This window comes from Streptomyces spiramyceticus, assembly GCF_028807635.1.
In the GTDB taxonomy this organism is placed as follows: Bacteria; Actinomycetota; Actinomycetes; order Streptomycetales; family Streptomycetaceae; genus Streptomyces; species Streptomyces spiramyceticus.
On the sequence record NZ_JARBAX010000001.1, the window covers coordinates 1,803,497 to 1,861,167 of the forward strand.

General features: G+C 69.4%; 47 protein-coding genes, 4 tRNA genes and 2 pseudogenes (2 of these 53 running past the window's edge). 9 read left to right on the forward strand and 44 right to left on the reverse strand.

The window, feature by feature from the left end:
• Positions 1-1,248, forward strand: the 3' portion of a protein-coding gene (locus PXH83_RS08220; protein WP_274558329.1) for an NADH-quinone oxidoreductase subunit NuoF family protein. 330 nt of this gene lie to the left of the window's left edge; 1,248 of the gene's 1,578 nt are visible here — the last part of the coding sequence; the start codon falls outside the window, past its left edge; its stop codon occupies positions 1,246-1,248.
• A 99-nt stretch (positions 1,249-1,347) separates the two neighbouring features.
• Here PXH83_RS08220 and PXH83_RS08225 read toward each other — a convergent pair.
• Positions 1,348-1,420: transfer RNA gene (locus tag PXH83_RS08225), tRNA-Ala, on the reverse strand.
• A gap of 134 nt (positions 1,421-1,554) precedes the next feature.
• Here PXH83_RS08225 and PXH83_RS08230 point away from each other — a divergent pair.
• On the forward strand, positions 1,555-2,760 hold the full coding sequence (locus PXH83_RS08230; protein ID WP_274562720.1) for a glycosyltransferase 87 family protein: 1,206 nt from the start codon (positions 1,555-1,557) through the stop codon (positions 2,758-2,760).
• On the opposite strand, the gene PXH83_RS08235 is transcribed toward PXH83_RS08230, so the two are convergent.
• Together PXH83_RS08235 and PXH83_RS08240 are read right to left on the reverse strand one after the other, a co-directional pair.
• Positions 2,729-2,962: a hypothetical protein gene (locus PXH83_RS08235; protein ID WP_214918286.1), complete on the reverse strand. Its 234-nt coding sequence runs from the start codon at positions 2,960-2,962 to the stop codon at positions 2,729-2,731. The genes PXH83_RS08230 and PXH83_RS08235 overlap by 32 nt on opposite strands.
• A 123-nt stretch (positions 2,963-3,085) precedes the next feature.
• On the reverse strand, positions 3,086-4,546 hold the full coding sequence (locus PXH83_RS08240) for an MFS transporter (RefSeq protein WP_274558334.1): 1,461 nt from the start codon (positions 4,544-4,546) through the stop codon (positions 3,086-3,088).
• 111 nt (positions 4,547-4,657) lie between these two features.
• Here PXH83_RS08240 and PXH83_RS08245 point away from each other — a divergent pair, with 111 nt between their 5' ends.
• Positions 4,658-5,509 (forward strand): helix-turn-helix transcriptional regulator, encoded by an 852-nt coding sequence (locus PXH83_RS08245; RefSeq protein WP_274558336.1) that lies wholly within the window; start codon positions 4,658-4,660, stop codon positions 5,507-5,509.
• 62 nt (positions 5,510-5,571) lie between these two features.
• Here PXH83_RS08245 and PXH83_RS08250 read toward each other — a convergent pair.
• From PXH83_RS08250 to PXH83_RS08275, 6 genes are all read right to left on the reverse strand, one after another.
• Positions 5,572-5,644: transfer RNA gene (locus PXH83_RS08250), tRNA-Ala, on the reverse strand.
• 70 nt (positions 5,645-5,714) lie between these two features.
• On the reverse strand, positions 5,715-6,386 hold the full coding sequence (locus tag PXH83_RS08255; RefSeq protein ID WP_420803214.1) for a histidine phosphatase family protein: 672 nt from the start codon (positions 6,384-6,386) through the stop codon (positions 5,715-5,717).
• A complete protein-coding gene (rsfS, locus tag PXH83_RS08260; protein WP_274562723.1) occupies positions 6,383-6,820 on the reverse strand; it encodes a ribosome silencing factor in 438 nt (145 codons plus the stop codon). Before rsfS ends, PXH83_RS08255 begins: the two co-directional genes overlap by 4 nt.
• A 68-nt stretch (positions 6,821-6,888) precedes the next feature.
• Positions 6,889-8,529, reverse strand: a complete 1,641-nt coding sequence (locus PXH83_RS08265) for an LCP family protein (RefSeq protein ID WP_274558338.1) — start codon at positions 8,527-8,529, stop codon at positions 6,889-6,891.
• Positions 8,530-8,580: 51 nt separating this feature from the next.
• Positions 8,581-9,195: a nicotinate-nucleotide adenylyltransferase gene (nadD, locus tag PXH83_RS08270; RefSeq protein WP_274558340.1), complete on the reverse strand. Its 615-nt coding sequence runs from the start codon at positions 9,193-9,195 to the stop codon at positions 8,581-8,583.
• 38 nt (positions 9,196-9,233) lie between these two features.
• Positions 9,234-9,401, reverse strand: coding sequence for a hypothetical protein (locus PXH83_RS08275; protein ID WP_274558342.1), 168 nt, complete (start codon positions 9,399-9,401; stop codon positions 9,234-9,236).
• A 199-nt stretch (positions 9,402-9,600) separates the two neighbouring features.
• On the opposite strand from PXH83_RS08275, the gene PXH83_RS08280 reads away from it, so the two are divergent.
• Positions 9,601-10,716 (forward strand): M48 family metallopeptidase, encoded by a 1,116-nt coding sequence (locus PXH83_RS08280; RefSeq protein WP_274558344.1) that lies wholly within the window; start codon positions 9,601-9,603, stop codon positions 10,714-10,716.
• On the opposite strand, the gene PXH83_RS08285 is transcribed toward PXH83_RS08280, so the two are convergent.
• The 6 genes and pseudogenes from PXH83_RS08285 to PXH83_RS08310 all read right to left on the reverse strand — a co-directional run.
• Positions 10,691-11,821 carry an SCO2583 family membrane protein gene (locus PXH83_RS08285; RefSeq protein WP_274558346.1) on the reverse strand — a complete coding sequence of 377 codons (1,131 nt, stop codon included), beginning with the start codon at positions 11,819-11,821 and terminating at the stop codon, positions 10,691-10,693. The two genes, PXH83_RS08280 and PXH83_RS08285, sit on opposite strands and share 26 nt — an antisense overlap.
• Before the next feature lie 150 nt (positions 11,822-11,971).
• Positions 11,972-12,592, reverse strand: coding sequence for an SCO2584 family spore wall biosynthesis protein (locus tag PXH83_RS08290; protein ID WP_274558348.1), 621 nt, complete (start codon positions 12,590-12,592; stop codon positions 11,972-11,974).
• A 60-nt stretch (positions 12,593-12,652) separates the two neighbouring features.
• Positions 12,653-13,954, reverse strand: coding sequence for a glutamate-5-semialdehyde dehydrogenase (locus PXH83_RS08295; protein WP_274558351.1), 1,302 nt, complete (start codon positions 13,952-13,954; stop codon positions 12,653-12,655).
• Between the two features lie 119 nt (positions 13,955-14,073).
• Complete coding sequence (locus tag PXH83_RS08300) at positions 14,074-14,565, reverse strand: hypothetical protein (RefSeq protein WP_274558353.1); 492 nt, start codon at positions 14,563-14,565, stop codon at positions 14,074-14,076.
• 119 nt (positions 14,566-14,684) lie between these two features.
• The gene (gene proB, locus PXH83_RS08305; RefSeq protein ID WP_274558356.1) at positions 14,685-15,812 is read right to left on the reverse strand and encodes a glutamate 5-kinase; all 1,128 of its coding nucleotides are present in this window, start codon (positions 15,810-15,812) and stop codon (positions 14,685-14,687) included.
• A 152-nt stretch (positions 15,813-15,964) separates the two neighbouring features.
• A pseudogene (locus PXH83_RS08310) lies at positions 15,965-16,099 on the reverse strand (dTDP-glucose 4,6-dehydratase); the annotation flags it as partial.
• Here PXH83_RS08310 and PXH83_RS32435 point away from each other — a divergent pair.
• Positions 16,089-16,253 (forward strand): hypothetical protein, encoded by a 165-nt coding sequence (locus tag PXH83_RS32435; RefSeq protein WP_420803239.1) that lies wholly within the window; start codon positions 16,089-16,091, stop codon positions 16,251-16,253. The pseudogene PXH83_RS08310 and the gene PXH83_RS32435 overlap by 11 nt on opposite strands.
• A gap of 31 nt (positions 16,254-16,284) precedes the next feature.
• Here the strand turns inward: PXH83_RS32435 and PXH83_RS08320 are convergent, their stop codons facing one another.
• The 21 genes and pseudogenes from PXH83_RS08320 to PXH83_RS08420 form a co-directional block, all read right to left on the reverse strand.
• On the reverse strand, positions 16,285-17,541 hold the full coding sequence (locus PXH83_RS08320) for a glycosyltransferase family 2 protein (RefSeq protein ID WP_274558359.1): 1,257 nt from the start codon (positions 17,539-17,541) through the stop codon (positions 16,285-16,287).
• A 159-nt stretch (positions 17,542-17,700) separates the two neighbouring features.
• Complete coding sequence (locus PXH83_RS08325; RefSeq protein ID WP_274558361.1) at positions 17,701-19,884, reverse strand: hypothetical protein; 2,184 nt, start codon at positions 19,882-19,884, stop codon at positions 17,701-17,703.
• A 143-nt stretch (positions 19,885-20,027) separates the two neighbouring features.
• Positions 20,028-21,527 carry a bifunctional cytidylyltransferase/SDR family oxidoreductase gene (locus PXH83_RS08330; protein ID WP_274558364.1) on the reverse strand — a complete coding sequence of 500 codons (1,500 nt, stop codon included), beginning with the start codon at positions 21,525-21,527 and terminating at the stop codon, positions 20,028-20,030.
• Between the two features lie 385 nt (positions 21,528-21,912).
• Positions 21,913-23,346 (reverse strand): GTPase ObgE, encoded by a 1,434-nt coding sequence (gene obgE / locus PXH83_RS08335; RefSeq protein ID WP_214918392.1) that lies wholly within the window; start codon positions 23,344-23,346, stop codon positions 21,913-21,915.
• Positions 23,347-23,478: 132 nt separating this feature from the next.
• The gene (gene rpmA / locus PXH83_RS08340; RefSeq protein ID WP_028813462.1) at positions 23,479-23,736 is read right to left on the reverse strand and encodes a 50S ribosomal protein L27; all 258 of its coding nucleotides are present in this window, start codon (positions 23,734-23,736) and stop codon (positions 23,479-23,481) included.
• 12 nt (positions 23,737-23,748) lie between these two features.
• Positions 23,749-24,069, reverse strand: a complete 321-nt coding sequence (gene rplU / locus PXH83_RS08345) for a 50S ribosomal protein L21 (protein WP_214918395.1) — start codon at positions 24,067-24,069, stop codon at positions 23,749-23,751.
• 210 nt (positions 24,070-24,279) lie between these two features.
• Positions 24,280-24,471, reverse strand: a pseudogene (locus PXH83_RS08350) (CDP-glycerol glycerophosphotransferase family protein); the annotation flags it as partial.
• A gap of 133 nt (positions 24,472-24,604) precedes the next feature.
• Entirely contained in the window at positions 24,605-28,723 is a 4,119-nt protein-coding gene (locus PXH83_RS08355; RefSeq protein WP_274558378.1) for an Rne/Rng family ribonuclease, read from the reverse strand.
• Between the two features lie 231 nt (positions 28,724-28,954).
• The gene (locus tag PXH83_RS08360; protein ID WP_274558380.1) at positions 28,955-29,737 is read right to left on the reverse strand and encodes a TIGR03936 family radical SAM-associated protein; all 783 of its coding nucleotides are present in this window, start codon (positions 29,735-29,737) and stop codon (positions 28,955-28,957) included.
• A 456-nt stretch (positions 29,738-30,193) separates the two neighbouring features.
• The gene (locus PXH83_RS08365) at positions 30,194-31,351 is read right to left on the reverse strand and encodes a hypothetical protein (RefSeq protein ID WP_274558383.1); all 1,158 of its coding nucleotides are present in this window, start codon (positions 31,349-31,351) and stop codon (positions 30,194-30,196) included.
• A 170-nt stretch (positions 31,352-31,521) separates the two neighbouring features.
• Positions 31,522-33,447, reverse strand: a complete 1,926-nt coding sequence (locus PXH83_RS08370) for a TIGR03960 family B12-binding radical SAM protein (protein ID WP_274558385.1) — start codon at positions 33,445-33,447, stop codon at positions 31,522-31,524.
• A 133-nt stretch (positions 33,448-33,580) separates the two neighbouring features.
• Positions 33,581-35,152: a CYTH and CHAD domain-containing protein gene (locus PXH83_RS08375; protein WP_274558387.1), complete on the reverse strand. Its 1,572-nt coding sequence runs from the start codon at positions 35,150-35,152 to the stop codon at positions 33,581-33,583.
• 53 nt (positions 35,153-35,205) lie between these two features.
• Entirely contained in the window at positions 35,206-36,405 is a 1,200-nt protein-coding gene (gene rodA / locus PXH83_RS08380) for a rod shape-determining protein RodA (RefSeq protein ID WP_274558388.1), read from the reverse strand.
• On the reverse strand, positions 36,405-38,573 hold the full coding sequence (mrdA, locus tag PXH83_RS08385; protein WP_274558391.1) for a penicillin-binding protein 2: 2,169 nt from the start codon (positions 38,571-38,573) through the stop codon (positions 36,405-36,407). Before mrdA ends, rodA begins: the two co-directional genes overlap by 1 nt.
• Before the next feature lie 58 nt (positions 38,574-38,631).
• A complete protein-coding gene (gene mreD / locus PXH83_RS08390) occupies positions 38,632-39,300 on the reverse strand; it encodes a rod shape-determining protein MreD (RefSeq protein ID WP_274558393.1) in 669 nt (222 codons plus the stop codon).
• Positions 39,301-39,312: 12 nt separating this feature from the next.
• Positions 39,313-40,248: a rod shape-determining protein MreC gene (mreC, locus tag PXH83_RS08395; RefSeq protein ID WP_274558395.1), complete on the reverse strand. Its 936-nt coding sequence runs from the start codon at positions 40,246-40,248 to the stop codon at positions 39,313-39,315.
• Positions 40,249-40,348: 100 nt separating this feature from the next.
• Positions 40,349-41,368, reverse strand: coding sequence for a rod shape-determining protein (locus PXH83_RS08400; RefSeq protein ID WP_055599051.1), 1,020 nt, complete (start codon positions 41,366-41,368; stop codon positions 40,349-40,351).
• 287 nt (positions 41,369-41,655) lie between these two features.
• Entirely contained in the window at positions 41,656-42,069 is a 414-nt protein-coding gene (gene ndk, locus PXH83_RS08405; RefSeq protein ID WP_274558398.1) for a nucleoside-diphosphate kinase, read from the reverse strand.
• Positions 42,070-42,136: 67 nt separating this feature from the next.
• A complete protein-coding gene (locus PXH83_RS08410; protein WP_274558401.1) occupies positions 42,137-42,496 on the reverse strand; it encodes a DUF4233 domain-containing protein in 360 nt (119 codons plus the stop codon).
• A 6-nt stretch (positions 42,497-42,502) separates the two neighbouring features.
• Positions 42,503-44,026: a bifunctional tetrahydrofolate synthase/dihydrofolate synthase gene (folC, locus tag PXH83_RS08415; protein WP_274558403.1), complete on the reverse strand. Its 1,524-nt coding sequence runs from the start codon at positions 44,024-44,026 to the stop codon at positions 42,503-42,505.
• A gap of 247 nt (positions 44,027-44,273) precedes the next feature.
• Positions 44,274-46,895 (reverse strand): valine--tRNA ligase, encoded by a 2,622-nt coding sequence (locus PXH83_RS08420; protein WP_274558405.1) that lies wholly within the window; start codon positions 46,893-46,895, stop codon positions 44,274-44,276.
• A gap of 135 nt (positions 46,896-47,030) precedes the next feature.
• On the opposite strand from PXH83_RS08420, the gene PXH83_RS08425 reads away from it, so the two are divergent.
• Positions 47,031-48,002 (forward strand): hypothetical protein, encoded by a 972-nt coding sequence (locus tag PXH83_RS08425; RefSeq protein WP_274558407.1) that lies wholly within the window; start codon positions 47,031-47,033, stop codon positions 48,000-48,002.
• Positions 48,003-48,080: 78 nt separating this feature from the next.
• Here PXH83_RS08425 and clpX read toward each other — a convergent pair whose 3' ends face one another.
• The 5 genes from clpX to PXH83_RS08450 all read right to left on the reverse strand — a co-directional run bounded on the left by clpX (position 48,081) and on the right by PXH83_RS08450 (position 52,737).
• Complete coding sequence (clpX, locus tag PXH83_RS08430) at positions 48,081-49,373, reverse strand: ATP-dependent Clp protease ATP-binding subunit ClpX (protein ID WP_274558409.1); 1,293 nt, start codon at positions 49,371-49,373, stop codon at positions 48,081-48,083.
• Positions 49,374-49,521: 148 nt separating this feature from the next.
• On the reverse strand, positions 49,522-50,196 hold the full coding sequence (locus PXH83_RS08435) for an ATP-dependent Clp protease proteolytic subunit (RefSeq protein ID WP_274558411.1): 675 nt from the start codon (positions 50,194-50,196) through the stop codon (positions 49,522-49,524).
• Between the two features lie 43 nt (positions 50,197-50,239).
• Positions 50,240-50,857, reverse strand: a complete 618-nt coding sequence (locus PXH83_RS08440; protein WP_374225069.1) for an ATP-dependent Clp protease proteolytic subunit — start codon at positions 50,855-50,857, stop codon at positions 50,240-50,242.
• 228 nt (positions 50,858-51,085) lie between these two features.
• The gene (gene tig / locus PXH83_RS08445; RefSeq protein WP_274558414.1) at positions 51,086-52,474 is read right to left on the reverse strand and encodes a trigger factor; all 1,389 of its coding nucleotides are present in this window, start codon (positions 52,472-52,474) and stop codon (positions 51,086-51,088) included.
• Positions 52,475-52,660: 186 nt separating this feature from the next.
• Positions 52,661-52,737, reverse strand: a tRNA-Pro gene (locus tag PXH83_RS08450).
• Between the two features lie 139 nt (positions 52,738-52,876).
• On the opposite strand from PXH83_RS08450, the gene PXH83_RS08455 reads away from it, so the two are divergent.
• A tRNA-Gly gene (locus tag PXH83_RS08455) sits at positions 52,877-52,950 on the forward strand.
• A 95-nt stretch (positions 52,951-53,045) separates the two neighbouring features.
• Here the strand turns inward: PXH83_RS08455 and PXH83_RS08460 are convergent.
• On the reverse strand, positions 53,046-53,240 hold the full coding sequence (locus tag PXH83_RS08460) for a hypothetical protein (protein ID WP_274558416.1): 195 nt from the start codon (positions 53,238-53,240) through the stop codon (positions 53,046-53,048).
• A gap of 551 nt (positions 53,241-53,791) precedes the next feature.
• Between PXH83_RS08460 and PXH83_RS08465 the strand changes: the two genes are divergently transcribed.
• Positions 53,792-54,988: an acyltransferase family protein gene (locus tag PXH83_RS08465; RefSeq protein WP_274558419.1), complete on the forward strand. Its 1,197-nt coding sequence runs from the start codon at positions 53,792-53,794 to the stop codon at positions 54,986-54,988.
• On the opposite strand, the gene PXH83_RS08470 is transcribed toward PXH83_RS08465, so the two are convergent.
• The gene (locus tag PXH83_RS08470; protein ID WP_274558421.1) at positions 54,985-55,428 is read right to left on the reverse strand and encodes an HD domain-containing protein; all 444 of its coding nucleotides are present in this window, start codon (positions 55,426-55,428) and stop codon (positions 54,985-54,987) included. The two genes, PXH83_RS08465 and PXH83_RS08470, sit on opposite strands and share 4 nt — an antisense overlap.
• 83 nt (positions 55,429-55,511) lie before the next feature.
• Entirely contained in the window at positions 55,512-56,657 is a 1,146-nt protein-coding gene (locus PXH83_RS08475; protein WP_274558423.1) for a PP2C family protein-serine/threonine phosphatase, read from the reverse strand.
• A 106-nt stretch (positions 56,658-56,763) separates the two neighbouring features.
• Here PXH83_RS08475 and PXH83_RS08480 point away from each other — a divergent pair, with 106 nt between their 5' ends.
• A protein-coding gene (locus tag PXH83_RS08480; RefSeq protein ID WP_274558425.1) for a GNAT family N-acetyltransferase crosses the window boundary here: on the forward strand, positions 56,764-57,671 show its 5' portion. The gene runs 325 nt beyond the window's last position; the window shows 908 of its 1,233 coding nt (coding positions 1-908); the start codon lies at positions 56,764-56,766; the stop codon falls past the right edge of the window.

A 57,671-nucleotide genomic window follows, 5' to 3' on the forward strand; every position in this document is an offset into this window, starting at 1 on the left:
CACCTCGCCCTGGACGGCGCCCTGCTGGCCGCAGAGGCCCTCGGCGCCCGCACCCTGATCGTCGGCGTCACCCGGAACTCCACCGAGGCCTCCATCCGCGCCGCGTTCGCAGAGCGGGGCCTGTCCGACCGCCGCGGACAGCAACTGCGCGCACGGATCGTACGGACCCCCGAGCGCATGGTCTCCGGCGAGGCGTCCTCGCTGATCCGCGCTGCGAACGGCGGCCCCGCCCTGCCGCCGGGCCGCCGCGAGCGCGCCTCCGAGACAGGGGTCGGGGGCGCCCCGACGCTGCTGTCCAACACGGAGACGTTCGCGCAGCTGGCCGTGGCCGCCCGCATCGGCGCCCGCCGTTACTGCCACACCGGCCTGGAGAATGAGCCGGGCACCGTCATGCTCACCATCTCCGGCGCTGTGTCCCGCCCGATGGTCGTCGAGGTGCCGACGGGAGTGCCGCTGCGTTACGTCCTCCAGCTCGCCGGCGCCCCGCCCCTGCCGCAGGGCGTACTGACCGGCGGCTATCACGGCAACTGGATCGACGCGGTCGCCGCGCACGACGCCGTGATCTCCCGCGAGTCCCTCGCCTCGTTCGGCGGCGCCCTTGGCGCGGGCGCAATCCTCCCCATCGGCCCGGAGACCTGCCCGCTGGGTGAGTCGCTGCGCGTCGCGAACTGGCTGGCGGCCGAGACTGCGGGCCAGTGCGGCCCCTGCCGACTGGGCCTGCCCGCCGCCGCCGGGGGCCTGTCGGACGTACTGAACGGCGGCGGCCAGGCCGCGCTGGAGGCCCTGCGCGAGGTCACACAGGCCGTGAAGGGCCGCGGTGCGTGCAAGCACCCGGACGGCTCCGTGCGGTTCTTCGTCTCCACCCTCAACGCCTTCACGGACGATCTGGCGGCGCATGTCCTGGGCGGCGGCTGTGGCCGCGAGACGACCGGCGTACTGCCGCTCCCGGGACCGGGTTACGAAGAAGAGGGCATCCCGAGCGGCGAGAAGCTCGCCGTGGACTGGACGCTGTGCAAGGGCCACGGGCTCTGCGCGGACATCATCCCCGAGCTGATCCGGCTCGGCCCCGACGGCTATCCGGCGCTCGCGGACGCATCGGTCCCCGTGCATCTGCGGGGCCGCGCGCAGCGTGCCGTGCGCCGCTGCCCCGCACTCGCCCTCCGGATCGAACAGGAGGCTCCCGAGCGGCCGGTGCGGCCAGCTCTGCCGATGAGCAACAGAAGGGCTCTGGGCAGCGGCAGAGACTGACGGCTGACGTCGGCTGGCGGCCGACGGTCGCCAGCCGACGTCACCGGGAAACGAAAAGATCCCGTCCGATCGATTCGATCGGACGGGATCTTCTTTCTGTGGAGCTAAGGAGAATTGAACTCCTGACCTCCTGCATGCCATGCAGGCGCTCTACCAACTGAGCTATAGCCCCTTGCTTGCTGCCGTTTGCGGGCTTCCCCGCTGCGGCTTCGCCAACATTACACGGTCCCCCCTGCCCTTCACCAAATCGTTTGCCCGCACACGTGTTCCGTACGCACACGACCGGTACTGTCTGCCTGCGTGACCGTGCCTGTGACCGTGACCGCGCAGACCGCCGCCGCCCGCGACGCTCTCGCCCGGCGGCCCGTACTTGTCGCGGCCTCCGCCTGCCTGCTGTCCTTCCTGATCTTCTGGGCCGCCCAGCGCGCCGCCGGGGTCTCGATGATCGACCTCATGGTCTACCGGGCCGAGGGCGAGACCGTACGAGCAGGTCAGGACCTGTACGCAATGCGGGCCACAGAGGCGAACCTGCCGACCACCTACCCGCCGTTCGCCGCCCTGCTGTTCACCCCGCTGACGCTCATAGGCGTCCCGGAGATGCGCGCTCTGGCCACCCTCGGCAACCTCGCACTCCTCGTCGCACTGGTCCATCTCTCCATGCGCCTGGTGGGCCGCAAGGATCCGGCGACCGCCCTGTGGGCCGCCACGTTCGCCGTCTGGTGCGAGCCGGTATGGACGACCCTGCGGTACGGACAGATCAATCTCCTGCTCGCCGTAGCCGTCCTCTGGGACCTCACCCGCCGCCCTGACCACCGGTGGGCAGGGGCGGGCATCGGCCTCGCCGCTGCGGTGAAACTCACACCCGCGCTCTTCGCCGTCTTCCTTCTCATAGCCGGCCTTGTACGGGCAGGGGGCGCCGTCCGCCGAGCCTGGAACCCCTGGCTCCGGCAAGCAGCGACGGCCACCGCGGTCTTCCTCACCGCCACCCTGGCCACCGCAGCCGTCCTGCCGCACGACTCCCGCCGCTTCTGGACCGCCATGGTCTTCGAGGCGGGCCGTGTGGGTCATGCCGAGGACACCGCCAACCAGTCCCTGCGCGGAGTACTGGCCCGGCTCCTGCACACCGGCGATCCGGCACTGTGGTGGGCGGCCGCGGCCGCCCTGACCGCCGCGGCCGGGCTCACCGTCGCGGTGACATCGGAACTTCGCGGCGAGCGGGCCGGAGCGGTGGTCGCATGCGCGCTGACCGCGCTGGTGATCAGCCCCGTGTCCTGGTCGCACCACTGGGTGTGGTGCGTGCCCGTGGTGCTCTTCCTGGCGGCTCGGGGCAGGAAGCGGCTGGCGGCGGTGACAACCCTGGTCTTCTGTTCGTACGCGCTCTGGTGGGTGCCGCACGGCCCGGGACGGCTCGAACTTTCCCAGAGCGGCGGCCAGATGGCGCTCTCCGCGCTCTACACCCTCACGGCGGCCGCCGCGCTGCTCACGCTGTGGCGAAGGAATAGAAGCGCTTGAGCGTGCAGTGCTCGTCGAGCAGGCGGCCGTAGATCGGCTCTCCCTCGAGCTCGCGGTACGTCTCGATCGGGTCGCCCTTTATGATCAGCGCCCGCGCGCATTCCTCGCACCAGTACTGGTAGTCGGGGTTGATCGGTTCCATGTCCCTGACGATGGGCGTGCCACTGCCGCACCAGTCGCATTTACGCCTGTGTGCACCCATCACTCAGCTCCAGCTGTGGCCGCAGGCCGTGCACACGTACGAGATACCTCCGTTGTCGCCGAGCACCTGGGCGACCGTCGTCCCCCTCCGGCGGTCCGATTCTGCCATGGCTCCGCAAGGGGGTCAGTGACGTGAGCGCAGGAGGCCGGCCACAGAGCCGAAGAGCGACGCGGCAGCCAGCGCGAGGGCACATACCCACAGGGCCTCTCCATACGCGTGGGCACCCAGCGCATTCAGCCGGTTCAGGAAGAGAGTCCCGAATGTCGCGACGCCCAGCAACTGCCCGAGCTGTGTGACGGTTACGAGCAGTCCGCTGGCATCCGCCGCGTCCTCGGGGCGTACGCCCGCGAGCGCGCCCGTCAGCGTAGGGCTGAACCCCAGGGCCAGACCGGCCCCGACACCCGCGAAGGCGGCGTACATCGCGAAGCCTCCGTCGCCGCCGTCCCGCAGCACCAGGCCGACTGCCGCGGACGACATGGCGGTCAGCGCGAATCCGCCCGGGACCATCACCCGTTGCAGCCCCGCCGGCCAGCGCCGCCAGGTCAGCCCGACCACTCCGAAGACCACCGCTGTCGGCGCGAACGTGAGCCCCGCTCGGAGCGCCGAATAGCCGAGGCCGGCCTGGACGTGCAGGGTCAGGGTGAAGAGGAACCCCGCGTTGACCGCCATCACCACGGCGATCCGCAGGACAGCGAGCCCCATGCCCGGGATCCGCAGCACCCTGGGCGCGATCAGCGGCGCACCGCCGCGCGCGGCCAGCCGCGACTCGTACGCCAGGAGGCCCGCGAACAGCACGACAGCGGCCCCCAGAGACAGCCACGACCACAGCGGCCAGTCCTGCTCCTGCCCGAGCACCAGAGGCACCGTGAACAGCGACACGGCGGCGGCGAGCAGCACCAGGCCGGGCAGATCGAGGCCGCGTGTGCGCTCCGGTTCGCGCTCCGGTTCGCCGCGTCCGTCGCGCGGCAGCAGGCGCGTGCCGAGGACCAGCAGCGCGAGGCCGATCGGTATGTTCACCAGGAACACCGGGCGCCAGCTCGTGCCGAAGAGGTCGGCACTGACCAGCACACCGCCCGCCACCTGGCCGGCCGCGGCCCCGGTGGCCAGCACCGCCGAGTACGCGCCGAGCGCCCTGACCCGCGACTCGCCCTCGAAGTTGCGCTGGATCAGGCTGAGCACCTGGGGAATCATCAGCGCCGCACCCGCGCCCTGGACCAGCCGGAAGGCGATCAACTGACCAGTGTCCGCGGCCAGTCCGCAGGCCAGCGAGGCGACGGTGAAGACCGCGAGCCCGCCGAGGTAGGCGCGACGGTGGCCGAACAGGTCGCCCAGTCTCGCGCCGGTGATGAGCAGGACGGCGTACGCGACGGTGTATCCGGCGATGACCATCTGCAATCCGGCGCCCGACGCGTCCAGTTCGGTGCGGATCGTCGGGGCGGCGACGTTGACGATGAAGACGTCGAGAAGCGCCATGAACTGCGCGGCAAGCACGACGGCGAGCAGCAGGCCCGCCCGTTTGTCAGTGGCACCGGCTTTACTGGCTCCAGTGTTTCTACTGCCCTTGCCGAGTACGGAAGTTGTCATGGCACGGAGCCTGACGCCGATCGGATACGGGTAACGAGAGCCCGCTGATCCTGGTACTGACAGCACCTGGCAACGGCGGGGCGGACCATCGACCATGGGGGTGTGACAACGATGGCAGCACCGACGCAACGCCGCCGCTCCGAGCTGGCCACGTTCCTGCGCAGCCGACGGGCCAGGGTGACCCCCGCCGACGTGGGGATGCCCCCGGGACTGCGCCGCCGCACCCCCGGACTGCGCCGCGAGGAGGTCGCGCAGCTCTCCGGCGTGGGGGTCACCTGGTACACCTGGCTGGAGCAGGGCCGCCCGATCAACGCCTCCGCCCAGGTCCTGGACGCCGTGGCGCGTACGCTCCGGCTGGACCGGCCAGAGCGGGAGCATCTCTACCATCTGGCCGAGGTGCCGTACGCCCCGGACCGGGCGGACGACGTGGCGGCCGTCAGCCCGGAAGTGCAGGGCATCATCGACGCCCTGGACCCGCGTCCGGCCGTCGTCTACAACGCCCGGTACGACGTCCTCGCCACCAACGCCGCCTACCGCCACCTCTTCGACGTCGACGTGCACGAGGGGGGCGTACGCAATGTCCTGTGGGTGCTCTTCACCGTGCCCGAGCCTTCCTGCCCACTGGTGTTCCGGGAGGCGGAGCTGCCCCTGATGGTGGCGCAGTTGCGGGGTGCGTACGGACGCCATGTCGGCGAGCCCGACTGGGAATCGTTCGTCCGCCGACTCCGCGCGGCCAGCCCGTACTTCGCCGAGCTGTGGGAGAGCGGGGACGTGGTCCCGCCCGGCCCCCGTGTGAAGACCTTCCGGCACACGGCTGTTGGGGAGATACGGATGACCTCGGTGTCGCTGTCCATCAACGGGATGCCGGAGTGCCGGATCGTGGCGTACACCCCGAACGACGAGGAGAGCCGCCAGCGGACCGTTGCCCTGTGGGAGATCCGTCCTGAAACAGGCCGGTCCTGAAAACAGGCCGGTCCCGAAACAGCAAGAAATCCCGCCCCCCTGAGGGAACGGGATCTTGATTGTGGAGCTAAGGAGAATTGAACTCCTGACCTCCTGCATGCCATGCAGGCGCTCTACCAACTGAGCTATAGCCCCGCTGTTCTCTGCGCTGTGCGCCGCGAACAAGAAGAACTTTAGCCTGCGACCTGCCGGAAAGTGAAATCCGTCAGTCGTCGTCGCCGAGCACGGGCTCCGGGAGCGTCCCGGCGTTGTGCTCAAGCAGCCGCCAGCCGCGGGCGCCCTCGCCCAGGACCGACCAACAGCAGTTGGAGAGCCCGCCAAGGCCCTCCCAGTGGTGCGACTCCAGACCCAGGAGCCGGCCGATGGTGGTGCGGATCGTGCCGCCGTGGCTGACGACGACGAGCGTGCCGTTGTCGCCCAGCTTGTCGGCGTGCGCGAGCACGACCGGAGCCGCCCGGTCGGCAACCTCGGTCTCCAGCTCGCCGCCACCGCGCCGCACCGGCTCGCCGCGCTTCCACGCCGCGTACTGCTCGCCGAACTGCCCGATGATCTCGTCGTGCGTCAGGCCCTGCCAGGCGCCCGCGTACGTCTCGCGCAGCGCGACGTCGTGCGTGACCTCCAGGCCCGTCAGAGCCGCCAGCTCACCGGCCGTGGCGGCCGCCCGCTTGAGGTCGGACGCGATCATCATGTCCGGCTTCAGGGAGGCGAGCAGCCTTGCGGCCCGGCGTGCCTGGGCTACGCCGGTGTCGGTCAGCTCGATGTCGGTGGAGCCCTGGAAACGGCGCTCCAGGTTCCACGACGTCTGCCCGTGCCGCCACAGGACGATGCGGCGGCCCCGGCGGTTCAGGCTCTTGTTGCCGGTGTCGCTGCCGTTCAGCTCAGGTCTCCGTCCAGATCACCGGCCGCGCGCGACTTCGCGTGCTCTTCGGCCAGGCCGCGGGTCTTGACGGCGTCCTCGGGCAGAGCGATCTCGGGGCAGTCCTTCCAGAGGCGCTCCAGAGCGTAGAAGACACGCTCCTCGCTGTGCTGGACGTGGACGACGATGTCGACGTAGTCGAGGAGCACCCAGCGGGCTTCGCGGTCGCCCTCGCGGCGCACCGGCTTGGCGCCGAGCTCCTTGTTCAGCCGCTCCTCGATCTCGTCGACGATCGACTTGACCTGGCGGTCGCTGGGCGCCGAGGCGACCAGGAAGGCGTCAGTGATGGAGAGCACATCGCTGACGTCGTACGCGATGATGTCGTGCGCGAGCCGGTCGGCGGCCGCCTGGGCGGCGGCGTTGATGAGCTCGATGGAACGGTCCGTGGCGGTCACATGCAGGCTTTCGTCGGCGGTCAGGAGTACCACCAGGGTCTCACGGACCGCCGACAGCGCCGACGGGATTACTTGACCCTGAAATCCTGGCCCAGTACGACCGTCACGTCGGCGTTCGCCGCCGTCTTGCCCTTCTTCACCGAGCTCGCCGGCAGACCGAGGGTCTTCGCGGTCTCTTCGGCCGCCGCCTTCTGTGCCGCGTCGCCATAGCTGACCTGCGACGACACGATCGCGGCCGCCTTGCCCGCGTCCACAAAGGCATAGCCGCCGTTGACCAGCCGGATCCTGGCCGCCTCGCCCGCGTCCGGGTTCGCGGTCGCGTTCTTGACCCCGACCCGCACCGCGGCACCCTGCTCGGGGCTGCTCACCGAGCCGCCGAGGATGTCCTTCACCACACTGTCCGCCGCGGACTCGCTGAGCTTGCCGTCGGCCTCGACCGGCAGCTGCGCCGTCTTGTAGTCGCCGCCCTTGGCGTGCTCGGCGAGCTTGGCGAGCGAGGCGCCCAGGTCGTTCTCCGGCAGCGAAGGGTCGAGGATCTGCGCGAGCGTGCGGACGGTGGTGGTCGCGGCCTGCGGGTCGTCCGAGATCTTCCGCAGGATGCCCTGAATGACCTGGCCGAACCGCTGGAGCTGCTTGGCCTCCGCCTCGCCGGGCGCCCGGTAGGTGGCGTACGCGACGGCCATCCGACCGCTCAGCGTCTGCTCCTTGCCCTGCCTCACGACGGGAGACGCGCCCTTCTTGGTGTCGGGCACATCGGTGTCGGTGTCGATCTCGACGTTGCCGACCAGCTCGACGAGGTTCTCCAGGTACGGGGTGTCCAGCCGCCAGGTGCCGCCGATCTTGGTTCCGAGTACGGAACCGATCGCCTCGCGCGTGCCCGTTGAACCGTCGTCGTCCACCGACTTGCCGAGCGTCGTCGTGGTGCCGTCGTCGTTCGCGACGGACAGCGAGTTGGGGAGCAGGACGGTCGTGCCCTGCTTCGTGGTGACGTTGTCGACGAGCAGCGCCGTGGAGGTTCCGCCCTTCTTGGTGTTGTGCATGTGCACCACGATCACGTCGCGCTTCTCCGGGCCCGTGGCGGTGTTCTGCTTGTCGTCCTTGCCGGAAAGGCCGGGCAGCATCCCCGCGTACCAGAGGTACCCGACGCCGCCGGCGACCACCAGCGTCAGGGCGACGACCAGGGAGACGACCCGGTTGCGGCCGCGGCGGCGGGCTTCCTCACGGCGCTCGGTACGGCTCTCGGTGAACTTCAGCCAGTCGATGACGTCTTCGGAGTTCTCGTCCGGTTCCTCGACGAACGAGAACTGCTCCGTCGCGTACTCGGGAGAGGCGCGGCGCTGCTCGGGCACGGGCGGGGCGGCGGGAGCCGGCTCCGGCGCGGGCTCGGGGGCAGGGGCAGCGGCAGGCGCCGCCTGCTGCGGGATCCATTGCTGCTGCTGAAGCTGCTGTTGCTGCTGCTGCTGTCCGGCCTGCTGCTGCTCGGCATAGGGGTCGTACGGCGGCTGCTGGGCGTACGGGTCGTAGCCGTACCCCTGCTGTTGCGCATACGGGTCGTACTGCTGCTGCGTCTCGCCCTGCTGTGCCTGCTGCTGTGTCTGCTGCGCCTGCTGGTACACCGGCCTGCCGTACGCGTCGTAGCCGATGATCTCCGGCTGCTGGGCGTACGGGTCCTGGGCGTACGGGTCGTACGGGTACTGTCGGTCGTTCACCGGTGCCCCTTTCCTGCTTGTCTGTGCTCCCCGTACGGCCGCGCCCGCCGCTCAGTCGCGGTACAGCGCGCGCTTGTCGATGTAGCGGACCACACCGTCCGGAACGAGATACCAGACAGGTTCGCCCTGCGCGACTCTCGCGCGGCAGTCGGTGGACGAGATCGCCAGGGCCGGCACCTCCACCAGGGAGACGCCTCCCTCGGGCAGACCGTCGTCCGTCAGGTGGTGACCGGGCCTGGTCACACCGATGAAGTGGGCGAGCGAGAACAGCTCCTCCGCGTCCCGCCAGGTGAGGATCTGGGCGAGCGCGTCGGCGCCGGTGATGAAGAACAGGTCCGAGTCGCTGTTGAGCGCGTGCAGGTCCCGCAGCGTGTCGATGGTGTACGTCGGGCCGCCGCGGTCGATGTCGATGCGGGACACCGAGAACTGCGGGTTGGACGCCGTCGCGATGACCGTCATCAGATAGCGGTCCTCGGCCGGGGACACGTGCTTGTGGGTCTTCTGCCAGGGCTGCCCTGTCGGCACGAAAACCACCTCGTCGAGGTGGAACTGGGCGGCCACCTCACTGGCGGCCACCAGGTGTCCGTGATGGATCGGATCGAACGTACCGCCCATCACGCCGAGTCGGCGCTTGCCCGGACCGCGAGGCACTTCCTGCTCTCCCATGCGTGCAGAGCCTACTGGCCCCGTCTGGCGGCCCTGCCTCAGCGGTCGCGGTTGAAGCGGGTGGTGATCCACAGCAGGAGGAGGAGCGCGAAGAGCGCTCCGCCGCCGGTGACGTAGGCACTGAGGGATTCGTGGTTCCCGCCGTGCTCGCCGCCCTCACCGGAGGCAAGGGTCACGAGGGAGGCGGCAGTGTGGTGGAGGCTCATCTTCGGCAGGACCTATCGGGAGTCGGGAGTCGGAGCGGAGACTTCACGCAACATCGTATGCGGGCGGGCCGGGCACGCTCACGCCGACTCAGTCGTTCACCGATTGTCCTGCTTCAGGAACCGGCCGGGCGGGCCGGACATCAGCACATACGCTGGGGTCGTCCGGGGGACGGGAAGACTCGTAGACAGGGGGCCACCCATGACCGACGGCAATCACGAGAACGTGCCGAGCCGTAATCGCAAGCGCTTCCCGGGCATCTCGTCCCGGGCGTACGAACATCCCGCGGACCGCTCGGCCCTGGTTGCCCTGCGCAGGCTCACCGGATTCGACACGGTCTTCAAGGCGCTCAGCGGGCTGCTGCCCGAGCGCAGCCTGCGGCTGCTGTTCCTGTCCGACTCCGTGCGGGTGAGCGAAGCCCAGTTCGCGCACCTCAACACCATGCTGCTGGACGCCTGTTACATCCTGGACCTGGAGAAGGTCCCGCCGATGTACGTCACGCAGGACCCGAAGCCCAATGCCATGTGCATCGGTCTCGACGAGCCCATCATCGTGGTCACCACGGGCCTGGTGGAGCTGCTCGACGAGGAGGAGATGCGCGCGGTCGTCGGCCACGAGGTGGGCCACGCCCTGTCCGGGCACTCGGTCTACCGGACGATACTGCTGTTCCTCACCAACCTCGCTCTCAAGGTCGCCTGGATTCCCCTCGGCAACATCGCGATCATGGCGATCGTGACGGCGCTGCGCGAGTGGTTCCGCAAGTCGGAGCTCTCCGCCGACCGGGCCGGGCTGCTGGTCGGCCAGGACCTCAGGGCGTCGATGCGCGGCCTGATGAAGATCGCCGGCGGCAACCACCTGCACGAGATGAACGTGGACGCGTTCCTGGAGCAGGCCGAGGAGTACGAGGCCGGGGGCGACCTGCGTGATTCCGTGCTGAAGATCCTCAACGTCCTGCCCCGTACGCACCCCTTCACCACGGTGCGGGCCGCCGAGCTGAAGAAGTGGGCGGAGAGCCGCGACTACCAGCGGATCATGGACGGCCACTACCCGCGGCGCGACGAGGACAAGGACACCTCGGTCTCCGATTCCTTCCGGGACTCGGCCACCCACTATGCCGACACGGTGCGCACCAGCAAGGACCCGCTGATGAAGCTCGTGGGCGACATCGCGGGCGGCGCGGGCGACCTGGGCGGCAAGCTGCGCGGCGCGTTCGGCGGAGGCGGAGGCGGAAACGGCAGCAGCGGCGGCAGCGGCAGCTCCGGCGGGGGCAAGGACACCGGACCCAGCGGCTCTAAGGGGCCCGAGGGCTCGGCATAACGCTCGGGTCGAGCGCCCCGCACAGCGCCGCCCTGGCCGGGCCCCTCGCGTAGGGGTCGGTGCCGGCGGGACGTTCGCCGGTGGCGCGCTGCCCGGCCGTCACCGGCAGCAGGTGGCTCGCCGTCTCGGCCGAGCACGCCTGGGGCCCGGCCTGTGCGTACGAAACGAGCAGCTCCGCCCGGTGCATCCGCAGGTCCTCCCGGTCGAAGCGGAAGTGCAGCTCGCGGCGGACGGTGAAGAGCGAAGCGCCGTCCGCCTGCGGCCGTCCGGCAGCGGAGCCGGCCGGCCGCAGTGCGTACACAAAGGTGTGGTCGGAGGTCACTTCGAGGTGGTTGGACTCGGTCTCCTCGATGCGCAGGACACCGTGTACGCGCGCCTGCTCGCCGACGGCCAGTGCCACCTTCGCCGGGTCGAAGCGGACCAGCCATCCCGTCGCGGCGTGCCGCCCGTCGTCGGCGGGGCGGTCGAAGCTGCGGTCGAACTGATCCAGCTGGTCCGGGTCGAGCAGTGCCCTTACCGGGCGTACGGTGCGGCCGCTCAGTACAGCGGGGTCGAGGGAGGACGCGACGAGGTAGTCCTTCACGGTGCTCAGCGCGACGACGACCTGGCCCTCCGAGAAGTGCGTGGTGCGCCGGGCGGCCGGCAGGTTGATGCCCTCGGCGCCCGTCGCGAACTGCGCGGCCGGGCTGCGCCGGAAGAGCTCGTCCGGGTTCCCGCCCGGCACCTTGCCTTCGGGGGCCAGGGGTATGACCGTCATCCGCAGCAGCCCTGCGCGCGCGGTGGGCGGTGGCTGGTACGGATGGCGTACGCCCATGTAGAGCGCCGTACCGAAGGCCAGCGCGACCAGCAGGACGAGCAGCAGCGCCTGCTTCGAGCCGCCGCCTCCATGCCCGCCACCGCCGCCGCTGCCATGGCCGCGGGCCTTCCAGACGGGACGGTGGCGCACGGCCCGCTCGTGGTCGGCCATCCGCTCGGTCGCGGAGTATTCCTGGAGGCGGGCAGCCCGCACGAACGATTCGTCGAAGACGACGGACCGGAACTCGTCGTCGCTGCCGCCCGGGAGGCCCTCGGGCGCACCCTCAGGTGGCTCTCCGTGCCCTGCCATACCTTCAGGGTAGGTCGATGGAGGCGAAGGTAAACGCGCTGGTCGGTGACAAGTTCCGACTGGTTCGCACACGCACGGTGATCGGTGCTGCCCACCCGGTCGGAAGGCGCTGCCCACCCGGGCGGAAGGTCCTGCCACCCGCTCCGAAGGTCAGGGCGTGCGCGGCACCGCGGACGCGGCGGGCGCGGAGTACTCGGCGGAGGCCGAGGGCCCTCCGGGCATCACCGGAGCGCCGGGCCTGGGGGTCTCACTGGTCGCCGGCGGCACCTGGTCCTGCCGGTCGGAGGACGCCCCCCGGTAGACGGCGGTGAAGGCGAGCGCGACCATCCCGATGCCCATCAGCAGGGCGAGCAGCCAGGCCACGGGCCGGTGCCAGCGCGCATGCCCTCGGTAGGGGCGCAGGGCGCCGCCGTGCCGTCCGTACGGCCCCCTGCTGTCGTATGCGCCGTCGTCGTAGCCGTCGTCGTCCGAAGGGCCGTACGCGCCGTCGTGAAGGGGGTCGCGCCCGGAGCCGTACTCGGACCCGTACCCGTCGTCGTAGAGGTCGTCGTCCGACGGGCCCTTGCCTGCCCTGGCCCTGGCGGCCTCGGCGTCGGCGCGTGCCTGGGCGGCGGCCAGCAGCCGCTCCACAGCGGTCGGTTCATGAATCTCGGCGGCCCGTACAAAGTCCTCGTCGAACACCACGGAGGCGAAGTCCTCGTCCGCGCCTCCGCGGTCGTCGTCGGGCTCCCAGCCGTCCGGAAACGGCTTGCCCCCCACGTCGTCCGGCACCCGTTCAGCCTAGCCCTGACGGGTCGGTTTGGGCAGGGAAAAGTGCGAACCGGGAGTGGGTCAGCGTGTGTGGCCGTCGCCCGTCACGATGTACTTCGTCGAGGTCAGCTCGGGCAGCCCCATCGGGCCACGGGCGTGCAACTTCTGCGTGGAGATCCCAATTTCGGCGCCGAATCCGAACTGGCCGCCGTCCGTGAAACGCGTGGACGCGTTCACCGCGACCGTCGTCGAGTCCACCAGCTGCGTGAAGCTGCGGGCCGCGGCCTGCGACGTCGTGACGATCACCTCGGTGTGGCCGGAGGTCCACCGCCGGATGTGTTCGACGGCGCCGTCCAGCGAGTCGACGACGGCAGCCGCGATGTCGTACGACAGGTACTCGGTCTCCCAGTCCTCCGTCGTGGCCGGCACGACGGTGGCCTTGGACGCGCCGGCGTACGCCGCCACCCGCTCGTCCGCGTGCACCGTGACGCCCGCGTCGGCGAGCGCGTCCAGGGCGCGCGGCAGGAAGGCGTCGGCGATGTCCTGGTGGACGAGGAGGGTCTCGGCGGCGTTGCAGACGCTGGGCCGCTGGGCCTTGGAGTTGATCAGGATGTCGACGGCCATGTCGATGTCGGCGCGGGCGTCGACGTAGACGTGGCAGTTCCCGGTGCCGGTCTCGATGACGGGGACGGTGGATTCCTCGACGACCGTACGGATGAGCGAGGCGCCGCCGCGCGGGATCAGGACGTCGACCAGGCCACGGGCCCGCATGAGCTCCCGTACCGAATCGCGGGACTCCCCCGGCACGAGCTGTACGGCGTCGGCGGGCAGCCCGGCCGCGGCGACGGCGTCGCGCAGGACGGCGACGAGCGCGGTGTTGGAGGCGTACGCCGACGAGGAGCCGCGCAGCAGCACGGCGTTGCCGGACTTGAGGCAGAGGGCGGCGGCGTCCACGGTCACGTTGGGGCGGGCCTCGTAGATGATCCCGACGACGCCGAGCGGCACGCGGACCTGGCGGAGGTCGATGCCGTTGGGCAGGGTGGAGCCGCGTACAACCTCGCCGACCGGGTCGGGCAGCGCGGCCACGTCCCGTACGTCGGAGGCGATGGCGGCGACCCGCTCCGGGGTCAGGGTGAGCCGGTCGATCACCGTCTCGCTGGTGCCCGCGGCGCGGGCCTTGGCGATGTCCTGGGCGTTGGCCTCGACGATCTCGGCCGTCCTGGCGACCAGCGCTTCGGCGATCGCGAGCAGTGCGGAGTCCTTGGCGGAGCGCGGGAGTGGCGCGATCTCGGCAGCGGCGGTGCGGGCCCGCCGGGCGGTCCGGAGGACCGGGGACTCGGGTGACTGCGGGGCGGAATCGGCGAGGGGAGAGTGCGAGGTCATGCCCGCAGGGTAATGCGCCCGCTGCGGGCGTTCATGGTCTATCCCGCTCCGCGAGACGCCGCGCCCACGTCGCGATCACGGCCGGGCCCGCCTCACGATCGCAGCACCTGTGGCAGCGGTCAGTACGGATGAACGCCGACGGGGGCCGCGGGCGGCGGGCCGTACCCCTCCGCGATCCGCTGGTGGTACGTGTCCCTGTCGATGACCTCCAGGCCCACGATCTCCCACGGCGGCAGCTTCGCCGTCGACCGGTGCTCGCCCCACAGGCGCAGCGCGACCGCTGCCGCGTCGTGCAGGTCCCGGGCCTCTTCCCAGTACCGGATCTCCGCGTGATCATTGGCGTATCTGCTGGTCAGCAGGAAAGGATGGTCGTGGGCAAGCTGTTCGAGACCTCGCCTGACCTCCTTCAGCGGTGCCTCGGCGCCCGAGACGCTCAGGGTGATGTGCCAGAGCCTGGACACCTCACGGTTGCCGTGGATCTCCCGGCCGGGAGCCGGCCTCTGCTCCGACTCCGTCTTCGGGGCGTCGCCGAAGTCCGCCCCTGCCCCGACACTCGTCAGGGCTCGCTCGGCCGTCCCTCGGGGCAGCGCCCCCGGACGCGCTCGTCTCACCGGCGGCCTCCTGTAATGCGTTGTCGTGCTGTACTCCCCAGCAAAGTTGACCAGTCCTGAGCCGGGCGCGTGACGGTTTTCGGGAAGGTGTCTGCCGCGAGACCGGACTTTCAGCCGTTTCAGGGGGCGAGAAGAACCAGATCGTCCCTGTGTACGACCTCGCGCTCGTACGTCGGCCCGAGCTCTTTCGCCAGGTCACGGGTGGAGCGGCCGAGCAGCTGCGGGAGCTCCTTGGCGTCGTAGTTGACGAGCCCCCGGGCGACGGCCCGGCCCGCGGTGTCGCGCAGCTCCACCGGGTCGCCCGCGCTGAACTCCCCCTCGACCCCGGCGATCCCGGCGGGCAGCAGCGACGTACGCCGCTCGACCACGGCCCGTACGGCCCCGTCGTCGAGGATGAGCGCGCCCTGCGGGGTGGAGGCGTGGGCCAGCCACAGCAGGCGGTCGGCGCTGCGGCGGCCGGTGGGGTGGAAGTGGGTGCCCGTGTCGCGGCCGGCGAGGGCGTCGGCGGCGTGGCTGGCGGAGGTGAGGACGACGGGGATGCCGGCGGCTGCTGCGATACGCGCCGCCTCGACCTTGGTGACCATGCCGCCGGTACCGACGCCCGCCTTGCCGGCGCTGCCGATGGAGACGTGCGCGATGTCCTCGGGGCTGCGGACATCGTCGATGCGTGAGGTGCCGGGGGTGCTGGGGTCGCCGTCGTAGAGTCCGTCGACGTCCGAGAGCAGGACCAGCAGGTCGGCCCGTACGAGATGGGCTACGAGGGCGGCGAGCCTGTCGTTGTCGCCGAAGCGGATCTCGTCCGTGGCGACGGTGTCGTTCTCGTTGACGACCGGGACCGCGCCCATGGCGATCAGCTGGTCCAGGGTCCGGTATGCGTTGCGGTAGTGGGCACGGCGGCTGGTGTCGTCCGTGGTCAGCAGCACCTGGCCGACGCGTACGCCGTAGCGCGCGAAGGAGGCGGTGTAGCGGGCGACGAGCAGGCCCTGGCCGACGCTGGCGGCGGCCTGCTGCCTGGCGAGGTCCTTGGGGCGGCGGGCGAGCCCGAGCGGTGCGAGTCCGGCGGCGATGGCACCGCTCGACACCAGCACGATCTCCTTCTCGCCGCCGCTGCGCGTCTTGGCGAGGACGTCGACGAGGGCGTCGACGCGGTCGGCGTCGAGGCCGCCCGATGCGGTGGTGAGTGAGGAGGATCCGATCTTGACGACGATCCTGCGGGCTTCCGCTACGCCCTGCCTTGCCGCTGACACGTACAGACCCCACTTTTTGCTCGCCCGGTTCTCCCCGCAATGTACGTGAGCAGGTCCGGATGCCGCCTCCGCATTCCGCAGCATGGACGACCGACGGGCAGGACAGGACCGTCAGCGTGCGGGCCGGACCGTCCCGGGCAGCGTCGTCGAGCAGCCGGAAGGCGCGCGATGAGCTCCGGGTCGCAGATGCCGCCCTGCACGAAGGCGAATCCGCGATGTGCGCGCACCTCGTCGAGATTCGCCCGATTGCCCGCGTACGTGATCTTGTCGAGCACCGTGACCGACACCCTGGACGCCACGGTCGATGATCTCGTCGCTCTCATCGACCGTACCCTCCATAAGCGGTTCGGCGGTCTCCAGCACCGAACGGTTGACATCCGGCATGTCAGCGACATTGCCGGTGTCCTTCCAGCACCGTTCCTGAGGCTGTTGGCCGGGTGATGCGCGCGCACTCCCCCCACATGACGTCCCGTCAGGAACGGGCCGGCGTACCCCTTACCGCGCTCTTCGCCATTCGGCGCAACTTGCGGACCACTCGCCGGGCGAACGACAGCTTGGCTCTCGCGCCGTTGCGAGCTGCGATACGGACCCCGCCCACCAACTCCGACACCGTCACCGCGAACATCTCGTCGGGTACGCCCGCCGCCTTGTCGCCGAAGTGCGGATACGCGAGGTACGGCTTGCCCGCGGAACCCCTGCGGACGACCTCGGGCACCGTCTTGCTCCGCATGAACTCCAGGTGGTCGGCCAGCAGATCCGCCCGGCCCTCGGCGACGTAATGCATCCGCAGTCGCTCGGGGACCTTCAGCCGGCGCGCGACGCCGGGCGACCAGTACTTGTCCATGAGCGGCTTGGCCAGCTCCATCTTGTCCTGCCGTGCAGCGGTCTTCAGCTTCAGCCAGCGTGGGTCGAACTGCGGCAGCAGGGTGATCACGAAGGGCCGGATCATCAGCTCGTCGCGCTGCTCCCCCGGCGGGAACAACTTCGCGATCAGATCCATCAGGGCCGTCGCCGAGTCGAACCGCATCGCGTAACTGCCGCTCTGTGTGATGTGCTTGCCGTCGTCGCGGCGCACGATGTAGAGGCAGGTGTAGTCGGCGACGATCGAGACCCCGGCGCTGCGAACATACGCTTCGAGGGTGAAGCGCGCGTCCTCGCCGGTGTACAGCTGCTGGTCGAAGCGCATGTTGTGCCGCTCCAACAGCTCGCGCCGGAAGAGCTTCTCCGCACTGAGCGTGAATTTGATGTTGGACGAGAAGACGTCCGTACGCTCCAGAGTGCGGCCGAACATGGACTGGGGCGCACCCCGCCCAATGCCTTCGATTTTGCCCAGCACCACGTCTGTGCCATTGCGGTCGGCCATCGCGACCATCCGCTCCAGGGCCTCCTCACCGAGGTAGTCGTCGGCGTCGAGGAAGAAGACATAGCGACCGCGCGCCATGCTCAGCCCGACGTTGCGCGGCTTGCTGGGTCCCCCGGAATTCTCCTGGTGGACCACCCTCGTGGCGACCTTGGACTTGGCGGCGAATTCGTCGAGATAGTCTCCGGTCCCGTCGGTCGAGCCGTCGTTGACGGCCACGATCTCTATGCGGTCCGCGCCCAGCGTCTGGGCTTCGACCGACTCCAGGCAGGGGATCAGGTACGGCATTGCTTCGTATGCCCCGACCACCACGGTGACGTCGGGGATTTCACTGGCAGCCAGGCCTGTCACATTCTCGTTCATCGACATCCAAGACAGTCGGCACATGGGTGCGGGTTGTTCACCAACCGTACTTTTCCACGTGACGCTCGCCACAGCGCACCGCAGACCGGCCCGGCAAAACGTCTTAAATGACGTTCTACCGGGCCGGTTCTTTACGCTGTGTGGCTGTCAGTCAGTGCCGGAGGGTCAGCCCGCCACGGTGGAATCGACGTCGGCCGACTGGCTGCCCGTCAGGTCGCTGCCGTTCGGGTCGCTGCCGTTCGGGTCGCCGGTCACCTCCGGCGCCGAGTCGCTCGGCTCCGCCGCCGCGGCGGCCACCTCGACGCCCATGCGCTGCGCCACACCCTGGTTACGGGCCTCGGACTTGGCCGCCAGCGCCCGTACGGCGTCGTTGAACTGGACGATGGACGCGGGCTCGTCGGGACCGAGGAGGTACGCCTTCAGCTCACGCCGTGCGTCCGCCAGCGGGTCGGCGCTCTCGCCGCCCGTGATGGCGGCGAGCAGCTCGTCGAGCTGGGCCGCACTGTTCGAGAGGATCACGGCGGCCCGTACAGCGGTGTTCTGCTGCCTGAACTCCTCGACGCCCAGCTCCGCGGAGTCGGTGACCGCGTACGGCTTGCCGCTCGCGATGAAGTCCGACACGACGCTGGAGATGTCCGAAACCATGCCGTCCGACTCGTTGAAGCAGTCGTACAGACGCGGCTCGGCACCGGTGATGACCCGGTGCTCCCACCAGCCGAAGGAACGCCAGTACGCCGCGTTCCACTCGTCCTTGAGCTGTGCCAGCTCCGCCTCGCGGGCCGGGTCGGCCAGCGCGTCGCGGGAGGTCTCGGCCTCGTCCTTGCCGGTCGGCTTCGCCTTGCCCATGCCCTTGGCACCGAGCTCGCCCAGGCGTACCTCGATACGGGCCAGTTCGGCCTTCGCCGCGCTCTGCTCCGCCTGGAGCTCCGCCGCGTCCTTCGCCCAGCGGGCGTCGGTGGCGCGCTCGGCGGCCGCCGCCTCCACCATGGCGGTGATGCGGGCGTGTACGGCCTTGGCCTGGGGGCTGCGGGTGCCGGTGAAGGGGTGCGGCTTATACAGCACCCTGACGGGCTCCTGGGCCTCCAGGAGGCGCCTGACGATGTTCTCGCCGGCCAGCAGGATCGACGTGTTGCCCGGGTTGTCGTCCCAGCCCTCCCAAGTGGGGGCGTACAGGACGGTCGGGACCGGGTTCTTCGGCGTACCGCTCCAGGTCTGGATGGGGGCGAGCTGGGGGCGGCCCACCTCCACGATGTCCTCGTCGCGTACGCCGACGTCGGCGAGGGCGTAGCGGTCACGGCCTGCCCGGCCCGCGCTCCACACCTCGTCGTACACCTTGCTGAACGGGTTGATGCTCGCGACCTTGTCGCTGTCGCCGTGGCCGATGAAGACGTGCTTCATGGTGGGGACGCGCAGCAGGTGGATGTTCTTGCCGACGTTGGCGGCGTAGAGAGCGACGCGGACCGTGGAGAGGTCCATGTTCATCAGGTGCGTGGCGCTCGGGACGCAGAGCACCGGCACGGAGGTCGGGCCGAGCTGACCCACGATGTGGCGCTCGCGCAGGACGATCAGCGGCCTGCCCTCGACCTGCTTCATAGTGTCGAGCCACATGTTGACCTGGTACGCCGAGTCCCGGGAGCCGGAGAAGTACAGGACCGTGGTCGGCCGGTACTCCCGCAGCCACTCGTCGACGCACTGGAGGACGGTGTCCGTGGCCGGGACGCGGCGGTTGCGCCGCAGGTACGGCAGCAGCGCGGCGACGTAGGCGATCGCCAGGGCGACGGTGAGGCCGAGGCCGACGTAACCGAAGAGATCCTTGCCGCTCTGGACCGCGATCAGGACGCCCGCGAAGCCGAAGATGTCGAGGTGCAGCATCTTCTCGGCGGATCGGTTCAGCAGCCGCCGCGACGGGGCCGACGGGATGCGCAGCGTGCCGAGGTCGATGTTGCGGGTGACCACCGGCATCTTGCGGCGCAGCCGGACCAGGGTCACGAGCGCGCCGTGCGGGGCCTGGAGGCCGTAGAACAGCAGGAGGGAGGCGATCGTCACGTAGAAGATCGTCTGCTCGGCGAGCTGCATGCGGGCCAGCAACAGGATCAGCAGCAGCTGGCGCACCAGGAAGCGGATCGACAGACCCGCGCGCACCTTGCCGAGGCGATTGATCAGGTAGCTACCACGCTGGTGCAGATGCTGGTCCGCGACATACGTCGCGGCGACGGCGGCCGCGAAGATCCAGAGGTTCGGGATCAGGGCGGCAAGCATGATGCACGGATACCCGAGCCCGATCACTGCGGCGGCGGCCAGCTCGGATCCGCTGCCCACACGGGCCAGACGGATGGCGGTCGAAATCACGAAGAACCTGCTCCAGAGGGTGCCGGTTATTTACGGTGTTAATTACGGTGCAAATGTGAAGCCGAGCTCCACGAACTCGGGCCTCTGCAGGTCGCTGCTGGCGACTACAGAGGCCCGAATCAGTCAAGGATTGTCAAGGAGTATTACACATCTGCCTGACGGTCCAGGACGGCGGCCAGCGCCTGCTCGAAGCCGGAAGCCTCGGAGGCACCGCGGGTCGGGTCGACCTGCCGTACGTCGATGACGTGACCCGTCAACTCGGAGAGCAGTACGTCCAGCGACGTACGGGCCACGGCCTCGGAGGACAGCAGCGAGCCCGCGGGCTCGTCGCCGAACGCCTTGGTGCGCATGGGGGTCGCCGTGCGCTCCGGGTTGACGCAGTTGACGCGTACGCCGTCGGCCGCCCACTCGTCCGCGAGGGCCTGGGTGAGGTTCACCATGGCGGCCTTCGTGGAGGAGTAGAGGCTGTACTCGGCGCGGCCGCGGGTGTAGCTGCTGGACGTGTAGAGCAGCAGCTGGCCCTTGGTCTCGGCGAGGTACTTGTGCGAGGCGCGGGCGATCTGGACGGGGGCCAGGTAGTTGACGTTCAGCGCTTCCTGGATGGTCGTGTTGTCCGTCTCGGCGAGCTTGCCGATGCGGAGCACGCCCGCCGTGTTGATCACGTAGTCGATACGGCCTGTCTCCGAGTACGCCTTCGACAGGGCGTCGTCGACGTGCTCGGGGTTCTCGACGTGCGTACCGGTGGTGGAGCGGCCCAGGGCGTACACCTTGGCGCCGTACTGCTCGGCGAGGGTCGCGATGTCCGCGCCGATGCCGTACGAGCCGCCGAAGACGACCAGCGTCTTGCCGGCGAGGAGCTCGCGGTACGCGGCCTCGTCGGCCTGCTGCGGGGCGGCGGTGGAGGCGAGCTGGAACAGCTTGTCGGCGATGAAGACGTCGACGGGCTGCGTCACCTTCATGTTGTACTCGTCGCCCGCGACAACGTAGATCGGCACGTCCGGCAGGTACTTCAGTACGACCGAGCAGTCGTCGGTGGCCTGGAAGTTCGGGTCACCGGCCGCGACCTCGTACGCCTTGCGGATGGTCGACAGCTTGAAGGCCTGCGGGGTCTGGCCGCGGCGCAGCCGGGACCGGTCCGGGACCTCGGTGATGAACTCGCCGTCGCCGCCGTGCGTACGCGTCACGATGATCGTGTCCGCGGACGGGATGGCGACGTCGACCGCGTCGTAGCGCTCCAGCGCGTCGACGCAGTCCTGGATCACACGCTGTGACAGGAGCGGCCGCACGGCGTCGTGGAAGAGGACGTTGCGGTCCTCGCCGTCGAGGAGCCCCTCGCCGAGCGCGGAGATGGCGCGCTCGGTGGTCTCGTTGCGCGTCGTACCGCCCTCGATGATCTTCGTGACCTTGGTGAGGCAGGCCTTGGCGACGATCTTCTCGACGTCGGGAACGTAACCCGGCGCCATCAACACGATGATGTCGTCGATGCCTTCCGCCTGCTCGAAGATCGACAGCGTGTGCTCGATGACCGCCTTGCCTGCGATCTTCAGCAACTGCTTCGGGATCGACAGACCCACACGCTGACCGGTACCACCGGCGAGCACGACTGCTGTGGTTCGGGGCTTCGCTATGGGCTGCACAGACACAGACGACCTACCTTGCGAGGGCTGGGAGACAGGCTGATGGTCGCACTCTCCGTGACCGTCTCGCAAGGTGGACGTCGTTCTGCCGACATCTGTGCGAAACCGCAGGTGCGCGTGGGGTACATGCGGGGGCTGGTGGCCGATGCGCGCTGCACGGTGACAGATGCCACAGGGGTTGCCCGAGCACGGCGGCCCCGGACGCCCGAAGGCGTCCGGGGCCGGGAGCTTCCCCCAGAAGGGGTCGAACTCGTCGTACTCGCGCTGTGCGTCGTCGCGCGCCACCTCGCGGACCGAGCCCCGCGGCCGCCCTCGCACTGCTCGGCCCCACGGGGCCTCACAAGCTTCGAGCGGCTGCGCCGGACTCCGTCCGCCGGCCCCTCCGCACCGCCTAGAAGGGATCGAACTCGTCGTACTCGCGCTGTGCGTCGTCGCGCGCCGCCTCGCGGTCCCGGCGGCGCGTCGCCGCCGGGCGCGGGGCTTCGAGGCGATGGTCCTCGCCTCGACGGCCGAGCATCTCCGCGCCCGCCATCATCGTCGGCTCCCAATCGAAGACGACCGCGTTCTCCTCTTCACCGATCGCGACCGCGTCACCCGCACGCGCACCGGCCTTCATCAGCCTGTCCTCGACTCCGAGGCGGCTGAGGCGGTCCGCGAGGTAACCCACGGCCTCGTCGTTGCTGAAGTCGGTCTGGCGCACCCAGCGCTCCGGCTTCTCGCCGCGCACGCGGAAGACGCCGTCCTCCTCCGTGACCGTGAAGCCCGCGTCGTCGACGGCCTTCGGGCGGATGACGATGCGGGTCGCCTCCTCCTTCGGCTTCGCCGCGCGCGCCTTGGCGACGACCTCGGCGAGCGCGAAGGACAGCTCCTTGAGGCCCGTACGCGCGACCGCGGACACCTCGAAGACGCGGTAGCCGCGTGCCTCCAGGTCCGGGCGGATCATGTCCGCGAGGTCCTGACCGTCCGGGATGTCGATCTTGTTGAGGACCACCACGCGCGGCCGGTCGCCCAGGCCGCCGTACTGCGCCAGCTCCTCCTCGATGACGTCGAGGTCGGTCAGCGGGTCGCGGTCGGACTCCAGCGTCGCCGTGTCCAGTACGTGCACGAGCACCGAGCAGCGCTCCACGTGCCGCAGGAACTCCAGGCCCAGGCCACGGCCCTGGCTCGCGCCCGGGATCAAGCCCGGGACGTCGGCGATCGTGTAGACGGTCGAGCCGGCCGTGACGACACCGAGGTTCGGTACGAGCGTGGTGAACGGGTAGTCCGCGATCTTCGGCTTGGCCGCGCTCAGCACCGAGATCAGCGAGGATTTGCCGGCGCTCGGGTAGCCGACCAGCGCCACGTCGGCGACGGTCTTGAGCTCCAGGACGATGTCGCCGCCCTTGCCCGGCTCACCGAGCAGCGCGAAGCCGGGCGCCTTGCGGCGGGCCGAGGCCAGCGCCGCGTTGCCGAGGCCGCCGCGGCCGCCCTCACCGGCGACGTAGGTGGTGCCGTGGCCGACCATGTCGGCCAGGACGTTGCCGTCCTTGTCGAGGACGACGGTGCCGTCGGGGACCGGCAGGACCAGGTCCTGGCCGTCCTTGCCGGAGCGGTTGTCGCCCGCGCCGGGCTGGCCGTTGGTGGCCTTGCGGTGGGGGCTGTGGTGATAGTCGAGCAGTGTGGTCACGGACTGGTCGACGACGAGCGTGACGTCGCCGCCACGCCCGCCGTTGCCGCCGTCCGGGCCGCCCAGCGGCTTGAACTTCTCACGGTGTACGGAGGCGCAGCCGTGGCCTCCGTTACCCGCGGCGACATGCAGTTCGACGCGGTCCACGAAGGTGGTCATGGGTGGGTCCTCCAGTACATACGGAAATGTCTACATACGTAACACGCCAAGGGCGGCCGCGCTTCCCCGTCTACCGGGAAAGCGCGTCCGCCCTCGGAAAGTGCTGTGCGTACCGCTCGACGAAAGCCGGAATTACTCGGCGATCGGAACGATGTTCACAACCTTGCGGCCACGGTGCGTGCCGAACTCGACCGCACCGGCGGCGAGAGCGAACAGCGTGTCGTCGCCACCACGGCCGACGCCCGTACCCGGGTGGAAGTGGGTGCCGCGCTGGCGGACCAGGATCTCACCGGCGTTGACGGCCTGACCGCCGAAGCGCTTCACGCCGAGCCGCTGGGCATTGGAATCGCGACCGTTCCGAGTGGACGATGCGCCCTTCTTGTGTGCCATGTCTCAGTCCCTTTACTTCGCAGCCGTGGGGATACCGGTGACCTTGATCGCCGTGTACTGCTGGCGGTGACCCTGGCGACGGCGGTAGCCGGTCTTGTTCTTGTACCGAAGGATGTCGATCTTGGCACCCTTGTGGTGGTCCACGACCTCGGCGGTGACCTTGATGCCGGCCAGGACCCACGGGTCGCTGGTGACGGAGTCGCCGTCGACCACGAGCAGGGTCGAGAGCTCGACCGTGTCGCCAACATTGGCCGTGGGAATCTTGTCAACCTCAACGATGTCGTCGACAGCAACCTTGTGCTGGCGACCACCGCTGCGCACGATGGCGTACACGCGGATCTCTCTTTCGCTCGGAACGGGACCCCTGATGCCAGCCGCTCGCACGGGCCGGGGCCCGCGACGAATCCGAATGGACGAGCGGCCTCTAACAGCACACCTGAGGAGTGCTGGAAGGGAGATGCTCAGGAGATGGCGTGCACAAAAACACGCCGACGGTCAAGAGTACGGGCCCCCGGCAGGGAGGGTCAAACCGGGTCCGCCGGGTCACTCCCCCACCAGGTCCCCCGCAGCCATCTCCAGCATCCGGTCCACCACACGGGCTGCGGCGCGGCCGTCCGAGGGCTCGCAGAAGTCCTTCACGAACCGCTCGTACTTCTCCTTGTACTCCGCCGACACCGAGTCGATGTTCCTGATCGCCTCCACCAGGTCCTCGGACGTCTTGCTGGGCGGGGACGGCACCGACAGCTCTTGGGCGGACACATGGGCAGCTGACACGCGGACAGCAGGCGCATGAACAGCCGTGTGGGCTGCCCCGGAAGTGAATCCGGGACAGCCCACACGGCTGTGTTGCGCTGGACGCGACCGAAGGTCAGTCCTCGGTCGGAGCCGAGACGGACGGTGCCGACTGCTCCGCCGCCGCGGTCTTCTTCGAAGCCGACGCCTTCTTGGCCGTCGTCTTCTTCGCCGTGGTCTTCTTTGCGGCCGTCTTCTTGGCAGCGGTCGCCTTGGTGGCGGTCGCCGCCTTCTTGGCCGTGGCCTTCTTGGCGGTCTTACGAACCGCCTTCTTCGCCGGGGCCGCGACCTCGGCTTCGGCGCCGACTTCAGCGGCCTCCGCCTTGGCCACCGGCTCCTCGGCCTTGACCTCAGCCTTGGCCTCCGGGGCCTCGGCCGCAGTCTCGACCACGAGCACGGCCGCTTCCTCCGCGCCCTTCGGCGAACCCGCGGGCGCGGTGGCCTTGCGGGTCGCACGACGGCGCGCACGCGGCGGAGCCGCCGCTGCCGGCGCCTCTGCCACCGGGGCCTCGACCACGGGCTCCGCGGCCTTCGGCTCCTCGACCACCGGGGCCGGGGCTGCGACCTGCGCCTCCTCGACGACGACGGCCTCGACCGGCGCCTCGGCGGCCTTCGGCGCACCGGCCGGGGCCGTCGCCTTACGGGTCGCACGCCGACGCGTACGGGCCGGTGCGGCCTCCCGCTCCGGCTCGGCCTGCGGCGCGGCCGCGGGCTCCCTCACCGCTTCGGGCTCCGGCGCGGCCTCGGGCTCCGGCACAAGCACCGGCTCCTGAACCTGGACCGGCACTTCCGCCGCCCTGGGTGCACCGGCCGGAGCCGTCGCCTTGCGCGCCCTGCGGCGCGAACGCCCGCGTCCCGCAGCCGCCTCGGCCTCCGCCGGGCTGCTGTACAGCTCCTCGTCCGGTACGAACTCGGGCTCGGCGAGCGCCACGGGCACGGCCGCCTCGGCAGCCACCTCCGCCTCGGTCTCGACCTCGGCCTCGATCAGCTCGACGTGCTCGTGCTCGGGCTCCGCCGCACCGGCACGGCCGCGCTTCTTGGCGCGCTTGCCGCCGCCACCGGCAGTCGTCGGCTGCTCCATGTGCACGATCACGCCGCGCCCGTTGCAGTGGACGCAGGTCTCGGAGAAGGACTCCAGCAGACCCTGGCCCACCCGCTTACGGGTCATCTGGACCAGGCCCAGCGACGTGACCTCGGCGACCTGGTGCTTCGTACGGTCGCGTCCCAGGCACTCCAGCAGGCGCCGCAGCACCAGGTCGCGGTTGGACTCCAGGACCATGTCGATGAAGTCGATGACGACGATGCCGCCCAGGTCGCGCAGCCGCAGCTGGCGCACGATCTCCTCGGCCGCCTCCAGGTTGTTCCTGGTGACGGTCTCTTCGAGGTTGCCGCCCTGACCGGTGAACTTGCCGGTGTTGACGTCGACGACGACCATCGCCTCGGTCTTGTCGATGACCAGCGAACCGCCGCTCGGCAGGTAGACCTTGCGGTCCAGTGCCTTCATCAACTGCTCGTCGATCCGGTACGTCGCGAAGACGTCGACCTCGGAGGTCCAGCGCGAGATCCGGTCCGTCAGGTCGGGGGCGACGTGCGCGACGTAACCGTGGATGGTGTCCCACGCATCGTTGCCGCTGACGATGACCTTCGAGAAGTCCTCGTTGAAGATGTCCCGGACGACGCGGACGGTCATGTCCGGCTCGCCGTAGAGCAGCGTAGGCGCGCTGGTCGCGCCCGTGCTCTTGGACTTCTTCTGGATGTCTTCCCACTGCTGCTGCAGACGCTCGACATCGCGGCGCAGCTCGTCCTCGCTCGCGCCCTCGGCGGCGGTACGGACGATGACGCCCGCGTCCTCGGGGACGATCTTCTTGAGGATGGTCTTCAGACGCGCGCGCTCGGTGTCGGGCAGCTTGCGGCTGATGCCGGTCATCGAGCCCTCGGGCACGTAGACCAGGTAGCGGCCGGGCAGCGAGACCTGGCTGGTGAGGCGGGCGCCCTTGTGGCCGATCGGGTCCTTCGTGACCTGCACGAGGACCGACTGGCCGGACTTCAGGGCGCTTTCGATGCGGCGGGGGCCGTGGCCCATGCCCAGCGCGTCGAAGTTGACCTCACCGGCGTACAGGACCGCGTTGCGGCCCTTGCCGATGTCGACGAAGGCTGCCTCCATCGACGGCAGTACGTTCTGGACCTTGCCCAGGTAGACGTTGCCGACGTACGAGGTCGCCTGCTCCTTGTTGACGTAGTGCTCGACGAGGATGTCGTCCTCGAGCACACCGATCTGGGTGCGGTCGCCGTTCTGACGGACGACCATCACACGCTCGACGGCCTCGCGGCGTGCCAGGAACTCGGCCTCAGTGATGATCGGGACGCGTCGGCGGCCCTGCTCGCGGCCCTCGCGACGGCGCTGCTTCTTCGCCTCCATACGGGTCGAGCCCTTGATGGACTGGACCTCGTCGAAGCCGGTGCCGGGCTCGCGCTCGGCTGCTTCCTTCCCACGCCGTTCCCGTGGCTCGCGGACCTTGACGACCGTACGCTCCGGGTCGTCGACGCCGTTCTCGGCAGCCTCCGTACCCGCGTCACCGCTGCGACGGCGACGGCGACGACGGCGACGGCTGGACGCGGAACCCGCACCCGCCTGCTCGTCCTCGTCCTCCTCGGCCTGCTCTTCCTCTTCGGCCTCGCGCTCGGAGACAGCCTCGGCCTCCTCCTCCGTCTCCTCGGCGCGCTCGTCCTCGTCGGCGGGCTCGCCACGGCGACGGCGACGGCCACCACGGCGACGGCGACGGGCCCTGCGGTCCTCGGCCTCCTCCGACTCGTCGGTTTCGGCCGCCTCGACCTCCTCCTCGACGGCCTCTTCGACCTCGGGCGCGGTCTCGACGACACGCTCGGCGCGCTCTGCCCGCTCCGGACGCTCTTCCTCGGCGGCCTCACCGCGACGGCGGCGACGGCGGCCGCGCGACGGACCCTGAGGGGCGGGCGGGGCCTCGACGACCGTCTCCTCCGCCTCCTCTTCCTCTTCGATGTCCTCGATGTACTCGGGCTCCTTCGCCCGGGCGGCAGCGGCAGCCGCAGCCGTCTCCGGGGTCTGGAACATCGGCTCGGTGAAGACCGGGGCCTGGAACACGGCGACAGCGGGACGCGCCGCACGGCGGCGCGAACGCGCCGGCTCCTCGGCAGCGGGCTCGGCGGCCTTCGGGGCGGCAGCCTTCGGCGCAGCGGCCTTCGGGGCCTCGGCGGTCACGGCAGCCTCGTCGGCCGCCTTGCGACCGGCGCGACGACGCGGCGTACGGCCACGCGGTGCCTCCTCCGCCTCGGCGGCGGGGGCCACGGGCTCGGCCGGGACGGCCTCCTCGACGGCGGCGGGCTCTTCTGCCTTGGGCGCACCGGCGGGCGCGGTGGCCTTGCGCGTCGCACGACGGCGACCACGGCCACGCGGCGCCTCCTCGGCGACAGCCTCGGGCGCCTCGGGTGCTTCGGCAACCTCGGCGACCTCGGTGGCGGCGACGGGCACCTCGGCCTCGGTTTCGGCCTCGACCTCGATGTCGACCTCGGCGGGCTTCGGCGCACCGGCGGGCGCGGTCGCCTTACGGGTGGCACGGCGACGCGTACGAGCCGGCGGGGCCACCTCGGCGCTCTCCTCGGCGGCTACGACCTCGGCCGGAGCCTCGATCCCGGGCGCGGCCTCGGCCTCGGCTTCGGCGGCCTCGGGCGCACCGGCGGGCGCAGTGGCCTTACGGGTCGCGCGGCGACGCGTACGGGCCGGCGGTGCACTCTCCTCGGCGGCAGCGCTTTCGTCGGCGGCAGCCACAGGGGCCGCAGCCGTCTCTTCCGCCTCCTGCACCTCGGCCTCTGTACTCTCGGCGGGCTTGGGCGCACCGGCGGGCGCGGTCGCCTTACGGGTGGCACGGCGACGCGGGCGCGCGGGCGGCGTCGTCCCAGTGGTCTCGTTGATGTCGCTGGTGTCGCTCACAGCACTCTCTCCGGCCGGTATGGCCGGAGCCGCGGCCTCTGTACTCTCGGCGGGCTGGGCGGTCACTGCGGTCTTCGCGTCACCGGACGGAGGTCCGGCAGGACGCGAAGCCGCACGGCGCCGACGGCGCGGCGGCAGCGTGTCGCTGGGCGAATGGTTGTTGTCAGTGTCCCCGGCGGTACGCGCGGTACCTTCCGAGGGCTCAGTGGAACTGATCGGCTCAAGCATGCGGGCGGTTCTCCCGTCACGCTCCCGGGCGCCACACCTGATTCCGGTCCGGTCCGGTCCGCGCGATGAGCGCGGTACCGCCGTCCGGGGCGCGGGCGCCGCACGGGAGCTGTTGTCTAGCTCGCCGGTTCCGTACGCGTTGTACGCACGGCCTGGCGAAAGTCTTCTGGTCAGTGCGCTGCCCGACCCAGGTGGCTCCCGAGTACCAGGGCTGCGCTACGACGACTGTCCCTACGCGGAACCTGCACCATCCGGCGCCGTCGCGGCGGTCAGTCCGGCGGCCATGGGTGGGGCGGCCGTGACTGCCTCGCGGTCGGGCGCGAGCGGGTCGGTCACCGTGCCGGACTCCTCGTCGAAGAGCCCCTGCGCCAGCCTGGTCACCGCTGCGGGGACCGGCGGCGCCAGGTCGGCCACAGCTCGGAGACCGGACAGGACGTCGTCGGGTCGAACGGCGGGTGTCAAATGCCGAACAACCAGCCGCAGTATCGCACAGGGCCCGTCCCCCGGCCTATCGGCCGCTGGACGGATGGCCTGCAGATCTGCCACGGCACTCCGTGCGTCGAAGGTCCGCATGCCGTTTTTCGCACGGCGCTGGACCTCGACGCTCTCCGCCGCGAGGAAGGCCTCGACAGCCTTCTCCGCGTCTTCGGGAGCGACGCCGTCGAGGCGCATCTCCCATACGGAGGCCTGCAACCGGTCGGCGAGACCCGACGTACGGGCCTCGACGGCGTCGGTGACGTCGAGCCCGGCCGGCAGCGACTCATTGAGCAGCTCGCGCAGCTGGTCGGGGTCGCGCATGGCGGTCAGCGCGATCTCCAGGTACTCGGCCTCACTGCCCGTGCCGGTGGGTGCGGCATTGGCGTACGAGACCTTGGGGTGCGGGGTGAAGCCCGCCGAGTAGGCCATGGGCACCTCGGCGCGGCGCAGCGCCCGCTCGAATGCGCGCTGGAAGTCGCGGTGACTGGTGAACCGGAGGCGGCCGCGCTTGGTGTAGCGCAGTCGGATGCGCTGCACCGCCGGTGCGGGCGGCGGGCCTTCGGGCTGTCGCTTGCCCAGTGGTTCTTCTCCTCGTGCGGGGCGGCGCGCTCTCCGCGCGCCACCCTCCGGCGTGGGATGTCCCCTCGCGTCCCGGCCGCCCGGCTCACCCCTGCCTGCGCAGGGAGATCACGGACGCGGGTGCCGCGCTGGGGGCAGTCGTCTTACTACCCAGAGTACGCGCAGCAGCCGCAACCAGTTCCCCGCCCTGGTCCGGGCCCGGTAGCGAGCGCATCGGGGCGCAAGCTTCTTCCCCACCCCGCCCCTTCTCAGACCTGAGGCTCTGCCCCAGACCCCGGTCCTGAAACTCCCCCAAGGACTACGTCCAGGGGGGACCCCCACCAGCTGAAATTCAGCCCGCCCGGGGGTCTGAAGGCTTGCCACCAGTTCGGGAAGGGGCGGGTAGGGGAACAAGCCCCGCAGGGCCCGCCCCACTCAGGGCCGAGCCGCCCCTGGACCCCGCGCCGACTCCGCGCCCGGACCGACGCTCGGCTGCGCACCCACGTCCGCGCCGCCCACGCCCCGCGGCTCCGCCGCCCACGTATCCCCCGGCCCCCCGACAACCGCCCGCCACGCATCCCGCCGAGCCCGCCGCACCGTCTCCCGCGCGGAGCGCAGCGCGGCGCCCACCGCCCGGCCCGCTTCGAGGGACGCCCGCTTCACCGGCGCCCAGATCGTGTCGCGCACCCAGTGCCCCACCGGCGTACAAACGCCGAGCCACACCCACCGCACCGGCCGCCCGACCAGATTCCACCCGAGCCACTTCAGTACGCGCCCGACGGCCCGCGAGATGTATCCGGCGATGCGCCACGCGTGCCCGAACGCGGCGGACAACTCGCGCCCGACCGGCACCAGGACCCGGCGCCAAAGCCAGGCCACTGGCGTCACGAGCAGCGTCATGACGCACCACGCCAACGCCGCCCACAGCGCGCGCCCCACCGGCGCGAGCACGTACTGCCACAGCGCCACCCAAGGCCACACGAACACCGCCTTGCCCAGCCACGCCAGCACTCGCCCGACCCCAACCGCCAGCCACGCGACCGCTCGTCCGACCCCGACCGCCAGCCACGCGAGCGCGCGTCCCACCGGGGTGAGCACCTGCGCGTACAGCCAGGCCAGCGGCGTCACGACGAGGGTCATGACCAGCCAGGCCACAGCCGCGCCCACGATGCGCCCGAGCCAGGCCAGACCGTGCCCGACGGGCGTCAGCAGCCGGCGGTACACCCATATCGCCGGCACCACGATCCCGTACCGCACCACCGGCACCACGACGTACTTCCAGAGCACGATCCACGGCAGGACCAGCACCGCGTAGGCGACGTACGCGAGCGCCTTCCCGACGGGGACGAGGACGTTCTCGTACAGCCACAACAGCGGTACCACCAGCAGCACTTGGCCGAGCCGGCCCAGCCCCCGCCCCGTCGCCTTCGCGCAGACGACCAGCAGGTCCCAGACCATCCGCACGGGAACGACCAGGACCAGCACCACGATCCGCACCGGGATCCTGATGACGGCCGTCAGGCAGCCTTCCGCCTGCTCGGGCCCCTGCCGGGCAGGCTCCTGCCGCGCAGGCGGCTGCTTCTCGAAATCCATGTCGGCCTCTCCCCGTGTTCTCCCCAGCAAGGACGCATCAGCCCGCCGTCTGGATCCACCATCGGGGCTTTCCTTGCCGTGCGTTGTGCCAGGTCCAGTGCAAGTGCGAGTGCCAGTACACGCGAAGGCCCGGCCCCGGGAGCTCCCGGGGCCGGGCCTTCACTGAACAACTACTTGACGACCGTCAGCGGCAGCAGTTTCTTGCCCGTCGGGCCGATCTGGATCTGCGTGTCCATCTGCGGGCAGACGCCACAGTCGAAGCACGGCGTCCAGCGGCAGTCCTCGACCTCGGTCTCGTCGAGCGAGTCCTGCCAGTCCTCCCAGAGCCAGTCCTTGTCGAGACCGGAGTCCAGGTGGTCCCAGGGCAGGACTTCCTCGTACGTGCGCTCACGCGTCGTGTACCAGTCGACGTCCACGCCGAAGTCCGGCAGCGTCTTCGCGGCGGCGTCCATCCACCGGTCGTACGAGAAGTGCTCGCGCCAGCCGTCGAAGCGGCCGCCGCCCTCGTAGACGGCGCGGATGACGGAACCGATGCGCCGGTCACCGCGCGAGAGCAGGCCCTCGACGATGCCGGGCTTGCCGTCGTGGTAGCGGAAACCGATCGAGCGGCCGTACTTCTTGTCGCCGCGGATCTTGTCGCGCAGCTTCTCCAGCCGGGCGTCCGTCTCCTCCGCCGACAGCTGCGGCGCCCACTGGAACGGGGTGTGCGGCTTCGGCACGAATCCGCCGATGGAGACCGTGCAGCGGATGTCGTTCTGGCCGGACACCTTGCGGCCCTCGGCGATGACCTTGACCGCCATGTCGCCGATCTGGAGGACGTCCTCGTCGGTCTCGGTCGGCAGGCCGCACATGAAGTACAGCTTCACCTGGCGCCAGCCGTTGCCGTACGCCGTAGAGACCGTCCGGATGAGGTCCTCTTCCGAGACCATCTTGTTGATGACCTTGCGGATGCGCTCGGATCCGCCCTCGGGCGCGAACGTCAGGCCCGAGCGACGGCCGTTGCGCGTCAGCTCGTTGGCGAGGTCGATGTTGAACGCGTCCACGCGGGTCGACGGCAGCGAAAGACCGATCTTGTCTTCCTCGTACCGGTCGGCCAGGCCCTTCGCGACGTCGGCGATCTCGGTGTGGTCCGCGGACGACAGCGAGAGCAGGCCGACCTCCTCGAAGCCCGTCGCCTTGAGACCCTTCTCGACCATGTCGCCGATGCCGGTGATGCTTCGCTCCCGCACGGGGCGCGTGATCATGCCGGCCTGGCAGAAACGGCAGCCGCGGGTGCAACCGCGGAAGATCTCGACGGACATCCGCTCGTGGACGGTCTCGGCGAGGGGGACGAGGGGCTGCTTGGGGTACGGCCACTCGTCGAGATCCATGACGGTGTGCTTGGAGACGCGCCACGGCACGCCCGACTTGTTCGGTACGACGCGGCCGATACGCCCGTCCGGCAGGTACTCGACGTCGTAGAAGCGCGGGACGTAGACGCCGCCGGTCTTGGACAGCCGGAACAGCACCTCGTCGCGGCCGCCGGGACGGCCCTCGGCCTTCCAGGCGCGGACGATCTCGGTGATCTCCAGGACGGCCTGCTCGCCGTCGCCGATCACGGCGCAGTCGATGAAGTCCGCGATGGGCTCGGGGTTGAAGGCGGCGTGTCCGCCCGCGAGCACGATCGGGTCGTCGAGCGTCCGGTCCTTGGACTCCAGCGGGATGCCGGCCAGGTCCAGGGCGGTGAGCATGTTGGTGTAGCCGAGCTCGGTGGAGAAGGAGAGCCCGAAGAGGTCGAAGGCCTTCACCGGCCGGTGCGCGTCCACCGTGAACTGCGGGACCTTGTGCTCACGCATGAGCTCCTCAAGGTCCGGCCACACGCTGTAGGTACGCTCGGCGAGGACGCGGTCGCGCTCGTTCAGTACCTCGTAAAGGATCATGACGCCCTGGTTGGGCAGCCCGACCTCGTACGCGTCCGGGTACATCAGGGCCCAGCGCACATCGCAGGCGTCCCAGTCCTTGACGGTGGAGTTGAGCTCTCCACCGACGTACTGGATGGGCTTCTGCACATGCGGCAGGAGGGCTTCCAGGCGTGGGAAGACCGACTCGACAGGCATCGTGGTGTCTCTCGTGAGCGGGCAAAGGGGTGACCATCAAGCGTACCCCGGCGGTCAGCACCTCAGATCCGCCCGCGGATCCGCCATCAGACCTGCCCTCAGACCTGCCCTCAGTCCCGCCCTCGGGCCTGCCTCACACAGCCCGCAGATCCGCCCGCAGTTCCGGCCGCGAAGCCCGCTCCCACACCTCCGGCAGCTCCCGCTCGCGCGCGGCGGCGTCCGCCTCCTCCTGTCCGTACAGAAGTCCCCAGGTGAACGCTGTCTCGCCCGCCGCATGCGCCTGCACCGCCAGGTTTCTCAGGGCGTCGCGGGCCACGACGCTGTCCTGGTGATCGCCCAGTACGGTCTGGACGGCCTTCATGCGCTTCGCAAAACGTTTCGCCGGCTTGCCCAGCGCCGGGCAGGCCGCCTCCGCCGCGTACCTGGCGCGCTTGGCGGCCTTGCGGGCCTCGTGCATGGCCAGGTCCCGGTCGTGGCCGGGCGGGACCGACAGCGCGTGCTCCACGCGGGCGGCCAGGCGGGCGTAATCCCTGAGGACCGCCTTGGGGAGCAGCTTCGCGGCCGGTTGCGCCGCCGCCGGAAGCAGCGGCGGGTCGGCCAGCAGGGCATGCAGGGTCGTGAGGAGGTCCAGGTGGCGCCGGCTGTCGAGTACGGCGATGGTCTTGCGGCGTGAGCCCGTGCGGCGGGACACGGACCAGGTGCGCAGGCGGCCGCGCACCGGGCCGAGGAGGAGGGGCCTGGGGAGGGCGGCGATGCGGGTCTGGAGGCGGTCGTTCAGGACCTCGTGGTCGCGGTCGACGCCCAGCTCCCCGGCCAGCCACTTGAGTTCATCGGCGATCGGGTCGGTGACGGTCCGGTCGAGGACCTTCTTGTACGTACGCAATGCGCTGCGCAGGCGGCGGGTGGCGACGCGCAGCTGGTGCACGGAGTCGGGCAGGTCGCGCCGTACAGCGGGGTCGTACGCGACGATGGCGTCGACCTGCTCGCGGAGGTAGGCGAGGACGTGGTCACCCGCGGTGTCGGGCGCGGTCTTCCGCCGCTTCTTCTCCTTCTCCGGCTTCGGTTGCGGCTTCTCCGGCTTCGATTGCGGCGCCGTGTCCGCCAGAGCCCTGGCCAGCTTGGACGCCGAGGATGCCCGGCGCACGCCCGCCTTGCGGAGTCTCTTCTCCACGGCGTCGAGGAACGCGGGGTCGCCGCCGTCGGCGAGTTCGACCTCGATCTCGGTCCAGCGGGCCGTGCCGCCGTCCCCGTCGAGTCGCTCCGCGGTGACGGAGTCGACGCTGACCTCGGCGAGCAGTTCACCGCGCGCGTCGAGGAGGTGGCGGACGTCGCGGGAGGAGAGGAGCCGTACGACGGGGACGACGAGGTCGTCGCGGGTCCGCGAGCGGATCAGGCCCGCCAGTGAGCGCGGGATCGTGTCGCCCAGCGGGGCGCGGATCTCGTCGCGTACGTCCGGGGAGACCGGCAGTTTCAGGTGCCAGCCGGCGTCGTCGCCGCCGGTGCGGCGGCGCAGGGTGATGGAGTCGGCGGCGAGCCGCAGGTCGTGCGTGTCGTAGTAGACGGCGTCGAGTTCCGCGACGCCTTTGTCCAGAACGGACGAGACCCCGGCCACCCTGGTCAGGTCGGGCAACGGGGTCTCGCCGGTGGCCCGGGCCTCGGCATCGGCTTCGTACTTCCGCTCGATCTCGCGCTTGGTGTCCGCCATGCATCGAATCTAGACGCGAATTCAGCATGCGTGCAGGGGGCCGGGACCGGGACCTACGCCGACAGCGGGCGCTGCACTCTGATCGACTGGAGCAGCCCGATCGCGACCCAGACCGCGAACATCGACGACCCGCCGTACGAGACGAACGGCAGCGGCAGGCCCGCCACCGGCATGATGCCCAGCGTCATGCCGATGTTCTCGAAGGACTGGAAGGCGAACCAGGCGATGATGCCGCCGGCGACGATCGTGCCGTAGAGCTCGGTCGTCTCGCGCGCGATGCGGCACGCACGCCACAGCACCACCCCCAGCAGCAGGAGGATCAGGCCGGCGCCGACGAAGCCGAGCTCTTCTCCCGCGACGGTGAAGACGAAGTCGGTCTGCTGCTCGGGGACGAACTGTCCCGTGGTCTGGCTGCCCTTGAAGAGGCCGGTGCCCGTGAGGCCGCCGGAGCCGATCGCGATGCGCGCCTGGTTGGTGTTGTAGCCGACGCCCGCCGGGTCGAGTTCCGGGTTGGCGAAGGCGGCGAAGCGGTTGATCTGGTACTCGTCGAGCAGGCCGAGCTGCCAGACGAGGACCGCACCGAACCCCCCTGTGCCGAGCAGGCCGAACACCCAGCGGTTGGATGCGCCGGAGGCGAGCAGCACACCGAGGATGATCACTGCGATGACCATGACCGAGCCGAGGTCCGGCATCAGCATGATGACGACGATCGGTACGACGGAGAGGCCGAGCGCCTTGACGACCGTGCGGTGGTCGGGGTGCAGCTGGTCGCCCGCGTCGACGCGGGCCGCGAGCAGCATCGCCATGACCAGGATGATCGTGATCTTGGTGAACTCGGAGGGTTGGAGGGAGAATCCGCCTCCGAGCACGATCCACGCGTGCGCGCCGTTGACGGTCGCGCCGAGCGGGGTGAGTACGGCCAGGACCAGCACCACGGACAGGCCGTACAGGACGGGGACCGCGCCGCGCAGGGTGCGGTGTCCCAGCCAGATGGTGCCGATCATCAGGGCGAGACCGATACCGGTGTTGAGGATGTGCCTGACGAGGAAGTACGACGGGTCGCCGTGGTTGAGCGAATCGCGGCCGCGGGTCGCGGACCAGACGAGCAGCGCGCCGATGACGGACAGCGCGAGCGCCGACCAGAGCAGCGGCCAGTCGAGCCGGCGCAGCAAGGAGTCGCGGGCGGTGAGCTTGGCGAGTGCGCCGCGGTCGGGGGTGTACCGCTGGACGGAGAAACCGTGCGGGCCGGCCATCAGTCGCCACTCCTGCCGATAGCGATCTGCTTGTCCGCAGCCGGGTCCTTGGGCTTCTCGGGTACGTACGGCCTGATCTCCGGGGCGTCGATGGAGCCGTCCGTATCGATCTTCGGGAGGTCCTTCTGCGGCTTGGGGAGCAGGGCCTTCTTCGGGTTGATCTGGCCATCGTCACTGACGCCGTAGAGGGCATCGTAGATGTTGCGTACGGCGGGGCCGGAGGCGCCGGAGCCCGTACCGCCCTGGGAGATCGTCATGACGATCGTGTAGTCGTCGGTGTAGGTCGCGAACCACGAGGTGGTCTGCTTGCCGTAGACCTGGGCGGTGCCGGTCTTCGCTCGCATCGGGATCTTGTCCTGCGGCCAGCCGCCGAACCGCCAGGCGGCGGTGCCACCGGGCTCTACGACGGAGCGCAGGCCCTTGTCGAGGTCCCTGATGGTTTCGGCGTCGACCGGCAGCTTGCTGTGGGCCTTGGGCTTGATCTCCTCGATCCTCTTGCCGTCGGGGCTGATCACGGCCTTGCCGATGGTGGGGTTGTAGAGGGTGCCGCCGTTGCTGATGGCGGCGTACGCGGTGGCCAGCTGAATGGGGGTGATGAGAACGTCCCCCTGGCCGATGGCGAAGTTGATGCTGTCAAAGGCCTTCAGTTGGTTGCCTTCGAGGCAGCTCTCGTAGGCGATCTTCTCGACGTAGGTGCCGCTCTTCTTGCCCTGCTTGCACCAGGCGTCCTTGTTGGCTTCCCAGAAGTTCTGCTTCCACTGGCGGTCGGGGATGCGGCCCTTGACCTCATTCGGCAGGTCGATGCCGGTCTCGCCACCGAATCCGAAGTCATGGGCGGTCCGGTAGAACCAGTCGTGGGCGTTCTTCTTCGGCTTTATGCCGCCGTCACGCTTCCACTCCTCGTGGCCGAGACGGTAGAAGACGGTGTTGCAGGAGAACTTGAGGGCGTCACCGAGGGAGATGGGGCCGTGGCCCTTGGACTCGAAGTTCGCGAAGCTCCGGTTGCCCATGCTGTAGGAACTGCTGCAGTTGTAGCGGCTGTCGAAGGGGTGGCCGGCCCGCACGGCCGCGCTCGCCGAGACCACCTTGAAGACTGAGCCGGCGGGTGCCTGGCCCTGGATGGCCCGGTTGAGCAGCGGGTAGTTGGAGTTCTTGTCGGTGAGCCTGGCGTACTCCTTGCCGGAGATGCCGCCGATCCAGGCGTTGGGGTCGTAGTCGGGCTGGGAGGCCATCGAGACGACGCGGCCGGTCTTGGACTCCATGACGACGACGGCGCCTGCGTCGGCCTCGTACTTGCGGCCGGTGATCTTGTCGGTCTCCTTCCGGACGGTTTTCATCGCCTGGTGGAGCTCGTACTCGGCGACGGCCTGGACCCGGGCGTCGAGGCTGGTGACGACGCTGGAGCCGGGCTCCGCCGGGTCGTTCTCCGACTCGCCCATGACGCGGCCGAGGTTGTCGACCTCGTAGCGGGTGACGCCGGCCTTGCCGCGCAGTTCCTTGTCGTACGTACGCTCAAGTCCGGAGCGGCCGACCATGTCGGAGCGCAGGTACGGCGACGGGCCGTCCTTCGCCTTCTCGATCTCCTCGTCGGTGACCGGCGAGAGGTAGCCGAGCACCTGGGCGGTCCTGGCCTTGCCCGGGGCGGTGTAGCGGCGTACGGCCGTGGGCTCGGCGGTGATGCCGGGGAAGTCCTCGGCGCGCTCGCGGATCTGGAGGGCCTGCTTGGTGGTGGCCTCGTCGGTGACGGGGATCGGCTGGTAGGGCGAGCCGTTCCAGCAGGGCTTGGGGGTCTTGGAGTCGCACAGCCTGACCTTGTAGGCGACGTCCTTCGCCTTCATGCCGAGGACTTCGGCGAGGCGGGCCAGTACGGCCTTGCCGTCGTCCTTCATCTTCATCAGCTCGGTGCGGCTGGCGGAGACGACGAGGCGGGTCTCGTTGTCGGCGAGCGGCACGCCGCGGGCGTCGAGGATCGAGCCGCGAACGGCGGGCTGGACGACCTGCTGGACGCCGTTGCCGGCGGCTTCGGCGGTGTACTCGTCGCCGTTGCGGATCTGGATGTACCAGAGGCGGCCGCCGAGGGTCAGGAGGAGCGAGAAGACAAGGACCTGGATGATGATGAGCCGGATCTGGACCCGGGGGGTCCGGCCGGTCTCGGGGATGTTACTCACGTGGCCCCCCACAGGATGTCCGGCCGGGGGCCTGGGGTCCCCCGGAGAAAACGCAGCCTCACAGGCGCTTGACCCCCTTGATACGTCCGGCCTTTGCCGCCCGCGAGCGTGCGGCCTTGATGCGCAGTCCGCCGCGCTGGCTGCCGATGCGCAGCCCGGTGCCCGAGGAGAGCCAGCCGGTGGCGACGTCATTGCCCTGGCTGCTCTGGGTGTCGGCGAACGGATCGTTCTCCGCGCGTCTCGCCAGCGCCATGACCAGCGGCACGACGAACGGGGCGAGCAGCAGGTCGTACAGCGCGGAGGTGAACAGCAGCCAGCCGATGCCCACATGGCGGGCCGCGGTGTCGCCGACGAGCGCGCCCACTCCGGCGTACAGCATGGTGGAGGCGAGAGCGGCCACGACGACCGCGGCCATCGGGCCCGAGGCGGACCTGAGCTGGCCGCTCTCCGGCTTGGCGAGGCCCGCGAGGTAGCCGATGACGCACAGGACGAGGGCGTAGCGGCCGACGGCGTGGTCGGCGGGCGGGGCCAGGTCGGCGAGGAGGCCCGCGCCGAAACCGATGAGAGCCCCGCTGACATGGCCGTACACGAAGGCGAGTCCGAGGACGGTGAGGAGCATTATGTCCGGGACGGCGCCGGGGAGTTGGAGCCTGGCGAGGATGCTGACCTGGACGACCAGGGCGACGACCACCAGGGTGGTCGAGAGCAGCATCCGGTTGAAGCGCATGAAGTTCAGCTCCTACTGGGTGCCGTCGGCGGGGGGCGCCGAGGGGGTGACCGTGACGGTGACCGTGGGTGTGGGCTTGGGGCCGGCGGGCTTGGCCGGCAGGACCATGTCGCGCGGGTCCTGGCGGGGCGCTTCGACGACGACGCCGACGATGTCGAGCTTGCTGAAGCCGACGTACGGGCGGACGTAGACGGTGCGGGTGAGGTCGCCGCCGGACGGGTCGACGCGGGTGACCTGGCCGACGGGGACGCCCGGCACGAACGGCTTGGCCGCCTGCGAGCCGAAGGTGACGAGCCGGTCGCCGGCCTTGACCTTGGCCTTGCCGTTGAGCATCTGCACGGCGAGGGGGCGGTCGCCCTGGCCGGTGGCGAAGCCGAGTTCGTCGGTCTTCTCCAGGCGGGTGCCGACGGTGAAGTCGGGGTCGTTGGCGAGCAGCACGGTCGCGGTGTCCGGGCCGACGGTCGTGACGCGGCCGACGAGTCCGTCGCCGTTGAGTACGGTCATGTCCCGCTTGAGGCCGTCATTGCGGCCGGCGTCGATGGTGACGGTCCAGGAGAAGCCCTGGGCCGCTCCTATCGCGATGACCTCGGCGCCCTTGATGCCGTACCGGCCGGCGCCGGCTGTCTTGAGCATCCTGTCGAGCTGGCGTACGCGGCTGCGGTTGCGGTCGTCGCTGCCGAGCTTCTGCTTCAGTGCGGCGTTCTCGCGCTCAAGGACGGTGAGGCGGTCGTGCCGCTCACCGGAATCCCTTATGGCGCCAACGGCGTTGCCGATCGGGTCGACAGCTGCGGCGACCCCGTTCTCCACCGGTCCGAAGACGGTGGCGGCGGCTTGCCTCGCGCCGTCTACCGGTGACTCCTCGCCGCCGCGGATATCCACCGTAATCAGTGCGAATGCGATGGCGATCAGCAGCACCAGGAGCAGCCGGCTCTCTCGTGTGTCCCTCACGTGCGGCGGCCGTGCCTTCCTCGTCGGAATACCTATGCCTGTATATCAACGATCCGCCGCACGAGTTGGGAGGCCTCGTACGGCGGATTCGTTGAGCCGGTCATCTGCGGGGCTGGGCGTCCAGTACCTGCTGGAGCGCCTCGAACTCCTCGACGCACTTGCCGGACCCGAGCGCGACGGAGTCGAGCGGGTCCTCGGCGATGTGGATCGGCATGCCCGTCTCGCGGCGCAGCCGCTCGTCGAGGCCGCGCAGCAGCGCGCCGCCGCCGGTGAGGACGATGCCGCGGTCCATGACGTCGCCGGAGAGCTCGGGCGGGCACTTGTCGAGCGTGGTCTTCACCGCGTCGACGATCGCGTTGACCGGCTCCTCGATGGCCTTGCGGACCTCGGCGGCGGAGATGACGACGGTCTTGGGCAGGCCCGAGACGAGGTCGCGGCCGCGGATCTCGGTGTGCTCGTCCTTGTCGAGGTCGTACGCCGAACCGATGGTGATCTTGATCTGCTCGGCGGTGCGCTCGCCGAGGAGGAGGGAGTACTCCTTCTTGATGTGCTGGATGATCGCGTTGTCCAGCTCGTCGCCGGCCACCCGGATGGACTGTGCTGTGACGATTCCTCCGAGCGAAATGACGGCGACCTCGGTGGTGCCGCCACCGATGTCCACGACCATGTTGCCGGTGGCCTCGTGGACCGGCAGGCCCGAGCCGATGGCCGCCGCCATGGGCTCCTCGATGATGTGCACCTGACGGGCGCCGGCCTGCGTGGACGCCTCGATGACGGCGCGGCGCTCGACTCCGGTGATGCCGGAGGGTACGCAGACGACGACGCGGGGACGTGCGAGGTAGCGGCGCTTGTGGATCTTCAGGATGAAGTAGCGGAGCATCCGCTCTGTGATCTCGAAGTCGGCGATGACGCCGTCCTTCAGCGGTCGCACGGCCACGATGTTGCCGGGCGTGCGGCCGATCATCTTCTTCGCCTCGGAACCGACCGCGAGAATTCCGCCCGTGTTGGTGTTGATGGCGACGACGGAGGGCTCGTTGAGCACGATCCCGCGACCCCTGACGTACACCAGCGTGTTGGCAGTCCCGAGGTCGATAGCCATGTCACGGCCGATGAACGACATTGAGTTCCCCTTGTTCCCCATGAGGATGCGTCGGGCCTTCCCAAGCGGAGCGGTTGGCTTTTCAGGACGGCGAAGCGAGTGGTGTGGGCGTGAGGCTTCATCGTAGTGCCGCCTGCACGGACACAGCGCGAGGGTCCTTCGCCATTGTGAGCGGAACACGTACCCGCCCCAGTAATGGTGACGTCGTGTCTGAGGGATGCGTTCCCTACATCATCGTGCATATGCCGAGGGGCGACCGAATTACTTCGGTCGCCCCAGACCATGAGCCCTATATGGCTGACGTTATGTCAGGAAATGCCGGGGAAGAAAAGCTTCAGCTCTCGCTCCGCGGACTCCTCGGAGTCCGAGGCGTGGACGAGGTTCTCACGGACAATAGTCCCGAAATCGCCACGAATGCTGCCAGGCGCGGCGGCAATCGGGTCAGTGGGGCCCGCCAACTGGCGTACGCCGTCGATGACGCGCTCGCCCTCGACGACGAGCGCGACGACCGGACCCGAGGACATGAACTCGACGAGCGGCTCGTAGAAGGGGCGCCCGACGTGCTCGCCGTAGTGCTGTTCAAGGATCGCCCGGTCCAGGCTGCGCATCTCCAGCGCGGTGATGGTCCAGTTCGCCTTGCGCTCGATGCGGCTGATGATCTCGCCGGTCAGGCCGCGGCGTACGGCGTCGGGCTTGAGCAGGACGAGCGTGCGCTGGCTCACGGTGCGGGCTCCTTCAAAACGTGGGTGCGGAAGTGCGAGAAGGCTACCCTGCGTGTCCGGTGACCGGTCACGCAGCGTCAGGCCCGGCGGATGCCTCCGCCTGCGCGGCCCACTTGGCCTTCGCCTCGTCGATCTGGCGGCCGTAGTGGATCGACGCCCACCACAGGCCCGCGAAGACCGCGCCCAGGAAGAACATCGTCGGGACCACGAAGCCGCTGACGATCAGCCCGATCTGGAGCGCCCAGCCGAGCTGGACCGCGCCGGGGCGGCCGAGCATCCCGCAGAGCAGGACGGACAACAGCATCCCGGCGCCGCAGACCGTCCAGACCGTGGTCATCGAGATGTCGTCGGACTTCATGGCGACCAGGCCGGCGAAGCCTATGACGAAGACTTCGCTGATCAGCGTGGATGCACAGAGCGTACGCACAAGAACTCAGCCCCTCCCGAGAAGCAGCCGGGCCTCGCCGACCGTGATCACAGAACCGGTCACCAGCACGCCGCCGCCCGAGAACTCGCCCTCCGCCTCCGCGAGGGTGATCGCCTCCTCCAGCGCGTCGTCGAGGCGCGGCTCGACCTGGACGCGGTCCTCGCCGAAGACCTCCACGGCGATCGCGGCCAGCTCGTCCACGTCCATCGCGCGGCCCGTGGAGTTGGAGGTGACGACCACCTCGGCGAAGATCGGCTCGAAGGCTTCGAGAAGCCCCCGCACGTCCTTGTCGCCGCTCGTGCCGACGACCCCGATCAGGCGGCTGAAGCTGAACGCCTCGGTGACGGCCTCGGCCGCCGCCCGCGCGCCCGCCGGGTTGTGGGCCGCGTCCAGGACGACGGTGGGGCTGCGGCGTACGACCTCCAGGCGGCCCGGTGACGTGACCGAGGCGAAGGCCTTGCGGACCGTTTCGTTGTCGAGCGTGCGCGCCTGCTCCGCGCCGATGCCGAAGAACGCCTCGACGGCCGCCAGCGCGACCGCCGCGTTGTGCGCCTGGTGCGCGCCGTGCAGCGGCAGGAAGATCTCTTCGTACTCACCGCCGAGACCGCGCAGCGTCATCTGCTGGCCGCCGACCGCGACCTCGCGGGACACGACGCCGAACTCCATGCCCTCGCGGGCGACCGTCGCGTCGACCTCGACGGCCTTCTTGAGCATCACCTGGGCCGCGTCGACCGGCTGCTGCGCCAGGATGACCGTGGCGGCCCGCTTGATGATCCCGGCCTTCTCGACGGCGATCTCGCCGGCGGTGGCGCCGAGCCGCTCCACGTGGTCCAGGTCGATGGGTGTGACGACGGCGACCGACGCGTCGATCACATTCGTCGCGTCCCAGCTGCCGCCCATGCCGACCTCGACGACGGCCACATCCACAGGTGCGTCCGCGAAGGCGGCGTACGCCATGCCTGTCAGCGTCTCGAAGAACGACAGGCGGTGCTCCTGCGTGGAGTCGGTCATCTCGACGTACGGCTGGATGTCCTTGTACGTCTCGATGAAGCGCTCGGGGTCGATCGGGGCGCCGTCCAGGCTGATGCGCTCGGTGATCGACTGCACGTGCGGGCTGGTGTACCGCCCGGTGCGCAGCTCGAAGGCGCCGAGCAGCGCCTCGATCATGCGGGCGGTGCTGGTCTTGCCGTTGGTGCCGGTGATGTGGATCGAGGGGTACGCGCGCTGGGGCTCGCCCAGCAGGTCCATCAGCGCGGCGATGCGCACCAGCGACGGATCGAGCTTGGTCTCGGGCCAGCGGCCCATGAGCTCCTGCTCGACCGCGCGCAGCGCCTTGTCCACCTCCGGGTCCTTGGGGCGGCCGGCGGCGCCGTCGCCCTGCGGCGGGGCGCCTTGGGTGCGCAGGGTACGGCTGCCTGCCTCGATCACCGCGAGGTCGGGATCACGTCCGGTCTCGGCCTGGACGATCTCTTCGAAGGCGTCGGGGGCGTCGGGGGCATCACTGTCGTCGTGCGGGGGGAGCTGGCTCACGGGACCAGTCTACGGAGCACCACTGACAGCGGCTTCGCCCCCGTACGCCAGGGGCTCCGGGCGCCATGAAAACGGGCGAGGCCCCGGCACGCCGGGGCCTCGCCGCCCACCCCCGCCGCAGCAGGGACAACTGGACCTTTTCCTTCTCGGCAGCCGCCAGGTCCGGGTCGCTCCCGCGCGTGCGGGGAAGGCTGCCTCTGCCAGTCAAGCGGTTCGTGCCGACAGAGGCAGTGCCCTGGCCGCGCGTTCACTCGTTCGGAAGCGCCGCAAGCTGAGCAGTGATGCGGTCGATGTCTTCTTCCGCCTTCGCCAGCCGGGTACGGATCTTGTCCACGACCTGATCCGGGGCCTTCGCGAGGAAGGCCTCGTTGCCCAGCTTCGCGGAAGCCTGCGAGACCTCCTTCTGCGCCGCCGCGAGGTCCTTCGCCAGGCGCTTGCGCTCCGCCTCGACGTCGATCGTGCCGGACAGGTCGAGCGCGACCCTGGCACCGGCGACCGGCAGCGACGCGGTGGCGTGGAAGTCCTCGCCGGCCGGCTGGAGGCGCAGCAGCTGGCGGATGGCCGCCTCGTGCGGGGCCAGCGCCGTACCGGTCAGGGTGAGCTCGGCCGGGACCTTCTGGCCGGGCTGGAGGCCCTGGTCGGAGCGGAAGCGGCGGACCTCGGTGACGACCTGCTGGACGAGCGCGATCTCCTTCTCGGCCGCCTCGTCACGGAAGCGGGAGTCCTTCGGCCAGTCCGCGATGACCAGCGACTCCTTGCCCGTGAGCGTGGTCCACAGCGTCTCGGTGACAAAGGGGACGACCGGGTGCAGCAGCCGCAGTGTGACGTCGAGGACCTCGCCGAGGACACGGCCGGAGACCTTGGCAGCCTCCCCGCCCGCGAAGAACGTCGTCTTCGACAGCTCGACGTACCAGTCGAAGACCTCGTCCCACGCGAAGTGGAAGAGCGAGTCCGAGAGCTTCGCGAACTGGTAGTCCTCGTAGTACGCGTCGACCTCGGCGACCGTCGCGTTGAGCCGCGACAGAATCCACCGGTCGGCCGCCGACAGCTGCTCTGCGGGCGGCAGTTCACCCTCCACCGTCGCGCCGTTCATCAGCGCGAAGCGGGTGGCGTTCCAGATCTTGTTGGCGAAGTTGCGGGATCCCTGGACCCAGTCCTCACCGATCGGCACGTCGACACCGGGGTTCGCACCACGCGCGAGCGTGAAACGGACCGCGTCGGAGCCGTAGGTGTCCATCCAGTCCAGCGGGTTGACCGCGTTGCCGAAGGACTTCGACATCTTCTTGCCGAACTGGTCGCGGACCATGCCGTGCAGGGCGATGGTGTGGAACGGCGGGGTGCCGTCCATCGCGTACAGGCCGAACATCATCATCCGGGCGACCCAGAAGAAGAGGATGTCGTACCCGGTGACCAGGACCGAGTTCGGATAGAACTTCTCGACGCTCGGGGTCTGTTCGGGCCAGCCGAGCGTGGAGAACGGCCACAGGCCGGAGGAGAACCAGGTGTCCAGGACGTCCGTGTCCTGGTGCCAGCCCTCGCCGGTCGGCGCCTCGTCGTCGGGACCGACGCAGACGATCTCGCCGTTCGGGCCGTACCAGACGGGGATCCGGTGGCCCCACCACAGCTGACGCGAGATGCACCAGTCGCGGAGGTTGTCGACCCAGCCGAAGTAGCGGGGCTCCATCTCCTTCGGGTGGATCTTGACCCGCCCGTCGCGGACCGCGTCGCCGGCCTCCTTCGCCAGCGGACCGACCTTGACCCACCACTGCAGGGACAGGCGCGGCTCGATGGTCGTCTTGCAGCGGGAGCAGTGCCCGACCTGGTGGACGTACGGACGCTTCTCGGCGACGATCCGGCCGTCGGCCCGCAGAGCGGCGACGATGGCGCTGCGCGCCTCAAGACGGTCGAGTCCCTGGAACGGCCCGTGCGCGGTGATGACCGCGCGCTCGTCCATCACGGCCAGGTTGGGCAGCCCGTGCCGCTGGCCGATCTCGAAGTCGTTCGGGTCGTGGGCCGGGGTGACCTTGACGGCGCCCGTGCCGAACGCGGGGTCGACGTGCTCGTCGGCGACGACCGGGATACGGCGGCCGGTGAGCGGCAGCTCGATCTCGGTGCCGACGAGGTGGGCGTACCGCTCGTCGTCGGGGTGGACGGCGACGGCGGTGTCACCGAGCATCGTCTCGGCGCGGGTCGTCGCGACGACGATCTCGGCTTCGCCCGAGCCGTACCGGATGGAGACGAGCTCGCCGTCGTCCTCCTGGTACTCGACCTCGATGTCGGAGATGGCCGTCAGACAGCGCGGGCACCAGTTGATGATGCGCTCGGCGCGGTAGATCAGCTCGTCGTCGTACAGCTTCTTGAAGATCGTCTGGACGGCCTTGGACAGGCCCTCGTCCATGGTGAACCGCTCGCGCGACCAGGCGACACCGTCGCCGAGGCGCTTCATCTGCCCGGAGATCTGGCCCCCGGACTCGTCCTTCCACTGCCAGACGCGCTCGACGAACGCCTCGCGCCCCAGGTCGTGGCGGGACTTGCCCTCCTTGGCGAGCTCGCGCTCGACGACGTTCTGCGTGGCGATACCGGCGTGGTCCATGCCGGGCTGCCACAGCGTCTCGTACCCCTGCATGCGCTTACGGCGCGTAAGGGCATCGATCAGGGTGTGCTCGAAGGCGTGCCCCAGGTGGAGGCTGCCGGTGACGTTGGGCGGCGGGATGACGACGGTGAACGGCTCTTTGTCGCTCTTCTCGTCGGCTTCGAAGTAACCGCGTTCTACCCAGCGCTCGTACAGCTTCCCCTCTACTTCGGCCGGCGCGTACTGGGTCGGCAGTTCGGGGGTGGCTGCTGGCTGCTGCTGAGAGTTCTCGGTCACGGGCTCAGTTTACGGGCGTCACAGCCCCGTACCGAAACCGGATTGTTGGTAACGGTGAGCCCCCCGCCGCCCCATGATGATGACGGTTCCGTCAGGATGTTCGGAACGCATAAGCATCTGGAGGGGAACCCAGTAATGAGTTACAACCAGCCGGGCCCGTACGGCGGGCAGCAGCCTCAGCAGCCCGGCCCCTACGGCCAGCAGCCGCCGCAGGGCCAGCCGAACCCGTACGGACAGCAGCCCCCGCAGGGCCAGCCCGGCTACGGCTACCCGCAGCAGGCCCCGCCGCCCCAGGGCTACGGCTACCCCCAGCAGGCCCAGCAGCCGCCCTACGGCCACCCCCAACAGCCGGGCCCCTACGGCCAGCAGCCCCAGTACCCGGGCGGCATGGTCCCGCCCCCGCCGGGCGCGCCGAAGAAGAAGACGGGCCTGATCGTGGGCGCGGTGATTGTGGCGCTGGCGGTTGTGGGTGGCGGTATCTGGTACTTCACCGCAGGTGCCGGCGGTTCCGACCTCGCGGACGACGGCCCGCACAAGCTGACGACACCGGCGACGGTGCTCGGCGGCGAGTACAAGCGCCTGGGCAAGGGGTCCGGCGAGTCCGAGACGACCCCGAAGGACGAGAAAGAACTCGCCGCCCTGGGGATCAAGAACGGGCACCCCACCGGGGCCAGTTACTCGACCACGGACTTGAGCAAGTTCGACCCCACTGACCCCACAGCGCTCGAGGACATGAAGACGGCCAAGTCCCTGAACGTCTTCGGGACCTGGGGCGAGATCAGCGACCCCGAGAACACCCTGGACCTCCAATTCGCCAAGATGAAGGAAGAGTCCCAGAAGAACGCCGGGAAGCCGAACGCCACCAAGCTGATCGGTGACCCCGAGGAAGTCTCCCCGGACGGCTTCGACAGCGGCATCATGAAGTGCCAGAACTTCGAGGGCAAGGACGCCGCCACCGGGCAGAACCGGACGAGCGTGATGTGCCTCTGGGCCGACTACAGCACATTCGCGCTGGTCATGGCCGACGACAGGGCGAAGCCCCCGACGATGGACGAAACGGCCGATCTCGCCGCCAAGCTCCGGTCGGAAATCCGCGTCGCGCAGTAGCGGCCAACCCCAACGCAAAGGGGCGCCCCGCCAGTTGGACCGGCAGGGCGCCCCTTCGGCGTTCGTACGTCGCGACCGCTACGCGCTCTTCTCGTGGCGGCCGTCGTTCTTGACGATCCGCGGCTCGCGCGGCACCAGCGTCGGGTTCACGTTGTTGTGGACCACGTCCGCCGTGATGACGACACGCGCCACGTCCTTGCGGGACGGGACCTCGTACATCACCGACATCAGGACCTCCTCCATGATCGCGCGCAAGCCCCGCGCGCCCGTCTGGCGGAGGATCGCCTGGTCCGCGATCGCTTCCAGCGCCTCGCGCTCGAACTCCAGCTCCACGCCGTCGAGTTCGAAGAGGCGCTCGTACTGCTTCACCAGCGCGTTGCGCGGCTCGATCAGGATCTGGAGGAGCGCTTCGCGGTCGAGGTTGTGGACCGAGGTCAGCACCGGGAGGCGGCCGATGAACTCGGGGATCATCCCGAACTTCACCAGGTCCTCGGGCATGACCTCCTGGAACTGGTCGCTCGCCGCGATCTCCCGCTTGGAGCGGATCGTCGCGCCGAAGCCGATTCCCTTCGCTCCCGCACGCGACTCGATGATCTTCTCCAGACCGGAGAACGCACCGCCCACGATGAACAGCACGTTCGTCGTGTCGATCTGGATGAACTCCTGGTGCGGGTGCTTGCGGCCGCCCTGCGGCGGGACCGACGCCGTCGTGCCCTCAAGGATCTTCAGGAGGGCTTGCTGTACGCCCTCGCCGGAGACGTCTCGCGTGATCGATGGGTTCTCGCTCTTGCGGGCGACCTTGTCGATCTCGTCGATGTAGATGATCCCGGTCTCGGCCTTCTTGACGTCGTAGTCGGCGGCCTGGATCAGTTTCAGGAGGATGTTCTCCACGTCCTCGCCGACATAACCCGCCTCCGTCAGCGCCGTCGCATCGGCGATGGCGAACGGGACGTTGAGCATCCGGGCGAGCGTCTGGGCCAGCAGCGTCTTGCCGGAGCCCGTGGGACCCAGCAGGAGGATGTTGGACTTGGCCAGTTCGATCGCGTCGTCGCGGCCCGCGCCGCTGCCGTTCTCGCCGGCCTGGACGCGCTTGTAGTGGTTGTACACCGCTACCGAGAGGGCCTTCTTGGCCGGCTCCTGGCCGACTACGTACCCCTCGAGGAATTCGTAGATCTCCCGCGGCTTGGGAAGTTCCTCCCACCGCACCTCGGAGGTCTCTGCGAGCTCCTCCTCGATGATCTCGTTGCAGAGGTCGATGCACTCGTCGCAGATGTACACACCGGGACCTGCGATGAGCTTCTTCACCTGCTTCTGGCTCTTCCCGCAGAACGAGCACTTGAGCAGGTCGCCGCCATCACCGATGCGTGCCACGAGGTGCTTCCCCTTCGCCTGGGAGACGCCACGTTCAGCGTCTCCTGGTGCCTCATATCCGACGGTACCTTGCCTGGCCCCCCGTTCGGGCCCCCCTTGGCACGGTTCACATTGACGTGCTCTGTGCCAAGGGGCGGGCTGTCATGCGTCAGACGGCCATGGCCGGCACGTTCTTGCGCGTGGACACGATCTGGTCGATCAGGCCGTACGCGAGAGAGTCTTCGGCGGTCAGGATCTTGTCGCGCTCGATGTCGTCGCGGATCTTCTCGATCGGCGTCGTGGAGTGCTTCGCCAGCATGTCCTCCAGCTGCGAGCGCATCCGGAGGATCTCCTGGGCCGCGATCTCCAGGTCGGAGAGCTGCTCGCGGCCGGTCTGCGAGGACGGCTGGTGGATCAGCACACGCGCGTTGGGGAGTGCCATGCGCTTGCCCGGCGTACCGGCGGCGAGCAGGACGGCCGCGGCGGAGGCCGCCTGGCCCATGCAGACCGTCTGGATGTCCGGCTTCACGAACTGCATCGTGTCGTAGATGGCCGTGAGGGCCGTGAACGAGCCGCCGGGGCTGTTGATGTAGATCGAGATGTCGCGGTCCGGGTCCATCGACTCCAGGCACAGCAGCTGCGCCATGACGTCGTTGGCGGAGGCGTCGTCGATCTGCACGCCGAGGAAGATCACGCGCTCCTCGAAGAGCTTCGCGTACGGGTCGTACTCACGCACGCCCTGCGACGTGCGCTCTACGAAGCGCGGGACGATGTAGCGGTTGTCCACCTGCGGGCCGGTGTAGAGGCCGTTCGCGGAGTAATTGTTCATGTGGGTGTTCACCATCCTGGTGGCGTTCGGTGGGCTGGGGGAGGCTCGGCTGCGGGGATCAGGCCCCGGTGCCGCCGCCGCCCGGAACGCCCGAGGCAGTGGCCATGATCGAGTCGATGAGGCCGTACTCGACGGCCTCCTCCGCGGTGTACCAGCGGTCGCGGTCACCGTCACGGATGATCGTCTCGACGGTCTGGCCGGAGTGCCTGGCGGTGATCTCGGCCATGCGCTTCTTCGTACGGAGCAGCTGCTCGGCCTGGATCTTGATGTCGGAGGCGGTACCGCCGAGGCCGGCCGAGCCCTGGTGCATCAGGATGTCGGTGTTGGGGAGCGCGAAGCGCTTGCCCGCGGTGCCACCGGTCAGCAGGAACTGGCCCATCGAGGCCGCCATGCCCATGCCGATGGTGACGACGTCGTTCGGGATGTACTGCATGGTGTCGTAGACCGCCATGCCCGCCGTCACCGAGCCACCGGGGCTGTTGATGTACAGGAAGATGTCCTTGTCCGGATCCGCGGCAAGGAGCAGCAGCTGCGCGGTGATCTTGTTGGCGATGTCATCGTCGACCTGCTGGCCGAGAAAGATGATCCGCTCGCCGAGCAGCCGGTTGTAGACCTGGTCGCCGAGGCCTCCACCGATGGACGGCTCACCCGCGGCGTAGGGCATCAGATTCGTCACGTTTACACCTGCTCGTCTCTGACGGCTCCGGCCGTCTCAGCGTCTTTGTACCGGAGGGCGGGGACTCCCCACTCTCCTCTTCATGGACCCTAACGCGCAGGTGGGACAACGCCATCCCGGTTCCCGAACTGTTCGCTGGGAGCGCAAGGTACGGGCCCGTACCCACGTACGACAACGGGCCCGGACGCGTGACGCGTCCGGGCCCGTTGCAGGAGATCAGGCTGAAGCTCAGGCCTTGTCCTCGGAGGGCTTGTCCTCGCCCTCGGCGGCGGCCTCGACCGTCTCGACGGCGGTCTCGGCCTCTTCCTCGTCCTCGAGCTCGACGGGCTCACCGTTGGTGTCGACGACCTTGGCGGCCTCGACGACCACCGCGAGCGCCTTGCCGCGGGCGACCTCGCCGACGAGCATCGGCACCTGGCCACCCTCGACGACGGCCTGGGCGAACTGGTCGGGGCTCATGCCGGAGGACTGCGCACGCCGCATGAGGTGCTCGGTGAGCTCCTCCTGGTTGACGTTCAGCTTCTCCTTGTTGACGAGCTCATCGAGGATGAACTGCGTCTTGATGCCCTTGACGGCCTGCTCGCCGAGCTCGGCGTCGAACTCCTCGGCCGTCTTGCCCTGGATTTCGAGGTACTTCTCGATGTCCAGGCCCATCTGGCCGAGCTGGTGGTGCTCCAGGTTGTGCTTGCGGGTCTTGACCTCGTCCGCGAGAAGCTTCTCGGGGATCGGGACCTCGACCAGCTCGAGCAGCTTGTCGAGGACACGCTCCTGAGCCTGCGTGGCCTGCTCGTACTGCTTCATGTTCTCGAGGCGCTTGCGGCTGTCGGCCTTGAGCTCGTCCAGCGTGTCGAACTCGCTCGCCATCTGCGCGAAGTCGTCGTCCAGCTCGGGCAGCTCACGGGCGGCGACCGCGGTGACCTTGACGGTGACCTCGGCTTCCTTGCCCTCGGCGCTGCCGCCCTTGAGCGAGGAGGTGAAGGTGGTCTCGCCACCGGCCTCCAGGCCGGTCACGGCCTCGTCGATGCCGTCGAGAAGTTCGCCGGAACCGATGGTGTACGAAACACCCTCGGCGACGCCGTCCTCGAGGACCTCGCCCTCGACCTTGGCCTCGAGGTCGATCGTCACGACGTCGCCCTCGGCGGCGGCACGCTCGACCGGGTTCGTGGAAGCGAAGCGCGCGCGCAGCTCCTCCACGGCCTTGTCGACGTCCTCGTCGGTGACCTCGACCGCGTCGACCTCGACCTCGATGCCGGAGTAGTCCGGGATCTCGATCGTCGGGCGGATGTCCACCTCGGCGGTGAACGACAGCAGCTCGCCGTCCTTCAGCTCGGTGATGTCGACGTCGGGCTGGCCGAGAACGTTCAGCTCACCCTCGCTGACAGCCTCGGTGTAGAACTTCGGAAGGGCGTCGTTGACGGCCTCCTCCAGCACAGCACCACGGCCGAACCGCTGGTCGATGACTCGGTTCGGGATCTTGCCCTTGCGGAAGCCCTTCACCGTGACCTGCTGGTTGATCTTCTTGTACGCCGCGTCGAGGCTGTCCTTGAGCTCCTCGAAGGGCACCTCAATGCTGAGCCGAACCCGGGTCGGGTTCAGGGTCTCCACGGCGCTCTTCACGGTTCGGTCTCCTTGGGGGCTGACATCTGGGGTTCTGCTGGGCCGCGCGGGAGGCGGCTTCGCCGATCGGGCCCGGCACATCAGACACACGGGCACGCAGATTGCATAGTAACGGCAAGGAGGAAGACTCCCACAACGCGATCATGAATCGGGATCGGGCGGGATCAGGCAAGATCGTGCTGGTAATGGTCGGGGTGGCCGGATTCGAACCGACGACCTTCCGCTCCCAAAGCGGACGCGCTACCAAGCTGCGCCACACCCCGTCGGTGCGACACGTAGGGTACATGCCCGCAGAGAGTGCGGCCGCAGGTTTACCGAGGGCGTTACGGGTGTGCGTCGGCGGCCCCGGACCCGCTACGATGCTTCTCGTGCCGCGGTCACCTGACCTGCGGTGCGACATGTGCGGGCGTAGCTCAATGGTAGAGCCCTAGTCTTCCAAACTAGCTACGCGGGTTCGATTCCCGTCGCCCGCTCCACGGCCTCCGGCCCGGCTCGGTGATTACGTCACCAGGCCGGGCCGGAGGTTTTTTGCGGTCTGGAAGCTTCGGAAGCCCTGGAAGCTGCTCAAGCGCTAGAAGCTGATCTGGTTGATGGTGTCCGCTATCGAGTCCAGAAAGCGATTGATCGACGGCGCCATCCCGGTGGACGCGAGGAAGAAGCCGAAGAGCACGGCCACCACCGCTGGTCCCGCCTTGATCGAGCCCCCTCGGATCAACACCACGAGGACGATCGCCAACAGAAGCACCGCAGACAGTGAAATGGCCACAACTGATCACACCCTTGGTCGGTCCGCCTTGCCGGCCCGGGAGCGAACGACCCGGCGCACTCCCGCAGGCACCATCGTGCCACCAACTCACCAGTGGTGGCTGCCGGGTGACGGAACGTCCGTGGCCGGTTCGCGCCGCAGCGGCCCCCGGAGCGCACAACCCGGCGCGGGAGCCGCACATACGCGCGGCTAAATCGCCACCGGAGCGCCACCTGGGCGCCGCTGAATTGATCCGCCGCGCGCGGGAGTTAATACGTCGTGATCGTTTCCGGTCCCACACATATTGTTCGCAGGAAATTCGAATAGCCGGGGAGCGCACATCCGATGGGGTCGATATGGGCCCAATGAACAGGACATATCACCAGAGTCGCCCGATGGCGGTATGCACCATTTAAGTGGGATGAATTGGGCCATACGAGGGCGAACATGTGAGTCACGTCATAAGAGCGCATCACTATGTCGACTTCCCGTGAGCGGGGCACCCGAGCGAATAGGAGATGGTCGAGAACGACGTTTTACGAAATCCATCGGGCGACGCTAAGGTGCCTCAGATGTTTCACGCTCCGCACGGATATCAGAGGGCCCCGCTCCCCCCGGCCCGGGAGTTGGAGCCCGAAGCCCCCCCTGCACGGACCGGCGAGTCCACCCCGCGGTCCGGGGCCGAAGCTGCTGCCGCATCCTCCGCTCCGGCAGCGAAGCAGCGCGACGCCTTCTTCGACAACGCCAAGTACCTGGCCATCGTTTTCGTGGCGATGGCGCACATGTGGGAACCGGTGATGGACGGCAGCCGTGCCACCCGGGCGCTCTACATCGTGGTCTACAGCTTCCACATGCCGGCGTTCATCATCATCTCCGGCTACTTCTCGCGCGGCTTCGACATGAGCCCCAAGAAGATCCAGCGCCTGGTGACGGGCGTCGCCGTACCGTACGTAATCTTCGAGACCGCCTACACCTTCTTCAAGCGGTGGGCCGACGACCCGGACCAGTCGATCAGTCTGCTCGACCCCTGGTACCTGACCTGGTTCCTGATCGCCCTGTTCTGCTGGCGGATCACCACCCCGCTGTGGCGCGTGATCAGGTACCCGCTGCCGGTCGCGCTCGGTATCGCCGTGCTCGCCTCCGTGACCCCCAACATCGGAGACGACCTCAACCTCCAGCGCGTACTGCAGTTCCTGCCGTACTTCGTGCTGGGTCTGCTGCTCAAGCCGGAGCACTTCCAGATGGTGCGGCGCCGCGAGGTCAGGCTGCTGGCGATCCCCGTCGTCCTGTGCACGCTGGTATTCGCCTACTGGGCGGCCCCGCGGGTCGGGCTCGGGTGGTTCTACCACAGCAGCGCCTCACAGCAGATCGGCGCACCCTGGTGGGCCGGGGTCGTCATGACCTTCGCCCTCTTCGGCTGCTCGCTGGTGCTGACCGCCTGCTTCCTGTCCTGGGTCCCGCGCCGCAAGATGTGGTTCACGGTGCTCGGCGCCGGCACCCTCGGCGGCTATCTGCTGCACGGCTTCCTGGTGAAGGGCGCCAGTTACGCGGAACTCTTCGAGACCTACCCGTCGCTCTCGACCCCGCTCGGTGAGATCTTCGTGACGGTCGCGATGGCCGTCGCGGTCACGCTGCTGTGCACCCCGCCGGTGCGGCGGCTGTTCCGCTTCGCGATGGAGCCGGAAATGAACTGGGCCTTCCGCCGCGACGCGGTCGAGGTCGCCAGGCAGCGCGAGCGCCGGCCCCAGCCGGCCGGGAAAACCTCCTAGGCCAGCCCCAGGAGGCGGCGTACCTCTGCATATTTGAGCGTGAGCCGGGCCCTGGTCGCCTCGTCGAGTACGGCGAGACGGCCGGGGTCCGCGTTGTGTGCGAGGTCCGCCTCCTTCACCAGCAGCGCGCCGGGGGTCGCGAGGATGCGGGCCGTGTACGTACGCAGGTCCTCCCCCGGGCGCTTGGTGACGGCCAGCACCATGTCCTTCACGGACTGCGGAAGTCCGGCCTGATCCAGCCAGGCGCGGGACAGCGCGTCGTCCTCCACCGAGTCGTGCAGCCAGCCCGCCGCGATCTGCTCGTCGGTGCCGCCCCGGGCCCGTACCCCCTCGGCGACCGCCTGAAGGTGCTCGGTGTACGGGCGCCCCGCCTTGTCGGTCTGCGCGGCATGGGCCTCTCGGGCGATGGCTTCGACCTCGGCCAGGCTCAGATGCGTCATGGGTGCAGTCAAGCACCCCGTCATGCGGCGGTGGCGGCCGCGGCGAAGGCGGGCGGGTCCCCGGGCCCAAACACCGCGCCCTACTACGCCTCGTGGCAGATCAGCAGCAGCGCCCGGTCGTCGTTCACGTCCTTTGCCACTGCTTCGATCAGGTGCCATGCCGCGCCGCCGAAGCCTGAGACGACGTACCTGTCCGCCTCGCCCGTCAGGCGGTCTATGCCTTCCGCAATGTCCCGGCCCGACGTCTCCACCAGGCCGTCCGTGAAGAGCATCAGTACGTCGCCGGGGCGCAATGAGCCTTTTACCGGGTCGAATTGTGCGCCGTCGTACACGCCCAGCAGCGGGCCCTCGCCCGACTTCTCCTCCCAGCGGCCGTTGCCCGCGTGGAGTTGGAGCGCGGGCAGGTGGCCTGCCGAGAAGAGTTCGTAGTCGCCGGAGTCCAGGTCCAGGACCAGGTGAATGGATGTCGCGAAGCCCTCGTCCCAGTTCTGGCGGAGGAGGTACGCGTTCGCCGCCGGGAGGAAGGCGTGCGGTGGCAGGGAGCCCAGCAGTCCGCCGAAAGCGCCCGACAGGAGCAGGGCGCGTGAGCCCGCGTCCATGCCCTTGCCCGAGACGTCGGTCAGGACCACTTCCAGCGTGCGGTCGCCGTTCGTGCGCGCCGCGACCACGAAGTCGCCGGAGAAGGACTGGCCGCCCGCCGGCCGCAGCGCCATCTCGCGGTGCCAGTTCTTGGGTAGGCGCGGCAGCGCGCTCTGGACCCGGATGCGTTCGCGCAGGTCGAAGAGCATCGTGCCGCCGCGCCGCCAGGGGACGCCGACCCGTGCCCTGAACTGGGCGATCACCAGGCCGAAGAAGCCGCACGCCGCGACCGTCAGGACCGTGCCGGGGGTGACCGTCGCCGGACCCTGCGTGTACGGGCCCAGCACGATCGACTCGACGATCAGTGCGGTGGCAGCCGCGGCGTAGAGCCCGAGCAGGCTCGCCGGACGCAGCAGCAGGCCACCCGCGACGATCGGGAGGACGAGGGCGGACGGCGCGCACCACACGGGCGTCGCGATGGTGCCGCAGGCGATCGCCGGGACGGTGAGCAGCAGGCCCGCCAGTGCGATCCAGTCGGACCCGTCGCCCCGGAAATAGTCGACGCCGGATTTGCGCAGCGCGATGCGGGCCCGGTGCGCCGACTTGCGCGTCCGGGCCGTGTACGAATCTGCTCCTACTCCACGTGCCATTGCGGTGGACCCTATCCATCCTCGTCGCTGCTCCGCAGGGGGACCCCTGTGACATTGTGTTCGAAATTGAGTCGCCCGATTGCCGGGGGCCTGGTAGGCATGGCATATGACCACCGAACTGCGCGTGTTGCGGCCCGGCGAATGGGACGACTGGTTCGAGGCGGTGGAACTCGCTTTCGGGGGCGTAGCGGCGAGTCCGGAGGAGCGTGAGCTCGACCGGGCTGTGACCGAACCGGACCGGAGCCTGGCGGTCTGTGACGGGGATCAGTACGTCGGTACGGCGACGGCCTTCTCCTTCCGGCTGTCCGTGCCGGGCGGCGCCGTCGTGCCGGCCGCCGGCGTAAGCATGGTGAGCGTCGCCACGACGCACCGGCGGCGCGGGATCCTCACCGCGATGATGCGGCGTCAGCTTGACGACGTACGGGCAGGGGGCGAGCCGCTCGCGCTGCTGACCGCGTCGGAGCCGGCGATCTACGGACGATTCGGTTACGGCGCCGCGACGCAGCAGATGTCGGCGGAGATCGACACCGCGCGGGTACAGCTCGCAGTGCCTGCCGGGACGGACGACGTACGGCTCCGGTTCGCGAAACCGGCGGATGCGCGGGACGTGTGCGAGGCCTTGTACGCACAACAGGTCGCGGGCCGGCCGGGAATGCTCGCGCGCAGGCCGCACTGGGAGGGCGTGCCGCTGCTCGACCCGGTGAGCGAGCGCGAGGGCGCTTCGCCGCTGCGGTGCGTGCTGGCCGACCTGGACGGGGAGACGGTGGGATACGCCCGGTTCCATGTCAAGCCGGAGTGGGACGCGGCAGGGGCGAAGGGCACGGTCGTGCTGCGCGACCTGGAGGCGGTCGACCCGACGGCGTACGCGGCGCTGTGGCGCTTCCTCTTCGACATCGACCTGACGTCGCGAATCCGGGCGCGCAACAGGCCCGTTGACGACCCCTGGCAGCACCTCGTCTCGGACATCCGGCGCTGCGACGTACGGCTGCGGGATTCGCTGTATGTGCGGCTGGT

What these genes read in the sequence shown, in the direction of transcription:
- PXH83_RS08235 (WP_214918286.1), bottom strand. Translation starts at nt 2,962, where the DNA reads ATGGGTGCACACAGGCGTAAATGCGACTGGTGCGGCAGTGGCACGCCC.
- PXH83_RS08240 (WP_274558334.1), bottom strand. Translation starts at nt 4,546, where the DNA reads ATGACAACTTCCGTACTCGGCAAGGGCAGTAGAAACACTGGAGCCAGT.
- PXH83_RS08245 (WP_274558336.1), top strand. Translation starts at nt 4,658, where the DNA reads ATGGCAGCACCGACGCAACGCCGCCGCTCCGAGCTGGCCACGTTCCTG.
- nadD (WP_274558340.1), bottom strand. Translation starts at nt 9,195, where the DNA reads ATGGGAGAGCAGGAAGTGCCTCGCGGTCCGGGCAAGCGCCGACTCGGC.
- PXH83_RS08275 (WP_274558342.1), bottom strand. Translation starts at nt 9,401, where the DNA reads ATGAGCCTCCACCACACTGCCGCCTCCCTCGTGACCCTTGCCTCCGGT.
- PXH83_RS08280 (WP_274558344.1), top strand. Translation starts at nt 9,601, where the DNA reads ATGACCGACGGCAATCACGAGAACGTGCCGAGCCGTAATCGCAAGCGC.
- PXH83_RS08285 (WP_274558346.1), bottom strand. Translation starts at nt 11,821, where the DNA reads ATGGCAGGGCACGGAGAGCCACCTGAGGGTGCGCCCGAGGGCCTCCCG.
- PXH83_RS08295 (WP_274558351.1), bottom strand. Translation starts at nt 13,954, where the DNA reads ATGACCTCGCACTCTCCCCTCGCCGATTCCGCCCCGCAGTCACCCGAG.
- PXH83_RS08320 (WP_274558359.1), bottom strand. Translation starts at nt 17,541, where the DNA reads ATGTCGATGAACGAGAATGTGACAGGCCTGGCTGCCAGTGAAATCCCC.
- obgE (WP_214918392.1), bottom strand. Translation starts at nt 23,346, where the DNA reads ATGACCACCTTCGTGGACCGCGTCGAACTGCATGTCGCCGCGGGTAAC.
- rpmA (WP_028813462.1), bottom strand. Translation starts at nt 23,736, where the DNA reads ATGGCACACAAGAAGGGCGCATCGTCCACTCGGAACGGTCGCGATTCC.
- PXH83_RS08355 (WP_274558378.1), bottom strand. Translation starts at nt 28,723, where the DNA reads ATGCTTGAGCCGATCAGTTCCACTGAGCCCTCGGAAGGTACCGCGCGT.
- PXH83_RS08365 (WP_274558383.1), bottom strand. Translation starts at nt 31,351, where the DNA reads ATGGATTTCGAGAAGCAGCCGCCTGCGCGGCAGGAGCCTGCCCGGCAG.
- PXH83_RS08370 (WP_274558385.1), bottom strand. Translation starts at nt 33,447, where the DNA reads ATGCCTGTCGAGTCGGTCTTCCCACGCCTGGAAGCCCTCCTGCCGCAT.
- PXH83_RS08375 (WP_274558387.1), bottom strand. Translation starts at nt 35,152, where the DNA reads ATGGCGGACACCAAGCGCGAGATCGAGCGGAAGTACGAAGCCGATGCC.
- rodA (WP_274558388.1), bottom strand. Translation starts at nt 36,405, where the DNA reads ATGGCCGGCCCGCACGGTTTCTCCGTCCAGCGGTACACCCCCGACCGC.
- mreD (WP_274558393.1), bottom strand. Translation starts at nt 39,300, where the DNA reads ATGCGCTTCAACCGGATGCTGCTCTCGACCACCCTGGTGGTCGTCGCC.
- PXH83_RS08400 (WP_055599051.1), bottom strand. Translation starts at nt 41,368, where the DNA reads ATGTCGTTCATCGGCCGTGACATGGCTATCGACCTCGGGACTGCCAAC.
- PXH83_RS08425 (WP_274558407.1), top strand. Translation starts at nt 47,031, where the DNA reads ATGAGTTACAACCAGCCGGGCCCGTACGGCGGGCAGCAGCCTCAGCAG.
- PXH83_RS08435 (WP_274558411.1), bottom strand. Translation starts at nt 50,196, where the DNA reads ATGGTGAACACCCACATGAACAATTACTCCGCGAACGGCCTCTACACC.
- PXH83_RS08465 (WP_274558419.1), top strand. Translation starts at nt 53,792, where the DNA reads ATGTTTCACGCTCCGCACGGATATCAGAGGGCCCCGCTCCCCCCGGCC.
- PXH83_RS08470 (WP_274558421.1), bottom strand. Translation starts at nt 55,428, where the DNA reads ATGACGCATCTGAGCCTGGCCGAGGTCGAAGCCATCGCCCGAGAGGCC.
- PXH83_RS08475 (WP_274558423.1), bottom strand. Translation starts at nt 56,657, where the DNA reads ATGGCACGTGGAGTAGGAGCAGATTCGTACACGGCCCGGACGCGCAAG.